The 57,671-nt window shown below is 62.5% G+C and carries 40 protein-coding genes (1 of these 40 running past the window's edge); 18 read left to right on the top strand and 22 right to left on the bottom strand.

The features are described from left to right. A protein-coding gene (gene fixA, locus B5F40_RS08025) for a putative electron transfer flavoprotein FixA (RefSeq protein ID WP_087193822.1) crosses the window boundary here: on the bottom strand, nt 1-96 show its beginning. 672 nt of this gene lie to the left of the window's left edge; 96 of the gene's 768 nt are visible here — the first part of the coding sequence; the start codon lies at nt 94-96; its stop codon lies beyond the left edge, outside the window. 386 nt (nt 97-482) lie between these two features. Here fixA and B5F40_RS08020 point away from each other — a divergent pair, with 386 nt between their 5' ends. After that, nucleotides 483-2,195 carry a lipopolysaccharide biosynthesis protein gene (locus tag B5F40_RS08020; RefSeq protein ID WP_239442956.1) on the top strand — a complete coding sequence of 571 codons (1,713 nt, stop codon included), beginning with the start codon at nt 483-485 and terminating at the stop codon, nt 2,193-2,195. A 371-nt stretch (nt 2,196-2,566) separates the two neighbouring features. Here B5F40_RS08020 and B5F40_RS08015 read toward each other — a convergent pair whose 3' ends face one another. The 5 genes from B5F40_RS08015 to B5F40_RS07995 form a co-directional block, all read right to left on the bottom strand. Then, nucleotides 2,567-3,841 carry an SLC13 family permease gene (locus tag B5F40_RS08015; protein WP_087193821.1) on the bottom strand — a complete coding sequence of 425 codons (1,275 nt, stop codon included), beginning with the start codon at nt 3,839-3,841 and terminating at the stop codon, nt 2,567-2,569. Between the two features lie 126 nt (nt 3,842-3,967). After that, nucleotides 3,968-4,813 carry an amidohydrolase family protein gene (locus tag B5F40_RS08010; protein WP_087193820.1) on the bottom strand — a complete coding sequence of 282 codons (846 nt, stop codon included), beginning with the start codon at nt 4,811-4,813 and terminating at the stop codon, nt 3,968-3,970. Between the two features lie 11 nt (nt 4,814-4,824). Beyond that, nucleotides 4,825-5,715, bottom strand: a complete 891-nt coding sequence (locus B5F40_RS08005; RefSeq protein WP_204217364.1) for a glycyl-radical enzyme activating protein — start codon at nt 5,713-5,715, stop codon at nt 4,825-4,827. Nucleotides 5,716-5,823: 108 nt separating this feature from the next. Beyond that, nucleotides 5,824-8,319, bottom strand: a complete 2,496-nt coding sequence (gene hpsG / locus B5F40_RS08000; protein WP_087193818.1) for a (2S)-3-sulfopropanediol dehydratase — start codon at nt 8,317-8,319, stop codon at nt 5,824-5,826. 123 nt (nt 8,320-8,442) lie between these two features. Continuing rightward, the gene (locus B5F40_RS07995; protein ID WP_087193817.1) at nt 8,443-9,846 is read right to left on the bottom strand and encodes an SLC13 family permease; all 1,404 of its coding nucleotides are present in this window, start codon (nt 9,844-9,846) and stop codon (nt 8,443-8,445) included. 411 nt (nt 9,847-10,257) lie between these two features. Between B5F40_RS07995 and B5F40_RS07990 the strand changes: the two genes are divergently transcribed. Together B5F40_RS07990 and B5F40_RS07985 are read left to right on the top strand one after the other, a co-directional pair. Beyond that, entirely contained in the window at nt 10,258-11,163 is a 906-nt protein-coding gene (locus B5F40_RS07990; protein ID WP_087193816.1) for a LysR family transcriptional regulator, read from the top strand. A gap of 255 nt (nt 11,164-11,418) precedes the next feature. Then, nucleotides 11,419-12,360, top strand: coding sequence for a LysR family transcriptional regulator (locus B5F40_RS07985; protein ID WP_087193815.1), 942 nt, complete (start codon nt 11,419-11,421; stop codon nt 12,358-12,360). Between the two features lie 528 nt (nt 12,361-12,888). Here the strand turns inward: B5F40_RS07985 and B5F40_RS07980 are convergent. Continuing rightward, complete coding sequence (locus B5F40_RS07980) at nt 12,889-14,412, bottom strand: IMP dehydrogenase (protein WP_087193814.1); 1,524 nt, start codon at nt 14,410-14,412, stop codon at nt 12,889-12,891. Between the two features lie 639 nt (nt 14,413-15,051). After that, nucleotides 15,052-16,749 (bottom strand): helix-turn-helix transcriptional regulator, encoded by a 1,698-nt coding sequence (locus tag B5F40_RS07975; RefSeq protein ID WP_239442954.1) that lies wholly within the window; start codon nt 16,747-16,749, stop codon nt 15,052-15,054. Nucleotides 16,750-17,137: 388 nt separating this feature from the next. On the opposite strand from B5F40_RS07975, the gene B5F40_RS07970 reads away from it, so the two are divergent. Continuing rightward, the gene (locus B5F40_RS07970; protein WP_087193813.1) at nt 17,138-19,015 is read left to right on the top strand and encodes an FAD-binding protein; all 1,878 of its coding nucleotides are present in this window, start codon (nt 17,138-17,140) and stop codon (nt 19,013-19,015) included. Between the two features lie 138 nt (nt 19,016-19,153). On the opposite strand, the gene B5F40_RS07965 is transcribed toward B5F40_RS07970, so the two are convergent. Continuing rightward, a complete protein-coding gene (locus B5F40_RS07965; protein ID WP_087193858.1) occupies nt 19,154-20,560 on the bottom strand; it encodes a sodium-dependent transporter in 1,407 nt (468 codons plus the stop codon). Between the two features lie 632 nt (nt 20,561-21,192). Beyond that, a complete protein-coding gene (locus tag B5F40_RS07960; RefSeq protein WP_087193812.1) occupies nt 21,193-22,599 on the bottom strand; it encodes an aminopeptidase in 1,407 nt (468 codons plus the stop codon). A gap of 488 nt (nt 22,600-23,087) precedes the next feature. On the opposite strand from B5F40_RS07960, the gene B5F40_RS07955 reads away from it, so the two are divergent. The 4 genes from B5F40_RS07955 (at nt 23,088) to ngr (ending at nt 31,011) form a co-directional block, all read left to right on the top strand. Further along, entirely contained in the window at nt 23,088-26,342 is a 3,255-nt protein-coding gene (locus B5F40_RS07955; protein ID WP_087193811.1) for an ABC transporter ATP-binding protein/permease, read from the top strand. 317 nt (nt 26,343-26,659) lie between these two features. After that, nucleotides 26,660-28,429, top strand: coding sequence for an FAD-dependent oxidoreductase (locus B5F40_RS07950; protein ID WP_087193810.1), 1,770 nt, complete (start codon nt 26,660-26,662; stop codon nt 28,427-28,429). Nucleotides 28,430-28,761: 332 nt separating this feature from the next. Then, nucleotides 28,762-30,120, top strand: a complete 1,359-nt coding sequence (locus tag B5F40_RS07945; RefSeq protein WP_162610927.1) for a helix-turn-helix transcriptional regulator — start codon at nt 28,762-28,764, stop codon at nt 30,118-30,120. A 288-nt stretch (nt 30,121-30,408) separates the two neighbouring features. Then, nucleotides 30,409-31,011, top strand: coding sequence for a nigerythrin (gene ngr / locus B5F40_RS07940; RefSeq protein WP_087193808.1), 603 nt, complete (start codon nt 30,409-30,411; stop codon nt 31,009-31,011). Between the two features lie 209 nt (nt 31,012-31,220). Here the strand turns inward: ngr and B5F40_RS07935 are convergent, their stop codons facing one another. Further along, nucleotides 31,221-33,035: an FAD-dependent oxidoreductase gene (locus B5F40_RS07935; protein ID WP_162610933.1), complete on the bottom strand. Its 1,815-nt coding sequence runs from the start codon at nt 33,033-33,035 to the stop codon at nt 31,221-31,223. 262 nt (nt 33,036-33,297) lie between these two features. Between B5F40_RS07935 and B5F40_RS07930 the strand changes: the two genes are divergently transcribed. Both B5F40_RS07930 and B5F40_RS07925 read left to right on the top strand, forming a co-directional pair. Beyond that, entirely contained in the window at nt 33,298-33,867 is a 570-nt protein-coding gene (locus tag B5F40_RS07930) for a TetR/AcrR family transcriptional regulator (protein WP_129589884.1), read from the top strand. A gap of 147 nt (nt 33,868-34,014) precedes the next feature. Beyond that, on the top strand, nt 34,015-34,608 hold the full coding sequence (locus B5F40_RS07925) for a beta-class carbonic anhydrase (protein WP_087193805.1): 594 nt from the start codon (nt 34,015-34,017) through the stop codon (nt 34,606-34,608). Here B5F40_RS07925 and B5F40_RS07920 read toward each other — a convergent pair. Together B5F40_RS07920 and B5F40_RS07915 are read right to left on the bottom strand one after the other, a co-directional pair. After that, nucleotides 34,563-36,044: a response regulator transcription factor gene (locus B5F40_RS07920; RefSeq protein WP_140396453.1), complete on the bottom strand. Its 1,482-nt coding sequence runs from the start codon at nt 36,042-36,044 to the stop codon at nt 34,563-34,565. The two genes, B5F40_RS07925 and B5F40_RS07920, sit on opposite strands and share 46 nt — an antisense overlap. 190 nt (nt 36,045-36,234) lie before the next feature. After that, a complete protein-coding gene (locus tag B5F40_RS07915; protein WP_087193803.1) occupies nt 36,235-38,163 on the bottom strand; it encodes an FAD-dependent oxidoreductase in 1,929 nt (642 codons plus the stop codon). A 745-nt stretch (nt 38,164-38,908) separates the two neighbouring features. On the opposite strand from B5F40_RS07915, the gene B5F40_RS07910 reads away from it, so the two are divergent. Then, nucleotides 38,909-40,360: an ATP-binding protein gene (locus B5F40_RS07910; protein ID WP_162610926.1), complete on the top strand. Its 1,452-nt coding sequence runs from the start codon at nt 38,909-38,911 to the stop codon at nt 40,358-40,360. 261 nt (nt 40,361-40,621) lie between these two features. Here the strand turns inward: B5F40_RS07910 and B5F40_RS07905 are convergent, their stop codons facing one another. Continuing rightward, a complete protein-coding gene (locus B5F40_RS07905) occupies nt 40,622-41,170 on the bottom strand; it encodes a metallophosphoesterase family protein (protein ID WP_087193857.1) in 549 nt (182 codons plus the stop codon). Between the two features lie 780 nt (nt 41,171-41,950). Here B5F40_RS07905 and B5F40_RS07895 point away from each other — a divergent pair. From B5F40_RS07895 to B5F40_RS07885, 3 genes are all read left to right on the top strand, one after another. Next, nucleotides 41,951-42,415, top strand: coding sequence for an Hsp20/alpha crystallin family protein (locus B5F40_RS07895; protein ID WP_087193800.1), 465 nt, complete (start codon nt 41,951-41,953; stop codon nt 42,413-42,415). A gap of 670 nt (nt 42,416-43,085) precedes the next feature. Then, the gene (locus B5F40_RS07890) at nt 43,086-43,838 is read left to right on the top strand and encodes an NAD-dependent protein deacylase (protein ID WP_087193799.1); all 753 of its coding nucleotides are present in this window, start codon (nt 43,086-43,088) and stop codon (nt 43,836-43,838) included. Nucleotides 43,839-43,902: 64 nt separating this feature from the next. Beyond that, nucleotides 43,903-44,547, top strand: a complete 645-nt coding sequence (locus B5F40_RS07885) for an NUDIX hydrolase (RefSeq protein ID WP_087193798.1) — start codon at nt 43,903-43,905, stop codon at nt 44,545-44,547. 60 nt (nt 44,548-44,607) lie between these two features. On the opposite strand, the gene B5F40_RS07880 is transcribed toward B5F40_RS07885, so the two are convergent. Next, complete coding sequence (locus B5F40_RS07880) at nt 44,608-46,071, bottom strand: LuxR C-terminal-related transcriptional regulator (protein WP_087193797.1); 1,464 nt, start codon at nt 46,069-46,071, stop codon at nt 44,608-44,610. 193 nt (nt 46,072-46,264) lie between these two features. Here B5F40_RS07880 and B5F40_RS07875 point away from each other — a divergent pair, with 193 nt between their 5' ends. Beyond that, a complete protein-coding gene (locus B5F40_RS07875) occupies nt 46,265-47,938 on the top strand; it encodes an FAD-dependent oxidoreductase (protein ID WP_087193796.1) in 1,674 nt (557 codons plus the stop codon). Between the two features lie 122 nt (nt 47,939-48,060). On the opposite strand, the gene B5F40_RS07870 is transcribed toward B5F40_RS07875, so the two are convergent. From B5F40_RS07870 to B5F40_RS07845, 6 genes are all read right to left on the bottom strand, one after another. Next, on the bottom strand, nt 48,061-48,621 hold the full coding sequence (locus tag B5F40_RS07870; RefSeq protein WP_087193795.1) for a cysteine hydrolase family protein: 561 nt from the start codon (nt 48,619-48,621) through the stop codon (nt 48,061-48,063). Nucleotides 48,622-48,637: 16 nt separating this feature from the next. Then, the gene (locus B5F40_RS07865; protein ID WP_087193794.1) at nt 48,638-49,201 is read right to left on the bottom strand and encodes an NAD(P)H-dependent oxidoreductase; all 564 of its coding nucleotides are present in this window, start codon (nt 49,199-49,201) and stop codon (nt 48,638-48,640) included. 100 nt (nt 49,202-49,301) lie between these two features. Continuing rightward, the gene (locus B5F40_RS07860) at nt 49,302-50,390 is read right to left on the bottom strand and encodes a C40 family peptidase (RefSeq protein ID WP_087193793.1); all 1,089 of its coding nucleotides are present in this window, start codon (nt 50,388-50,390) and stop codon (nt 49,302-49,304) included. A gap of 416 nt (nt 50,391-50,806) precedes the next feature. Next, nucleotides 50,807-51,109: a YerC/YecD family TrpR-related protein gene (locus B5F40_RS07855; RefSeq protein WP_087193792.1), complete on the bottom strand. Its 303-nt coding sequence runs from the start codon at nt 51,107-51,109 to the stop codon at nt 50,807-50,809. Next, on the bottom strand, nt 51,106-52,698 hold the full coding sequence (gene cimA / locus B5F40_RS07850) for a citramalate synthase (RefSeq protein WP_087193791.1): 1,593 nt from the start codon (nt 52,696-52,698) through the stop codon (nt 51,106-51,108). Before cimA ends, B5F40_RS07855 begins: the two co-directional genes overlap by 4 nt. A 278-nt stretch (nt 52,699-52,976) precedes the next feature. Continuing rightward, nucleotides 52,977-53,909 carry a branched-chain amino acid transaminase gene (locus B5F40_RS07845; protein ID WP_087193790.1) on the bottom strand — a complete coding sequence of 311 codons (933 nt, stop codon included), beginning with the start codon at nt 53,907-53,909 and terminating at the stop codon, nt 52,977-52,979. 709 nt (nt 53,910-54,618) lie between these two features. Between B5F40_RS07845 and B5F40_RS07840 the strand changes: the two genes are divergently transcribed. Continuing rightward, nucleotides 54,619-55,884 carry a Bcr/CflA family efflux MFS transporter gene (locus B5F40_RS07840; RefSeq protein WP_087193789.1) on the top strand — a complete coding sequence of 422 codons (1,266 nt, stop codon included), beginning with the start codon at nt 54,619-54,621 and terminating at the stop codon, nt 55,882-55,884. A gap of 11 nt (nt 55,885-55,895) precedes the next feature. Here the strand turns inward: B5F40_RS07840 and B5F40_RS07835 are convergent, their stop codons facing one another. Beyond that, entirely contained in the window at nt 55,896-56,696 is an 801-nt protein-coding gene (locus B5F40_RS07835; protein ID WP_162610925.1) for a MerR family transcriptional regulator, read from the bottom strand. Between the two features lie 130 nt (nt 56,697-56,826). On the opposite strand from B5F40_RS07835, the gene B5F40_RS07830 reads away from it, so the two are divergent. After that, the gene (locus B5F40_RS07830; protein WP_087193787.1) at nt 56,827-57,144 is read left to right on the top strand and encodes a DMT family transporter; all 318 of its coding nucleotides are present in this window, start codon (nt 56,827-56,829) and stop codon (nt 57,142-57,144) included. A 3-nt stretch (nt 57,145-57,147) separates the two neighbouring features. Continuing rightward, on the top strand, nt 57,148-57,525 hold the full coding sequence (locus B5F40_RS07825; protein WP_087193786.1) for a DMT family transporter: 378 nt from the start codon (nt 57,148-57,150) through the stop codon (nt 57,523-57,525). Nucleotides 57,526-57,671: the final 146 nt, after the last annotated feature.

Here is a 57,671-nt window from a genome sequence, read left to right as displayed (position 1 = left end):
CTTGAGCGAAGCGCGCTCGAACGACAACGTGCGGTCAGCCTGCACAACCGCGTCTTGCTCGTCGGGCACGATCTTGTAGCACACAACGATGTTCATGATCACTCCTTTTCGCGTATCGGGAATGCGGCCCTTCTTCCCCGAAAGCAAAAAGCGTGCCAGTCCGCAGGAGACCGCGTCGGGACGCACTTGCCGCCGCGGGAAAGCACCCCCCCCCCGCAAAGCGCGCAACCCGCATCCTTCGCCGAGATGGGAAAGCGGCCGGATGCGCAGGCGCGCCCGGCCGCGCGACGGGAACGGTCGCTCGGCGAGGCGGCGCTATCGGAGGTGCGGGCAACCAAAGCCGCACGCCGCGTCTGCATGCGCCGCGGAGCGATCCGCATCGTTTGCCTTCGCTATGAATCTTATAGAGCGCGCATGGCACGACCTCTATAATGGGGCAAGGCGCACCGGGCGAAGCACGAAGGAGGAGCGGGACGAGCATCATGAACCGCATGTCGAAAGAGCACGATTATCAGGGAGTGCATAAGCGCAATGCGCAGCGCACCCCTGCCCCCCTCGACACAGACGCCGTCGGTGCCCCCTCCTCCTCCGACTCCGCGCCCTTCCTCGGCGCGTCGTCCCGCGAACGCGAGCGCCATGCATCCGAAAAACCGCCGCGCAGGCCCAACTTCATCACCCGCAGCGTCAACCGCTGGTGCAACCGACTCCTCGGCGCGGTGTCAGAACGCTCGCTGACCAACCAGGAGGCCGAATACGCCGCGCATCGCACCACCCGCGATTACGTATGGAACACCGTGGGCGTGGGAACATGGGGCATGGTGTTCCCCGTCCTCACCATCGTGGTCACGCAGCTTGTGGGCGTGGAGCAGGCGGGCATGTTCTCGCTCGCGTTCATCACCGCCCTCATGCTCATGTTCGTGGGCAACTACGGCGTGCGCACCTACCAAGCCTCCGACATCGACGAAGAGCACTCGTTCGCCGACTATCAGGTGAATCGCTGGATCACCTGCGTGCTCATGCTTGCGGCGGGGGCGGCCTACTGCTCCGTTCGCGGCTATTCGGGCGACATGCTCGTCATCAGCGGGGGCGTGTACGTGTACAAAATGATCGACGCGCTCGCGGACGTGTACGAAGGGCGCTTGCAGCAGGCCGACAAACTGTATTTGGCGGGAGTATCGCAGGCATTTCGTTCGATAACCGTTCTCGTCGTGTTCAGTTTTGCGCTGCTCATCACACGCAATCTTCCCGTGGCATGCGTCGTCATGGCCATCGTCGCCGTGGCAACGTTTCTGTTCCTCACGCTGCCGCTCACGCTGTTCGAAACGCCGAAGTCTCGGCGAGCCAGCCTGTCGAGCGTCGCCACCCTTTTCAAGCAGTGTTTCCCGCTTTTTGTGGCCCTGTTCATGTACAACCTCATCGACAACATGCCGAAGTTCGTCATGGAGGGCGCGCTCTCCTATGATAACCAGCTGTACTTCAACGCTCTGTACTTCCCCGCGCACGCCATCCTGCTTACCGCCGGATTCGTGTACAAACCGCTGACCATGCGCATGGCCCAAGCATGGGCCGACCCTTCAAAACGCAAGAAGTTCAACATCATCATCGTCGCCATGCTCGCCATGATCATCGCCCTCACAGGTGCGGTGATGGTGCTGATGAGCTGGATCGGCATCCCCATCATGGGCTTTTTGTACGGACTCGACTTCGAACAGTTTAGGGAGTTGGCGCTCATCATGCTGGCCGCCGGAGGTGTCACGGCTGCCATCGAGTTCATCTACCAGGTGATCACCGTGCTCAGAAGGCAGCGGGCCGTGACGAAGCTGTACCTGATCACGTTCGGTTTCTCGCTGTTCGTGCCGGTGTTGCTCGTGAACTTCACCGGGCTGCCAGGTGCCGTTATCGGCTACCTCATCGTCATGTGCATCCTGCTCATGTTGCTGTTCTGGGAGTATCTGCGCATCCGCGCCTCGCTCGCTCGCGAGGATGCCGCTCGGGCGGAAGAAGCGCAGGAGGCGGACTTCCATCATCCGCGCCCAAGCGAAGCGCGCGCGCAGCGCGAACGCCGCGAGCGCGCGCATGCGAAGCGGGGGCCGCATCAGCGCGCTGGCGCGCCGAGCGACGAGGCCCTCGACCTGGCCGGAGGTCGCGCCCGCCACGGCCGCCGCTCCTGGGACGACGAGCTCGCCGAAGAGTGACGCCCCGCCCCTTCCCCCCGCGCGCGCCCGGCCCGGGGCCGGCGCCCCTCCGCGGCCCCGCGGGAGCGGAGGGGCGCCGGCACGCAGAGAGACCCGACTCCCAGGGCCGGCAAAACCATAGACCCCCCCCCAGCATGCGGAGGGGCCCCTCGGCGAGCCTCCCCCCTCCGCGGCCGGCGCCGGGAAGCGCGGGGACGAGCGCGGGCCGGGCGCGCAGCAGCAGGCGCCCCCCCTTATCGAATCGCCCCTCGCTACCTCAGCGAAACGGGCCTCTCGCCATCGCCTTCCACCTCAAACCGACATTGGCCGAAAACGGCACGACGGCAGAGTCGCGATACGCTCGCGAGCTACGGCGACGCATCCGTCATGCATCATGCCGGAGGAAAGCGGATTGCCAGATAGACGCCAGCTATCAAGACGGTGAGCAACATGATGGGAAAGCCCGTCTTCAGATACTTCGCAAACGTTATCTCGTAACCGTGCTTCTTGCTGATGTCGGACAGCACCACGTTGGCGCTGGCGCCGATGAGCGTGCCGTTGCCGCCCAAGCACGCCCCCAGCGAGACGGCCCACCACAAGGGCGTCGCGTCCATGCCGGTTGATTCCATGGCCAGCAGAATGGGGATCATCGTGGCCACGAACGGGATGTTGTCCAGAAAGCTCGATATCACGGCCGAGCCGACCAGTAGCACGAGCATGGTGACGAACACGTTGCCACCGGTTGCGTCGATCAGTCCGTTCGCCAACGCGCCGATGACACCGGTCTCCACCAACGCGCCCACAATAACGAACAAGCCGGCGAAAAACGACAGCGTGGTCCACTCCACGTTCGACAGGGCTTCCTCGATGCTCTCTCCCGAGATCAGTATGATGACGCCCGCCGCACCGAGCGCGATGATGCACGACTCCAGCCCGAGCGCACCGTGCGCCATGAAGCCGACCACCACGAGAGCGGTCATGATCACGCTCTGCTTGAGCAGGCGCGGGTTTTTGATCTGCTCGCGCTCGTCCAGCTCCATGACACGTCGGCGATGCTCCTCGCTTACATGCATCGTGCGACCGTACACAAGGTAGAACACGAAGAGCACGGCTATCAGGATAACAACCACGGCAGGAGCGTCGTACACGATGAAGTCGAAGAACGAGTAACCCGCAGCCGAGCCTATCATAATATTGGGAGGGTCTCCGATGAGCGTAGCAGTTCCGCCGATGTTCGACGCGAGGATCTCGGTCATGAAAAACGGGATGGGGTTGACATCGAGCAGCTTGCACACGGTCAGCGTCATTGGGCCGATGAGCAGCACGGTGGTCACGTTGTCGAGAAATGCCGACAGCACAGCTGTGAGCAGCACGAACAACAGCATGATCTTCCATGGGTCGCCTTTGGCGAGGCGGGCGCTCTTGATGGCCAAAAACTCGAATACTCCCGACAGCTTCACCACGGACACGAACAGCATCATACCCAACAGCACGCCTAACGTGTTGAAGTCGATGTGCCCCATCGCCGCATCGAACGGCATCACATGCAGCGCGAGCACGATCATAGCTCCCGTGATGGCAGCAAGCGAACGGTGCAGCTTCTCGGTCATGATCGCTACCATGACCACGACGAACACCGCGATGGCTACTATCTGGCTCACATCCACTGGCTGCTCCTTTTCCGAACGCTGACCGCGACCTGCCCCGCCATGACCAACGCCTTCGCAGGCCGCCACCGACAGCGAAACCCGCGCATTACAGCACGACCTGCGAAAGCATATCGTACGCCACGCTTACGCCGCACCAAGCACGGCGGCGGCATTCTTCCACATGATCTTCTCCCGAACCACGTCGTCGAACGGCAACGTACGGTAGAACTTTATCGCATCCCGGTAATCAACGAAAGGATGCGCGCTGGCGAACAGCATCTGATCAGAAATGACGGTTGACGCAGCTTTGATGAGATTATCGCTACCAGGGAACGATTCGTACTCCGATAGCTCGAAATAGACGTTCTTGTTGCGAAACGCCACGCCCATCATTTCCTCGATGTAGGGCCAGCCACCGTGGCTCACCACGATCTTAAGTTCGGGGAAATCGGCAGCCACCTGGTCGATGTAGCCGGGACGCGCGTAGTCCATCACCGTTTTGGGGGTGTAGCGCGCCGGACCCGACGTGATGACGAGGGGGATCCGCAGGCGCTCGCACGTCGCGTAAACGGGGTAGTAGCAACGTTCGTGAAGCGCCGCCTGCGCGTAGATGGGGTCGAGGGCCGCCCCGCCGAAGCCCCGGTTCTCTACGAGGTCGATGAGCGTTTCCACCGACTCCGAGCCCTTGTGCGGGTCCAAACCTGCGAAACCCACGTACACGTCCGGGTCGAACGCAACGAAGTCGGCAACCTCCTGGTTGTTCGGCGCGAAGCCGTACGTCGTTTCCGCATCGCGCCCCACGATGACCGCCTTGACCACGCCGTCACGTCGCAATTGCGACGTGATCTCGTCCATGCCCTGGGCTTTGGCAACGAAAGCGTCCAGATCAACCCCGTTGGCAAGCAGCCCTTCACGGAAAATAACGCTGTTGGCCAGGCCTTCCAAGGTGGCTTTGCTGTGCGGACGGAACCTGAAGTCGATGACTTTCATGCACTCACCTCTCACTCCTCGTTCGATATCTGCTTGAGCCTTTCGAAGAGCGCGTCGTCCAGCTCCTGATCGCCCAGCTCGTATTCCTTGCCGATGAACGTGTACTTCGTCGTGCCGTAGCGATGGTAACGCAACAGCTCGTAATCGGTGTTCGGATAGCTTCGGGCCAGGTCGCGTATGGCTCTGATGTCGTCTTCCGTATCGTTGAAACCGGGCACCACCGGAGTCCTGACCCGGGTCTTCAATTCCGGATAAGCTTCGCGCATGTTCCTAAACGTGTCGAGCACAACGGAATTGTCCCATCCGGTCCACTCCTTGTGCTTCTGCGCGTCCATGCTCTTGATGTCGAAAAAGGCGTAGTCGAGGTAGGAGAACACTTCCTCAGCCCTCTTCCATGGCACGCAGCCGCACGTTTCTATGGCCGTGTTGATGCCCCGTCTCTTCGCCTCTTTGAGCAGCGCCAAAGCATAGTCTGCCTGAAGAAGCGGCTCACCGCCGCTCAACGTCATGCCGCCGCCCGAGCGGCTATAGAACGTCAGATCGCGCTCCACCTCGTCGACGACATCGCTCGCTTCGCGGTATTCCCCATAGCTGATGATCGCACCCGCCGGACAAACCTTCGCACACTGCAGGCAGTTGATGCAGTTGCCATGATCGATCCAAACCTTGTTGGTGTCCATGAAGGCGATGTTGTGCCTCGGGCACACGCCCTCGCAGAGCAGGCATACGTCCCCTATGCACTTCTCGATGTTATAGGCGATCTGGGGTTTTTCCAACTGCGATTCGGGGTTGCAGCACCACTTGCAACGCAGCGGGCAACCCTTCAGGTAAACGATCGTCCTGATTCCGGGCCCATCGTGCACCGAGTACTTCTGAATATTGAACACGCATCCCTTTTCCACACGCACCTCCCTTCCGCAAGCAAAAGTCGTGCCCCTGCCCAGAGGGATCGGGGCACGATCAATTGCCATAGATACATTCACCGGTGCAGAGCGCCATGCACCCTGAAACTAGATCGTGGCTGTCTGCGTCCTAGCGATGAGATCGTCTTGCAACGACGGCGAGAGGTCGCAGAAGTAAGCGCTGTAGCCCGCGATGCGCACGATGAGCCCACGGTACTTGTCGGGATCCTTCTGAGCGGCAACCAGGGTTTCGCGGTTGACAACGTTGAACTGCACATGCCAGAGCTTCAAATCGCACCAAGTGCGGATAAAGGAGCAGAGCTTGTCCGTTCCCTCCTGCCCCGCTACCGCGCTGGGATCGAACTTGATGTTCAGCAGGCGAGCGGCGCGATCATGGAAGCTCGGGTTCTTCGTGTAGAAGTTGCTCAGAAGCACCGCCGTGGGACCGTTGGTATCATCGCCCTGCGATGCGGACGAGCCGTCGGAGAGGGGGAACCACGCCACGCGGCCGTTCGGAGTAGCGCCAACCACCTCGCCGAACGGAACATGAGAGGTGAACGGCACATAGCGCAGGCAGTAGTTGATCCCCAAAGAACGGGAGTACTTCTCCGTGAACTCAGAGCACACCAAGTCGCACGCCTTGCCTATCTCGTCGGCATACGGATCATCGTTGCCGTACTTCGGCGCCATGCGCAAACGCTGCTGCAGGATCTCGTAGCCCTTGAAGTTGGCCCTCATGGCATCGCGTATCTCGGCCAGGGTGGTGGATTTTTCGTCAAAGACGCACTTCTTGATGGCAGCCAGGGAGTCGACCACGGTTCCGAAGCCCATGGACTCGAAGTATCCGATATCAACGCCACCGGGGATGAACTCCGTGTGCAGGTCGAGGCCCTCCTTCATGCACAGATCGTGCAGAGACGAGCTCATGGGAACAGCGAAATGCTTCTCGCGCAGCCGATCGATGTACTTTTGCTGCACGAAGGCATGCTTCAGCAGGTTGGTGGCCTGCGCCACGTAGGCGTTCCACACATCGTCCCATGTCTTGAGGTCTTCGACCTCGCCCGTCTGAAGGCCCAGCACCTCGTCGCCGGTTTTCAGCGTGCGACCGTTGTACATCACCATCTCGATAGCGGAAGCGAAGTTGATGTACACGCCTGGCGAGGTGAAGGTGTCGCGGTTGGGCATGCGGGCCTCGGCGCAGCCGGAGACGGCATAGTCGTACGCCTCGCCGATCTTCGCGCCGTTGGACACCAGCTGCAGCACGATCTCCTCATCGTTCAGCAGCTTGGGGAACCCGCTTCCTTCTTTGATAGTTTCCGCCACTTCCTCGATGTAGCGCTGCGGCGACAAAGCGTGCACGCGCGCCGCCAGATCGGGATAGTGCATGGGGAATTCGCGCTTCGAGCGCAAGAACAGGTAGGTCAGCTCGTTGGTGGCATCCTTGCCTTCCGAGTTCTGTCCGCCGATGGTCACTGCCTCCCAGTGCGCATAGCCCTCGTTGAAAGCGCCTCCGGTGGTGCTCATGTACAAGTCTATGAACTGGGACATACCCACCCACATGCACTCCAGATACTCCATCGCCTGCTGGTCGGTCAGCTTACCGGCGTCTTTGTCGGCCTTGTAGTAGGGGTAGAGATACTGGTCCATGCGCCCGTTGGATATGATGGTGCCGGTTTTCTGCTCCAAGCGGGAGAACATCTGAACGAACCATTGCGATTGAATGGCTTCGGGGAAATCGCGCGCAGGGTACTCAGGCACGTGACGGCAACGCTCGGCGATCTTCTCCATCTCCTGCTTGCGCACAGGATCCGCGCACTTCTGCGCCTCGCGCTCGTACAGATCGGCGTAGCGGTTGGCCCACAGAACGATAGCGTCGCACACGATGACAATGGCCTCGTAGAAAGGCTTTTTGTTCACGTTGTCCAGAGGATCCATGGGATCGAGGGCGTCGAGCTTCGCCTGCGCTTCCTCCTTGATGCTCTTAAAGCCGCGCTTCAGCACCTTCTCGTAGTCGTGGACCCACTGGTTGGAAGAGCGGAACGAAGCCGTCTCGTTCACAATGAAACGGGAAGTGGCCTTCTCCTCGGGCTCGTAGGTGAGCTTCAAGGTGTCCTCGGGCAGGGCGTTGTACAGATCGTTGAAGAACGTCTTGCCGTCCCAGAAGGGCGCAATGTCGGTGAGGATGGTGTCGATCGTCTCCTCGCTCATGTCGAACGGCGAGGTCGTTCGGGTGGGAAGAAGGCGGATGGCCTCTTCGTAGATGTCGCCGTCAAGCTCGGGATACAGGATGCCGTAACGGCCCTGGCACCCAGCACGGCCGCAGATCAGGCTGTCCTCCTCAACGTACACGGTGATGTTCTTGGCGATGTTCATCATCGCCTTCGCCCAACGCAGGGTAAGGTGCTCGCCCTCGGTGGTGATCATGGACTGCGTGAAGTACTTCGCGCGCTCCGCATCGATGACGGGCTTCAGATTCTGCACGCGATCGAGAATCTTGAACACCCGCTCCCTTCCCTTCTTGTAGCTGGTGTCCCCCTTGGCGATGTCCGCAAGGTGTTGCTCTTGCGGTGACAGCGTCCTGCAGCACTCCGAAACGTTCGACATAGCAGAAATCCTTTCTCACGGCTTTTCAACTTACACAGGAAGACCCTTGAGGAGCCCATCCCGTAAGTCCAACCTTGCGCTTACCGCCACGCGCCCGTCGATCCGTCCTGCTTCGGCAATCAGTCAGGCCATCAAAAACCCGATCAGATTCCAGAACGGGATCAAAATCGCGAACACGAACACCGCGTTCAAAATCGTCTTGACACCCATGATCTTCACAAACTCTTTCAGCGGAATCAGGCCGAACGAGAAGAACAGCAGGTAGTACGCGTACTCGTAGGGCATGATCACTTGGTCTGTCGCGTGGTACATGAGGAAGAACAGCGCCTGCGGATCGATGCCTACGGCGTTGGTGATGCTCACGAACGGAACCGCGAACGCCGACCAGATGGCCAAAGGGGTCATGATGAAGTTCAACAGGAAGCACAGCACGTAGACCACGAACAGCACGAGCGTCGCCGAGCAGTCCTGCAAAGCAGGGATGGCGATATCCGCAATTATGTCGCCGATGCCCAGCGAGGACGTGCTGGATCCGATAGCCATGCAGGCGCCGATGAAGAAGATGAAGCCGTAGTCTATCTTCTTTAGGTCCTCGCTGTCCCCGACGGCAATGCCCGGCAAGAACAGCAGCATGGGCACCGCGGTGAAAATCCAGCCGGCGCTCACGCCGTGCAGCGGCTGAGTCACCAGAAGGGCGACCAAGAGCACGCTGACGGCAATGCACTTCTTCTCCTGCAGCTGCATCTTGCCCATGTCGGCAAGCGCGCCCACGAAGTACTCCTTGCCGGACAAGGGCTTCGACGGCTTGAACATCAGCAGGCACACGCCCATCAGAAGCAGGAAGAACACGATGCTGATGCAATTGTTCATAAAGTAGCTGCCCCATGTCACGTTCAAGGGGCCCGTCACCTGCTCGCCCACGCCAAACACGACGAGGGTATGCGGGTTGTACAGGAAGAAATGCGTCGACAGCGACAGCACCGCACCGCTCAGCATGATGCCAGCCGCGTCCTTTCCCTTGCCAAGATGCAGCGCCTTGCAGATGCCGTACGACAGCGGAGCGACCGCCATGAACCCTTGGCCGGGCATGATTATGGTGAGAACGATGCTCGCCAGGCCTAGACCGACGATGATGCCCCGGTAGCTCGCACCCGTGAGGATGATGCACTTGTACGCGATGCGCTTCAGCAGTCCCGACTTCTGCAGGATCGCCGCCAGGATGATGCCACCTAAAATCATCCAGATGGTGTCGCCCGCCCACACCGAGTAGATGTCTGAGGGCTGCGCGACTCCGAATATCACATAGCTTACCGGCAGAAGGATCGCCACCGCCGTCTGTGGAACATTGCCGAAGCAAAACGTCATGACGGCCATGGACGTGATGACAAAATAGCGCTGGATAACTGGGGTGAACGTTTCGTTCGTGGGAATCAAGAACAGCAGAAAAGGCACCCCGAACGTCATAATCCCCTGGATGGCGGCTTTCTTGGAAAAGCGCAGGCCCCCTATCCTTCCCTGAGCGTCCAAACGACCCCTCCTCTCATGTAAGGCAGATCATGCAGCTCGCGTCATCGCCCTTCGCCGCATCCCGGCTGCATCGCTCTCCGAAAAGCGGCCCGACGATATTCCCTCTCGGCGAGGACAGACCATGCAACCCGCATCGCTGCCGTCATGCGCAGCCGTCCCCATCCGTTTTCAAAACCCCTCATTCGAACCCTGCTCTTGCCCACAGTATAGGGACGGGAAAACCTGTGCGCAGGACGGAGCAGCCGATATCCTTTGCCCCGCATGGGCGTATGCAAGGCAAAGCTGCATATCTTGCCCACATACCGCGTCTCACCCCACCTCGCATCTATAAACTAAGGGCATCCCGCTTTCCTTATGCTCTATGCCAAGCGAATGCTTTTTCTCGGTCGTAATTCATGAGGGAGGAATGCCATGCGTTTAGAGCAATTGTCAGGATTAGCCGAAATAGCCAAATGTTGCTCGATAAGCATGGCCGCCAAGAACATTCACATATCCCGCCAAGCCTTGGACAACTCGATGCGCACCTTGGAGCGCGAGCTTGGCTGCCAGCTCCTGGAACGCAGCGAGCGGGGTGTCCGCCTCACCGAGAACGGCAAGAAGGCGGTCATAGCCGCTCGGGACATCTTAGCGAGGCTAGACGCCTTGTATGCGGACCTCGCCAACACCGCCAGCCCCCGGGAGCGCATCCGCGGCGAGCTGAGCATCAGCATATCCCCCATGCTCGGCGTATCAGTCCTGCCTTTCGCCTTTACGGAATTCCGCTCCCTCTATCCCAACGTTGCCGCCTTCACCTGCGAAAAGTATCGGCAGGACATCATCGGCCAGATCGCGGAGAACATCACGACATGCGGGATCCTGCTGGTGTCCAAACTTCTGGTCGAGTTTTTTGACGGCATTCCCGACGATATCGAGCTCTTCGAGCTGACGACCTTCCGCACCTACGCCGCCGTGTCGCCGCAGCATCCCTTGGCGAACCGAAAGACGCTCACGGTCGGAGCCTTGTCCCAATACCCGATCATCGTGTACGAAGTGGGCGGGGCTTCGGGCGTGCACTCCCTCTCCAAGTTAGCCGATTTCGACGTCAGCCTTTCCACCAACAACCCCGTCTTGTGCAAAGACGAGCTGAACAAAGGACGTGCCGTGATGTACAGCTTCCAACCCTACGTGCAGTACAACGTCTTCCCCGACTTCGTGCACATCCCCCTCAGCGACAAGCGCGCCACACTCACCGCCTTCGTCGCCATCAACAAAAACATGCCGCGTCAAACACGGGAGATCGTATCCGCATTCGTGAACGTGTTCACGCGATACCTGTAGCCCACACCGTTTCGCAACGGGGCGGGCGCTTAGGCTTTAGCCTCGATGCCCCGTTCGCGCAGAGCAGACCTGTCGGCTCGTCCGGCCAAAGCGCCCCGCTCGCCCGACCCCGAGCGCAAACGAACCGGGATCGAAGAGAGCGAACGCGCAGAACCAGCAGTGCACCCTTACCGTCCGCGATGACGGATCGGTGGAATATAATGAGATGGAACGCGCTCGGAGCGCTCCATCTGCCCTATCGGAAGGCGACCGCCCATGACTTTGCAGCAGCTGCGCTACCTTATCGCCATCGCGGAGCACGGTTCCATCAATGCCGCCGCGCAGAACCTGTACGCCTCGCAGTCGAACCTATCCACCGCCATGAAGGAGCTCGAGCGCGAATTGGGCATCACCGTGTTCACGCGCAGCAACCGTGGCGTGACGCTCACCAACGACGGCACCGAGCTTTTAGGCTACGCGCGCCAGGTTATCGAGCAAGCCGACATGCTAGAGGCGCGCTACGCCGACAAAGGAGCCGCCCACCTGCGCCTCGCCGTGTCCACCCAGCATTACGCGTTCAGCGTGCAAGCCTTCGTGAACGTGGTGGAGGCATGCGAAGGCGAGGAGTACGAATTCGTGCTGCGCGAAGCCACCACGGCCGAGATCATCGACGACGTGCGCGCATTCCGCAGCGAGGTGGGCATCCTCTACACCGACGATTTCAACCGCCGCGTGCTGCGCAAGGCCTTCGACGACGCTGACGTGACCTATTCCCCCTTGTTCGATGCGCGCGTGCACGTATTCGTAGGCGAACATCATCCGCTAGCCGACCGCACGCTGATCAAACCCGAGGATCTGGAACCATACCCGCGCTACTCTTTCGAGCAAGGCGCCACGAACTCGTTTTACTACTCCGAGGAACCGCTCGCCCACCTACCGCACAAGCGCAACATACGCATCTCGGATCGAGGTACGCTTACCAACCTGCTGACCAGCTACAACGGATTTACGTTGTCAACCGGGGTGCTGTCGGCCGAAATGCACTCGGGCATTGCGAGCATCCCGCTTGCCGTGGACGAGACGATGCAGGTGGGCTACCTCATGCACAACGAGCGCCGCCCGAGCCCCTTGCTGCTGCGCTACATCGACGAGCTGCACGCCGTCATCAAGGCGAACCCCACCGTCGTGGCGCACCGCCACTCGAGCCCCGCGCTGTAAGAAAGAGGCGCGAAACGGAAACGAGATGCGAAAAAGCGCGAGATGCAGAATGCGAACGTGAAGCACGATACTCCAACGCGAGAAGGCCGGACGAGAAAGGCGCGTCGCCCGACATCCAGTGCAAAGCGCACGACGTAGCGGCGCCCAACGACTCCAGCAACCAAACTAACGCCAGAACCGCAAGCAGAACATCGATGAGGCCAAACGCGCAACGAAGCCGCGCGAAACGCAAAAAATGCGGAAGCCGATGGGCGCGCAGCAAAAGCCTCCGACAACAGACGAGAGAACCTTCCCAATGTTTCACGTGAAACATTCGTTCGTATCAGATGCTCACTCCAGACATGCAATACGGGCATCAACGCGGACAGCGGTGTGCGTCGCCCCCTGAAAGCGCCCTCGCCCTCGTCCGTGCGAAAGGCCGGCGCCCCCCGATGAAGGGGGGACGTCGGCCTTTCCTGAAAGGTGGCCCCACAGGGAGGGAGGATGCGGGGCCGAATCGTCACACGAAGCGACAAGGCGCGGCGAGGATCAGCGCATAGTGTTGCTCACATAGGGGGTCTTGTCCTTCAGCAGCACGTCGTGCGCGCCGCCCTCCACGATGGACGTGGCAGACACCAACGTGAGCTTCGCCTTGTCCTGGAACTCGGGGATGGTGAGCGCGCCGCAGTTGCACATAGTGGACTTCAGCTTGAGCAGCGTCACGTCCACGTTGTCCTTCAAGCTGCCGGCGTAGGGCACGTAGCTGTCCACGCCTTCCTCGAACGTGAGGTTCTTCTTCTTGCCGCCCAAGTCGTAGCGCTGCCAGTTGCGCGCGCGAGCCGAACCCTCGCCCCAGTACTCCTTCATGTAGGTGCCGTTCACCATCACCTTGTTCGACGGGCTCTCGTCGAAGCGGGCGAAGTAGCGGCCCAGCATGACGAAGTCGGCGCCCATGGCCAGCGCGAGCGAGATGTGGTGATCGTAGACGATGCCGCCGTCGGAGCACAGCGGGATGTAGACGCCCGTCTCGCGGAAGTACTCGTCGCGCGCCTTCGCCACCTCGATGGTGGCCGTGGCCTGACCGCGGCCGATGCCCTTCGTCTCGCGCGTGATGCAGATGGAGCCGCCGCCGATGCCGATCTTCACGAAGTCGGCGCCCGCCTCGGCCAGGAACCGGAAGCCGTCGGCATCCACGACGTTACCCGCGCCGATCTTCACCGTGTCGCCGTAGTGCTCGCGCACCCATTCGATGGTCATCTTCTGCCAGTCGGAGAAGCCCTCGGAGCTGTCGATGCACAGCACGTCCGCGCCGGCCTCCACGAGCGCCGGCACGCGCTCGGCATAGTCACGGGAGTTGATGCCCGCACCCACCATGTAGCGCTTGTGCGCGTCCAGCATCTCGTTGGGGTTGGACTTGTGCGAATCGTAGTCCTTGCGGAACACGAGCGCCACCAAACGGTCGTCCGCATCCACGATGGGCAGGGAGTTCAGCTTGTTGTCCCAGATGATGTCGTTGGCAACCTTGAGCGTGGTGTCCGCAGGCGCCACGATGAGCTTCTCGCGCGGCGTCATGAAGTCAGCCACCTTCTCGTCCAATCCCATGCGCGACAGCCGGTAGTCGCGGCCGGTCACGATGCCCAACAGCTTGCCGTGCGCCGTGCCGTCATCGGTGACGGGCATGGTGGAGTGGCCATGCTCCTCTTTGAGGGCCACCACGTCGGCCAGCGTCATGTCGGGCGAGAGGTTGGCATCGGAGGTGACGAAGCCGGCCTTGTAGTCTTTGACGCGCGCGACCATGGCCGCTTCGTCTTCAATGGACTGGTTACCGTAGATGAACGACAGGCCGCCCTCAGTGGCCAGCGCCACCGCCATGCGGTCATCGGACACGGCGGTCATGATGGCCGACACCATGGGGATGTTAAGCGAAAGCGGGCACTCTTCCTCGCCTTTGCGGTACTTCACAAGCGGAGTCTTCAAGCTCACAGCCGTAGGCACGCACGATGCCGGGGTATGTCCCGGAACCAACAGGTACTCGTTGAAGGTACGGGACGGCTCGTCGAAGTAGTAGGCCATGGCTCCTCCATCTGCGGTCGGCGCGGTCTGCGCATGGATGCGGCGCGGGTGTCTCAACGCGGCGGGTGAAAGTATCCCGTCAAGCATCCGTTGCTCGGGTGTTGCTTGCTATTATAGCCACGCGATCGCCACCCGCGCGAGGCTTGTTGTGGGAAAACTCCGAATATGGAGAAATATTCGCGACCCGAACGGCGACGGCGACGCTCAGGGGCGCGCGGGGACGACGGTGCAGCAGCGCGCGACGGAGAGGGCGGCATGACGGGGCCGCACGAGAGGACGGCGCAAACGCAGCAAGAAGAGACCGTCCCAAACGCGCAACGAAGAAGGCCGTGCAGCAAGATGCTCGTTATGGTAATAGATTCAGAAATTTTCAGTGATATCTTACCGTAAGGAAGATGAAACAACCCTAGAAGGCCCATCCGGCACGCTTTTCAGCGTGCGAACAAGCGATTTCGGTACAATATCACGAAAAACTGCCAATAACTTTACCGTATGTGACCTCTTCCACGAACTTTCGGTAAACTATCAAGAAAAACTTTTCAATCCCTTACCGTATGCGCATCAAGGAGAAGAGCGGAAGGCAGAAAGGCAGAAGGAGCGCGGGAAGCGGAGGGAGGGAGGTGAGCGCATCCCGCGCAATCATCGCCCAGCGCCCTCGCCCGCGCGTCGCTCCACCATGCTCATGAGCTCTTGCTTGGAATGGACGCCCGTCTTCGCATAGATGCGCTTGATGTGCGCCCATGCGGTGTTCTCGGAGATGACCAACGTCTCGGCGATGAACCGAGCCGAACGGCCGCGCGCCAGATAGCCAAGGATCTCGCGCTCGCGACGCGTGAGATCGAAGCGAGCCGCCACTGCATCGGCCCCCGCGGCAAGCGCGTCCTCGACAACAGGAGCAACCCCGGGCTCGCGCTTCGCACGCAGCAAGTCGCTCGAAACCCCTCTCGCCGAAGCAGCCGCATCTACCGCCGCCTGGGCATCCGCGCCCGCGTCAGCGCTCCTCAAGCGGCCCTCCCCCGCGCAATCGCCCGTCGACGCCCACGCCGACGCACGCCTCTCCCCATCTGCGCCCGCAGCAGCACGCACTCTCCCCGCGCCAGCATCCCGAGCGACAGCGCTCGCCCTTCCCGCGCCCTCGACCTGCGCGGCGCTAACCGGCTCCCCTCCCTCCGCACGCGGGCCCGCTGCTCCTGCAGGATACACGCGCCGCAGCACCACCAGCAGCACGAGGGCCAGCGGATAGATGGCCGCGAACGCCAGCAGCGTCAAAAGCGACAGCCCGTAGTCGGCGCTCAGCGCACCGAGAGCGATGCCGATGCCCAGCCCGACGGCCAGAAACAGCCCCGACCCTCCCGAGTACGCGCTCGACAACGCGTAGACCGAGATGCCCAGCGCGCGTGCTCGATCAACGATGAACAGCAGAAACACCATGCCGCACACGTCGTAGCACGCGATCATCACCAATCCTGCCAGTCCGCCGAGCACCTCGCCGAAAAACGGCAGCAGCGACAAAAGCACCAGCATGACCGGCAGACAGCCCTTGTACACCGCCGTGGGATCGGGATGGCGCATGGTCAGACCCGCCACAACCGCCGTGAGCATCGTGGCCGCCACGAGAGGCATCCACATGTTCACATCGCCCACGATATGCTCCGACTGCGACCCGAGCACCGTGGTGTGCAGAATGCCCACCACGCCCACAAGGACGAACAGGCACAAGCACGCTTGCAGCAGCCGAAACCGCTCATCCGACCGCTCCGGCAGCAACGGAGCCCTCTCGGGAAACGCGACCTTGCGCTTGAGACGCGAAAGCAGCAGCGCCGACGTCGCAACCGCCGCGATGGAGAGCACGCTGGCCGCGAACGAAGCCAAAAGCGGCGCCACCGACACAAGCGCGCACTGCACGACCAGCCCGCCGAGAACCTGGCATACGCCGGTCGTCGCGTCGGATTCCGCAGCGAACACCTCAAGCCACGCGGCATTGAGCACCGTCAACGCGAAGCCGCACAGAAGGCCGTACAGCGCAGCGGTAGCGCCCACGGGCAACCCCGTCATCACGCCCGTCGCGCTCAGAAAGAACCCGATGAGCAGTGCGATGACGGCAGGCACCTGAGACAGCCTTCCCGGACGCAAACGCCCCGTTCCCACCAGCAGCAAAACAGCGAAAGCCGTGACGAACGACGCCGCGTTCATCGTGAACATGAAATCGAGTTCGGACACGAACCCAACGCTCGAGGACACCGACCCCATCGCCGTGATATAGGCAACCGAAATCGCGGCCTTGCACAAGCCGAACCCCGCCGCCCCCAGCACTCTGTCAGAAAACCCGTTTGCCACGCCACCTCCTCCCTTCGCTATTGTAGCCGCTCTTCCCGCCTGATGAGGCGTGATCGCGCGGAAAACGACGGCGCTGGTCGGCTGATGGACATCGCGTGAACAGGAGAAATGCAAAAAATAACCGAAAATCGGGGAGGGGTGCGCACCCCTTCGCGCCGAAAAGCACCCACGGTCGGTGTCGACCCTCCCCTTCACGCGCCTCATACTGGAACCCGTCCACCCCGCACGGCAACGACGGCACGAGAGTTCGGATGCGCCCCTCGGGCAGCACCAGGCCGCAACCCGGATGCGCTCGCCGGATGCGCCCGAGCGCCAGCGGGGCCGCCGCCAATGGCGCGCCCCCGGCAACGCCGAAGCCGTTCGGATCCAGAGCAAGGAGGGAACAACCATGGAACTTGACCGCAGGAACTTTCTCAAGGGGTCGCTCGCGCTCGGCAGCGTCGCCGCGCTCGGCGCCCTGGCCGGATGCGCCGCGCCGCAACAGGCAGCGGACGACCAAGAGGATGGAGCCAAGCCGCAAAAGAGCGTCCCCGAAAGCTTCACCGACGGCAAGTGGATCGGCACGGCCATGGGCCACGACGACACGCTGTACGTGCAGGTGACCGTGGCTGGCGGCGACATCGCCGGCGTGAGCGTGCTGCGCTGCGACGACACGATCGGCATCGGTTCGACCGCCGCGCCGATGATGGCCGCGCGCATCCTGGAATCCAAGAACCTCGATGTGGACACCGTCACCGGAGCCACCACCACTTCGATGGCCGTCCAAACCGCCGTGGCCGACGCCATCACGAACGCCGGCGGCGATCCGAAAGATTACCGCCTGGGCACCACCGCCCCCAGCGGCGGCACCGCGCAAACCGCCGAAGTGGACGTGGCGCTCATGGGTGCCGGGACCGCGGGCCTTGTCGCGGCGACGCGGCTGCTGGAAGCCGGGAAGTCCGTCATCCTGTTCGAAAAGCAGGACATCGCCGGCGGTTCCATGCCCATGACATACTCGGGCGTGGCCTCCGCGGAATCGCAGCTGCAGACGAACTACGCCCTCGGCCGCGCCGACGAGAACCCCATGTACAAAAAGGAGCTCATGCTGGGCGTCATGCAGAAGTACCTCGTCGCCGAGAACGACCGCTTCGACGGCGCGATGCCGTACCAGACGGCCATGTACTCGAACTCGGGCCAGCTCGTCGACTGGATGCATGACATGGGCATCGGCTTCTACAGCCTGGGCGTGAACAAAGCCTACGGCGTGACGCCCTACCTGGCTCCGGGCTGCTACATGGGCGGCTGCGGCTACGCGAAGGACTTCCTCGTGGACCGCGTGGGCGCGCTCGGCGGGCAGATCGTGTACGCCACGAAGGTGACCGAGCTTGTGCAGGACGCCGACGGACGCGTCACCGGACTTAAAGCAGAAGGGCGCGACGGCTCCACCTGGACCGTCACGGCGAAGGCAGTGTGCCTCACGTCGGGCGGCTTCGCAGCGAACGAGGAGATGCTCAAAGAGCACTATCCCGATTACGCCGAGTTCAAGTTCAACTGCGCCCCCGGCTCCACCGGCGACGGCATCGAGCTGGGCATGCAGGCGGGCGGCGCCATCGAGTGCATGGGACGCGAGCTGGGCGCGTTCTTGTCCACCACGAACCAGGCCGGCTCGAACTTCGAGATCGCCTTCCTGTACCAAACCACGCCGGGCATCCTCGTGAACGCCTCGGGCAAGCAGTTCGGCAACATCATGTCGGACAACCACGGCGTGCTCGGACGCGCGCTCCTCGACGAGGCCAACGGCGGCGCGTTCTACTACATCACCGACGAAGCGGGCCGCATCACCACGAACAAGAACGAGCTGTACGCCATGGACACCTACAAGTGCCTCGAACATCGCGGCGACATGGTGCACTACGATTCCGTGGAAGCCGCAGCCGAGGAATTGGGGCTTCCCGAGCTGGCAGCCACGCTCGAGACGCACAACGCCCACGCGCTCGCCGGCGAGGAAGACGAGTTCGGACGCTCGAAGCTGCCCTACCTCGACACGCACGACGGCATCTGGGTGATATCCTGCATTCCCACGTTCTACCTGACCACGGGCGGGCTTGTCATCGACACCGCCGGACGCGTGCAAAACGACGCCGGCGAGGCCATCCCCGGCCTGTACGCGGCAGGCGACGTGTGCGGCTCCATCGAAGAGAAGGACGGCCGCCCCTACGCCATGGGCTTCGACGCCGCCTTGAACTACGGCTACCTCATGGCCGAAACCGTGAAGGTCGAGATCTAGAAGGTGAAAGGCGGCTGCTTCCACCGGCGGCACCGACGGAAGCAGCCACGAAGAGAACCGCCGCCCAACGTCCGGTTTCCACGTCCGCCCTCCGCGCCGCGGAAACCGGACTCGCACGCTGCACCATGGCCAGGTGCGCTACGCCATCCCCAGCCATGTTCGCACGATGGGAAGGTAGCCAGCCGCAAGCACCGCCGCGATCAGCGCCGGCAGAACGAAGCGCACGTAGCCGCGCGCCCAACGAGGAAAGCGCAGCCCTTCGCCGGTGTCGGCCTCGCGCACGAACGCGTCCCAGCCCCACCCGCGCCTCATCGTACAGAACAGCAGCAAGACGAGGCTGCCGATGGGCAGGATCGTGTTCGAGATGAGAAAATCCTCCACGGCCTGGATGTTGCCGATGCCGGGCACCTCGAAACCCGCCCACACGTTGAAACCCAGCACGCATGGCAGCGACAGCACCGCGATCAGGACACCGCTCACAACGCACGCCCTCCCGCGCGGCACGCCCCATTCGTCCATGCTGAATCCGACGATGTTCTCGAACACCGCGATGACGGTGGAAAGCGCGGCGAAGCTCATGAACAGGAAGAACAGCGCGCCCCACAGCTGACCCAGCGGCATCTGCGAGAACACCGCGGGCAACGTGACGAACACAAGCCCCGGCCCTGCACCTGGCTCCACCCCGAAGGCGAAGCACGCCGGAAAGATGACGAGACCCGCCATCACGGCCACCAGCACGTCAAGCCCGGCTATGCCAAGAGCCTCGTCCGTCAGCCGACGCTCTTTCCCCAGATAGCTTCCGAAGATGGACATAGACCCCATGCCCACCGACACCATGAAGAACGCCTGCCCCATGGCCGCGAACACGGCCTCAAAAAACGTCGACCACTGCTCGGCAGGCGTCGCCCCTGCGAACAGCTTTCCGAAATCGGGCATGAGATAGAACGCAAGGCCCTCTCCCGCCCCCGGCAACGTGACCGCACGTACGCACAGCACCGCCAGCACCACGAACAGCGCCGCCATCATCACCTTCGTGACGCGTTCGATGCCCTTCTGCAGGCCCGCGCGCGTCACGAGCACGCCAACAGCAACGGTGACCAGCATGTACGCCGCCGATTCCACGGGATTCGCCAGCAATGCGTCGTAGATTTCCTGCGCGCCCGCCGCATCCAGACCCTCAAACGCGCCCGCCATGCTGCGCACCATAAACGCGAGCATCCAGCCCGTCACCACCGTGTAGAACATCATGAGCAGGTAGTTTCCGGCCAAAGCGACCCATTTGAACCGGTGCCACCGCGTACCGGGAGGCTCGAGCGCGTTGTAGCTGCGCGCAATGCCCTTGCGGCTGGCGCGCCCTGCGGAGAACTCCATCACGAGGATGGGAAGCGCGAACACCAGCAAAAAGAACACGATGAGCAGCACGAACGCCGCACCGCCGTACTGCCCCACAATGTAGGGGAACCTCCACACGTTGCCCAACCCGATAGCGCATCCGGCGCTGATCAGGATGAACCCCAGACGAGATCCGAATTTCTCCCGATCCAACGAAACCTCGCTCACAACCAAGGCGTCCAACCGACAAAACCAAGCATGCATGAACCGCGCAAGCAGTGTAGCGAAGGATTGCCCGCAGCGGATCGAAATCCTTCTCCATCCATGCGCTTTCTATCTCTGCAGCCATGCACGAGCGAGCGCTCGCAAGTCCGCGTGTCCGCGCGCCCACGCATGGCCGCGTGCCCATATGTCCGCGTGTCCGCATGTCCGCGCGCCCGATAAAACGCTCGTGCAGCGAAACGGCCCGGAAATGGCCACGAAACCGCGTTCTCGCACGGAATACGCGCCGTTGCGTGCCTTTTGCCCGCCCACCTCCGATATCTGCCAACATAATGCCTGGTCACGATAAACGGAGCCGCCCTTTTCGGAACGGCCCCGTGCCAGAACTCGGTTTCGTGGCCAAAATCGGCCGCCAAACGAACATGCGAGGCGATACGAAGAAAGCGTGAAGCCTTCTCCGGGACGTAAGAAGGGTTTGGGGGGCTCGGCGCGGACGCGAGCGCGGTTCAGGAGCAGGCTCGCACCCAGACGCAAGCGCAAGTCCAAGTGCGAACGCAAGCGCGTCCGGACGCACGCCCAACCGCGCACCCGGACGCAACAGGACGCAGCCCGGAAAAGCGCACCTACGCGTTCCTCAAAAACGCCTCGTAGCCCTTGCGCGCCTCGTAGATGTCGGCCTTGCTGGACACCTCCCACGGCGAGTGCATCGACAGCACGGCCACGCCGGAGTCGATGACGTCCATGCCGTACTTCGCGGGGATGTAGGCGATCGTCCCGCCACCGCCCGCATCGACCCGCCCCAGTTCGGCGGTCTGGAAGGCCACGCCCGCATCGTCCATGATGCGGCGTATGCGCGCCACGTACTCGGCGCTTGCGTCGTTGGAGCCGCTTTTGCCGCGCGAGCCCGTGTACTTGTTGAACACGAGGCCGCGACCCAGATACGCGCTGTTCTTCGCCTCGAACACGCTCGCGTAGGCGGGATCGAACCCTGCGGACACGTCGGAGGACAGCATGCTCGACGCCGCAAGCGCGCGACGCAGGGGCAACGGGCCGCCCTCGCCAGCCAGCTCCATGATCTCGGCAACGGCGTTCTCGAAGAACTGCGATGCCATGCCGGTGGCGCCCACGCTGCCGATCTCCTCCTTGTCAACGAGCACGCACACCGCCGTCTTGTCGGGCACCTCGTCGCCCAGCGCCAGCTGCGCTGCGAGCGACGTGTAGGCGCACACGCGGTCGTCCTGCCCGTAACCGATCACCATGCTGCGGTCGAAGCCCAACTCGCGCGCGCGGCCCGCTGGCACCACCTCGATCTCGGCCGACAGGAAGTCCTCCTCGTCGATGCCGTACTTCTCGGCCAGCAGCTTGAGGGCGAAGGCCTTCACCGGCTCCTTCTCGGCATCCTTCGCATCGTCGCCCTCGACGACGAGGGGACGGTTGCCCATGAGGATGTCCAGATCCTCGCCCTCCACCACCTCGTTGGCCTTCTTCGCCATCTGCTTTCCGGCCAGGTGGATGAGCAAGTCGGTAACGCAGAACACAGGGTCGCCCGCATCCTCGCCCACCTGCACGTCCACCACCGTGCCGTCCTTCTTCGCCACCACGCCGTGCAGCGCCAGCGGCAACGTCACCCACTGATACGCCTTGATGCCGCCGTAGTAGTGCGTATCGAGGTGCGCCAAGCCGTTTGCTTCGGAGAACGGGTTCTGCTTGAGGTCGAGGCGCGGCGAGTCGATGTGCGCACCGAGGACGTTCATGCCCTCGGCAAGCGGCCGCGCGCCGAGATGCGCCAAAACGAGCGCCTTGCCATGCGAGAGCGCCCACACCTTGTCGCCCGCTTTGAGCGCGCGCCCCTCGCGCACCGCCTCGGCGAGGCTGCGGTAGCCGCACGCTTCGGCCTGCGCGACCGCCGCGGCGGCGCACTCGCGCTCGGTTTTGTTCTCGCTGATGAAATCGATGTAGTCGGCGGCAAGCCGCTCAAGCGCCTCGAGGTCGGACGTATCGTAGCGCTTCCATGCCACTTCGTGTTCCATGCGCGGTCCTTTCGCTCGCAAACAGCGCCGCTTCGCGCATCGCATGTCCGCGCCGCGCGGCGCCCTTCGGTTCGTTCGCGCCTATTATGCCGCATTTTTCGCCCGACGGGGGCACCCGCCCGCCGAAAGGCAACGCACCGAAAACCCGCACCGAAAACCCGAGCGGCGCGCTTTGGCTTCGACGACAGCCCGACATTCCGACTCCCCACCGCGCGCGATGCAAGGCAGACGCCCCTTTCGCGACGCCCTATCGCAAGCGCCATCTTCAGCACCCCGCCCCTTCCCCGTCTTCGCAGCGCGCTCGAACCCGAAAGCGGAACTTCGCCCCCACCGCAGCGTGCGAAAGGTAACCGTTCGGTAAACTCGGTGGAGATTGAGCATTCCCACCGTTCGGAAGGCGGGAAAATCTACCATGTTCAACAAAACGGCAACCTTCGCATGACACGCGCGCGACGCCTGCCGGCAACGCGCGCCCTGAAAGGCGCACCATGCTCCAACTGCTCAACATCTGCAAGTCCTACACCACGGCCAGCTTCACGCAGACGGCCCTCGACAACGTGTCGGTGGCCTTCCGCGACAACGAGTTCGTGGCGGTGCTCGGCCCCTCGGGGTCGGGCAAGACCACCATGCTCAACATCATCGGCGGCCTCGACCATTACGACTCGGGCAACCTTGTCATTGACGGCATCTCCACCGAGCAGTACAAGGACAAGGATTGGGATGCCTACCGCAACAACCGCATCGGCTTCGTGTTCCAAAGCTACAACCTCATCCCCCACCAAACGGTGCTGGCCAACGTGGAGTTGGCGCTCACGCTGTCCGGCGTGTCGCGCACCGAGCGGCGCGAGCGCGCCGTGCGGGCGCTTGAGCGCGTGGGCCTCGGCGAGCACGTGAACAAAAAGCCCAGCCAGCTCTCCGGCGGTCAGATGCAGCGCGTGGCCATCGCCCGCGCCCTCATCAACGACCCGGAGATCCTTCTGGCCGACGAGCCCACCGGCGCCCTCGACTCAAAAACGAGCGTCCAGATCATGGACCTGCTCACCGAGATCGCCAACGACCGCCTCGTCATCATGGTCACGCACAACCCCGAGCTGGCCGAGCGGTACGCCACCCGCATCGTGAACCTGGCCGACGGCGTCATCAGAAGCGACACCGACCCCTTCCACCCCACCGCCGAGGACTTGCGCGAAAGCGACAAGCCCGTACGTCGCACGAAGATGTCGTTTCCCACGGCGCTTTCGCTGTCGTTCAAGAACCTCATGACGAAGAAGGGCCGCACGCTCATGACGGCGTTCGCGGGCTCCATCGGCATCATCGGCATCGCGTCCATCCTGGCGCTCGCGAACGGCGTGAACAACTACATCAAGTCGGTGGAGGAGGAGACGCTGTCCGAGTACCCGCTGCAGATCCAAAGCAGTGGCGTCGACCTCACCTCGGCGCTCGTGGGCACGAGCGCCGAAATGGGCGAGACGGCCGCGAGCGCCGAAGAGGGCGGCGATTCGGTGCACGTCATCGATATGGTCACCAACATGTTCGCGAGCATCGGCAGCAATGACCTGGCCTCGCTCAAGGAATACCTCGACAGCGGCGAGAGCGGCATCGAGGAGTACACGAGCGCCATCGAGTACTCCTACGACGTGACCCCGCAGATATTCAGCTCGGACGCGGAGGCGCTGCATCAGGTGAACCCGGACACGTCGTTCTCGATGCTGGGCCTTGGGTCCGCGACCAGCTCGAACAACATGATGTCCACCATGATGAGCACCGACATGTTCTTTGAGATGCCCAACGACCCCAACCTGTACGAGGGGCAGTACGACGTGAAGGCCGGACGCTGGCCCGAGCGCTACAACGAATGCGTGCTCGTGCTCACCGGCAGCGGCGGCATGAGCGACTTCATGCTGTACACGCTGGGGCTGCGCGATTCGACCGAGCTCGACGAGATGGTCAAGCAGTTCGCCGCCGAAGAGGACGTGGCCACCCCCGACGACATCGAGGATCCCTCCTACGACGAGATTTTGAACACCACGTTCAAGCTGGTGAACGCCGCCGACTACTACGTCTACGATGACGAGTACCACGTGTGGAAAGACAAGACCGACGACGACGCCTACATGCGCGATCTCGTGGAGAACGGCGAGGACATCAAGATCGTCGGCATCGTGCAGCCACGCGACGACGCGAGCGTCACCATGCTGACCCCCGGCCTCAACTACCCCGCCTCGCTTGCAAGCCATGTGATCGAGCAGGCCGAAAGCAGCGCGATCGTGCAGGATCAGCTGGCCGACCCCGCCGTGGACGTGTTCACCGGCAAGGAGTTCGGCGCCGAGGACGAAGAGGGCGAAGAAGGCAGCCTCGACATGGAGTCGATGTTCACCATCGACGGCAGCAAGCTGCAAGCGGCGTTCACCATCGACGAGAACGCGTTGACCGCGGGCATGTCCGGCCTGTCGCTCGATCTGTCGGGCCTGTCGCTCGACGCGAACGCGCTGCCGGCGTTCGACGCGTCGGGCATCGCCGTCGACCCCGGCAGCATCGACCTCGGCAGCATGATCGACTTCAGCGACATCACGCTGGACATGGAAGAGGTGCAGCCCGACCTGGATTCGGAGAAGATCCAAGCCGCGATGGCCGAGGTCATGGGCGGGTTCGACGCGTGGTACAAGGAGCATCCGGAGTACCCCGACATGGAAGCGGCCCTCGAAGCGTACCTGGCCACGGACGAGGTGCAGGAGAAGATGGTCGCCGCCATCGAGGAATCCATCGACATGGACCAAGCCACCGCCGCCCTGCAATCCCAGCTGCAGCAGCAGCTTTCCGAGAAGATGCAGCAGGCCGTGCCCGCCATGGCCCAAGCGCTGCAAGGCCAGCTGCAGTCGTCCATCCAGACGGCCATGAGCACCTACCTGCAAACCGTCATGACCGCGTACATGCAGCAGATGTCCGCGGCGCTCCAGACGCAGGTGTCGGCCGCCATGCAACAGTCTATGAGCCAGCTGTCCACCAACATGGCCAACGCCATGAGCATCGACGAGGCCGCGTTCGCGGACGCGTTCCAGATGAACATGACCGAAGAGGACCTCGGCGAGCTCATCATGTCGCTCATGAGCACCGAGGACGCCTCGTACGACGGCAACCTCAAGAAGCTCGGCTATGCCGACGTCGCCAAACCCTCCGGCATCGACATCTACCCCATCGACTTCGAGAGCAAAGAGCACGTCATCGACATCCTCGACGCGTACAACGACCGCATGGCCGACGAGGGCCAGGACGACAAGGTGATCACCTACACCGACTTCGTGGGCGCGCTCATGTCCTCGGTCACCGATATCGTGAACATGATCAGCTACGTGCTGGTGGCGTTCGTGGCCATCTCGCTTGTGGTGTCGTCTATCATGATCGGCGTCATCACCTACATCTCGGTGCTCGAGCGCAAGAAGGAGATCGGCATCCTGCGCTCCATCGGCGCCAGCAAAGGCGACATCAGCCGCGTGTTCAACGCCGAGACGATCATCGTGGGCTTCACCGCCGGCGTCATCGGCATCGGCCTGACCGCGCTCGCCTGCATCCCCGCCAACGCCATCGTCTACGCGCTGTTCAACGTGGCGAACGTGGCGTTGCTGCCGTGGCAGGCGGCCCTCGTGCTCGTGGGAATCAGCATGTTCCTCACGTTCTTGGCCGGCCTCATCCCCTCAAGCGCCGCCAGCAGGAAGGACCCCGTGGAGGCGCTGAGGAGCGAGTGACGCAGCGGGGCGGCGACGCGGCTTGGCGTGCGCCGGTCGCGTCGCGCCGCCTCGAAGAACCGAAAGGCCCGCACAAACTGCAAAAAGCGGCAGACTGCGGGCCTTTCTTGCAAAGAACGCCTTCGCCCTTCAAAAAGATTCGCTCGCTTGCATCGAAATCGCCGTCCCCCAAAGGAGCCATTTTCAACTTCACCCCTCTGGGTGATACCCCTTCACCGAGTTTGCGCGTATAGGGGAGCCATGTCGGGAAGCCTTCAGCATCGACAACGGAAGCGCATCCCGGCTTCAAGGCAGCGAAGAACAAGGAGGAGGATCGCATGCACGCAAACGCAACGCGGGGAAACGCCCATCGAAACGGCCTCACGCGCCGGAGTTTTCTCACAGGAGCAGCCCTTGCCGGAGCCGGAGTGGCTGCCGGAATGGCCGGCTGCTCGCCATCGAAGCCCCAGACAGACTCGGCCTCGAACGCAACCGCCCCGTCCTCGGCGCACGACGGCGCCATGACCGCCGACTCGTACTTTGGAACGTGGTCCTTTGAAACTCCTGACGAGCCCATCACCGATATCGCAGAAACCATCGAGGCGGAGGTCGTCGTGGTAGGAGCCGGCACGGGTGGCCTGACCGTGGCCAATTCGATCGCCGAAGAAGGAGCGAACGTGGTGCTCATCAGCGCCAGCAGCAAACCCATCAGCCGCGGCGGGTCGAATCACGCCACGTATAGCAAAACCATGGAGGCCCTTGGCATTCCGCGCAACAGCGCCGAATGGTATGAAAAGGAGCTGCAGGCAAACGGCGCCCGCGTGGACACCCGTAAATGGTACCAGTACTACAACCACTCCGAAGAGGTTATGAACTGGCTCATCGATATCATGGAGGAACGCGGCTACACAACCGGCATCGAGAACTTCGTTCCCACCATCAACAACGAGAGCGGCTCCATCTACTACGTCCCCGGCGCGCACGGTTGGTACAACGACGAAAACCCCGGCATGGGATTCAACCAACCTCTCGTCGTCAATGAGCTGGCGGCGCGTTTCGAAGAGTTGTCCGGCACCTCCATTCACTACCACACCAAAGCGTGCCAGCTCGTCCGCGGCGATACGCCGAACGGAACAAGCGGTCGTGTGAACGCCGTCATAGCCGAAAAGGAAGACGGCACCTATGTCCAGTATGTGGGAAGCAAGGCCGTGGTGCTGGCCACCGGCGATTTCTCCACGAATCGTGACATGATGGCAAAATACGCTCCTCAGGCAATGGAGTACATCACCGAAAGTTTCTTCGACGAGGAGCCCAATTACGACAAGGAACTCGTGTACGGAGGGTTGTTCCCCGGAGACGGACAAAAGATGGGGCTTTGGATCGGCGCGGCATGGCAGAAGGCATGGCCCGCTTGCCCGAACGGCGGCGGCGTGAAAGCCGGCCCTATGAACGGCGTCTTGCCCTTCACCGGGTTCACCGTCAACCGCGAAGGCAAACGCTTCTGTAATGAGTACGGGATGCTGGGCACGTTGCCCTTCACTATCCAAATGGGCTGCCCCGGTGGAGTGAGTTACGCCTTATGGGATGTCAACTACGCCGAACAGTACCCGCTCGAATGGATCGACGGCAGCAAACCCTACGGCATTGCCGAACCCTTGTCGGCAGACGACGTTATCGCATCGTGGGAGAAAAGCGTGGAGTCTGGCCTGTACTTCAAGGCCGACACGCTCGACGAGTTGGTAAGCCAAATGGGACTACCCGAAAGCACGCTCGACAACATCGAACGGTATAACGCCGACTGCGAATCAGGAGAAGACTCCCTGTTCCACAAGCATCCCGGCTTTATGATTCCGCTGTCCAAAGGACCTTTCTACGGAGAGGTGAGCGACACGAGCTTTTTCCTCACCATCCTTGGAGGCCTCCGCACCGATGAGAACATGCGGGTATGCGACAAAGACGATAATCCCATTGAAGGGTTGTATAACGTCGGGAGCATGATAGGCGATATGTTCTATGCGCAGTACACCTATATGGTGCCCGGATTCACCTACGGCAGCAACCTCACCCTCAGCTACCTAGCAGGCAAGTTCATCGTCGAGAACGAATAGGAGCGCAACAAGCGCGCCGCGCCGTCCTGACCGCCCAATGCCGAGAGCGTCACACCCCTCCAGATAATCGACGCTCTCGGCGCGCACGTGCGTCGAAAGAGCAAGCGGCGACAAGGGATCAACGGCTCGATGCCGCAACGACCAACCTCGCCGTCCAAGATGGAAAAAGCCCTCGACTTCACTATACTGGCTACAAACCAGGAGGGGATATGGGATATCAAAACACAAGCTCACCACCTGCAAAAACGGCTTTTACCCAATTCGTATCCATGCTGTCAAGCCATCGCTTCCTTGCAGCTTCGCTCTCCCTGTTCAACGGATGGGTATTCGCCATGAGCTGGAGCGGCGTGTTCAACGTTCCCTTCACGACGAGAAGCGCTGATTTCGCCGAGCACACGTTCTGGCTCGTCTCTCTTGCGGTATGCACGCTTGTGCTGAGCCTGTTTTTCCTGATCCCGGTCCTTCGTCGCAAGGCTTCCTTGGCAGGTTTGACGATAAGCGCGTGCTCGATGGCCGCAAGCGCAGCGTTTATTGGGCTCACCCATGCGCTGCCAACGTTCGAAGCGAGTTTCTTTTGGGCTGGAGGAGTCGCATCGGGCATTGGCAGCGGAATCATGACGGCATACTGGGGAACGCTCATTTCCCGCTACGACTCGGGCGTGGTTCTGCAATTCACCACGTTCTCCCTCGTCATGAGCGCCTTCATCACGCTCTTCATCTCCCTAGTCCCTCCGCAGATCGCGTTCGTCTGCATGATGGCCATCCCGTGCGCTGCGGCATATGCGTTTTGGCGAGCGATCGGACTCTCAAGCGGAGTTGACGAGAGAGGCGCACGCCCCTTTAATGCGGGAAAACCCTCCTCGAAATTCCGATCATCTCATTTGACGGTGTTCATGGGGTTGGTGGTCATCTTGGGTATGTCGGCCGGCCTTCTGCGCAATCTCACCGAAGTAGACGGCCAAGCAAGCCAGAGCGCTTGGGTGTTCGTAGCGGCCACGCTCTGCGCATCAGCCATGCTCGTCCTCTCGAAAATCCCCGATGACGGAGAGTCATTCGCTCTGTTCTATCGAGCTATCGCGTTCATCGCCGTGGCTTTCATCGTGCTGGCTCTCGCCGTTCCGCAAACGGGGGAGTTCGCCTCGCCGGCTCTTGCGCTTCATACTGTCGGGTTCATGTACTTCTATGGGCTGTTATGGGTGTTCTGCGTTGTCTACACCCACCACCATGCCGACTCCACACGCGTGTTCGTCGGCGGCTTTCTGGCGAACCAGATTGGACAAATCGTAGGAGTGCTTGCAGGGGGCTGGCTGCGTTTGACCCTCGGACAGGAATTCACCGTGTCGCCAGCGTCGAATGCGATGATCTACCTGCTTCTTTTTGCGACCATCGTCCTGCTAGCCCGCTTGAGCTCCATCCCCAAAGCGAGAGAGAGCATGGCGAACGAGGCCTCCATAACGCGAGCCTGCAAGCAAGCCGCTTCCCGTTTCGGCCTCACGCCCCGGGAATCGGAAATCTTGATCTACCTTGTGAAAGGATACAATCGCGCATTCATCGCGCACAGTCTATGCGTGTCAACCGAAACCGTGAAGACCCACACGCAGCATATCTACACGAAACTAGATGCCCACTCTCGCCTCGAGGTGTTCAACGCCGTCGCCCAATGTTTGGAAGACGATCGCAAAATGAACTGACGAACGTCTTTTCAAGATCATTTTGCCTCGTTCCGATGCGCATGCGCACACGCTATCGAGGAGAATGGACGAAAGGGACAGCTTTTATCCTCGCTCTTGCCCCCTTGCGCAATCTCGTGTAGGCACGCGATAGGCGAGCGGGGAGAAAGACGGAGTGTGGACATTGTGCGAATCGCGGGGAGGGGATCGGTTACCCCCTTGCATGGCGATGCGGAGACGCGTATCATACTTATTGAGATTCATTCTCAATAAGAGGAGATCGAATTCAGACGAGAAGGAGCAAGACCCATGAAGGTTCGCGACCAGATCCCCACCGCCGAGAACAGCACCAACATGAACGGCTTCGGCACCTGCGAAGTCGGCACGACGCTTGAGAACCTGAAGGCCGCCATCGCCGGCGAGACGGGCGCGTCCGCGAAGTACGCCGCGTTCGCCAAGGCCGCCAAGGAGCAGGGCTACGACCAGATCGCCCGCCTGTTCGAGGCCACCTCGGCCGCCGAGCAGATCCACATCGGCCTCGAGTACAAGCTCGTGTCCGAGATGGAGCCCGGTTACGAGAAGCCGGCCGCGCCGGAAGCCGAGGCCGTGCAGACCGACCTCAACCTCATCATGGGCGCCCAGGGCGAGATCTTCGAGACGTCCGACATGTACCCGGCGTTCATCAAGAAGGCTCAGGAGGAGGGCAACGTGAAGGCCGTGCAGGTGTTCACCCGCGCCAAGCTGGCCGAGTCCGTGCACGCCGAGCGCTACCTGGCCGCCTACAACGACATCGACGCCGCCGATGACGACGCGTTCTACCTGTGCCCCGTCTGCGGCTACATCCACAAGGGCGACGACTTCGAGAAGTGCCCCATCTGCTTCTGCCCGAAGGCTTCCTTCAAGCAGTTCTAAGCGTACACGTCGAAAAACGACCGACGAGGCCGCTCCCGCATGGGGGCGGCCTCGCTTTATTCGCGGACAATCAGGATGTGCGGAACGCAAGGCGTTAGGCGGCAACGCATCGCGCGATCGCGCCCGCGCCGACCGCACTGCCTGTCATGTCGGCGACCGCATCGGCCACGGCTTCGGCATTGCCCGAGGCCGGCGCCTTCTGCCAGTCGCTACGCTTTGTACGCGTTGGCGGCGCTCGTCACGGGCACCGGATATTCCTGCCCCATGATATCCATTGCCGCCAGCCACGACGACACCACGTTGTGGCTCATGTTCAAACCGCCATAGTACTGCGCATACATGCCATTGAAGAAACCGCCGTGGTCCAGCCCCACGCATTTCAAGCCCTCGATGCGATCGCCCTCGGAAGTCAACGGCGTGTAAGTGTAGTCGACGCGCACGCCGCTCATGGTGGACAGCAGCCAACCGGCCAGCTTGCAAGCGTAGAACGGTCCTTCGTCGATGGCGGTCAAACGGAATGACGCCTTGTGGAAGTCCTCGTCGACCCCTTTCGCCGCAAGCTCGTTGTAACGTTCGATGGTCGCCAGCGTCTGCTCTTTCGGAAGGCCCATCATATCCACAAGCTCCTCAATCGTGTCGGCTTTGAGCAGAATGCCGCTTTCGACGTTCGGATCGATGAACACGCTCTGCCACTCCTCGGCACTCGTGCACGGGTAGTACTGGCCGAGCAGAAGGCAGTTCTTCGCGCCCTCCTCCGCCACCACGCGAGAGCAGATGGTGGTGCCGAACGCCACGACGTCTTCCCAGCTGCTTGCGTCGAACACCTGCCACCAGTAGTGACCCGGCTGCATGCACGCCTGGTTGAACACGATATCGTAAGGCCCATCCTCGTTGCAGAAGCGCTTGCCGAACGCGTTCACACGCAAAAACGGCTGAGATCCCGGCCACCAAAGCCGAGCGTCAGCCCCGCCCTGCCCTTGGAGGCCGATGTCCCCGTTCTCGTCGTTTCCCGTGATGCACCCTCTGTCGAAGATGTTGCACGTTCCCTCACATGCATAATCGAGGTCGGCGCCCGCCCATACCGCCATGCGGATCCCATCACCGTGGGCGTTCTCTGTGCCGATGTGGCACGAGCAGAATTTATGGGACATGACTCCCAGTTCGTCCATCATATCCTTGTTCCCGCCGAAACCTCCTGTTGCCAGCATGACAGCTTTCGCGGTGTTGAATTGCACGTATTCGCCATCGCGCTCCGCAATCACGCCCGTCACCTTGCCCGAATCATCCTGAACGAGCTCGACCGCGGTCGTCTCGTACATCACTTCGCCGCCCGCCTCCTCGAACAGTTCGAGCATGGCGGGAATCGCGATCTCCGACCCCATGGAGTTCGCCGTCTCCTTGAGCGGAGGTTGGTAGGCCGTGTGAACCGACGCGGGCGAATACCAGATGCCTTCGGGCTCGAACTTCTTGCACACGGTGTCCACCATGACGTCGAGGCCCTTCTTCTGCATGTTCGCCTGATACCAATCGATGAAGGCACCGGCGTTGTACGCCCACTGGCGAATGAGGTTCTCGTCAACTTTGCCCTGGCCGTACCGCACGAGATCCTTGATGACCCACTCTTTGTCGATCTCGATACCCAAATCTTTCTGGATCTGGCTGTCGAGCGCGTCAATGTCGCCCGCGTATTTCGTACATGCCGTGGACTGCTCGATCAGCAGAACCTTGGCACCAAGCTGCGCCAACTCCAACGCGCCTACCACGCCTGAGTTGCCGCCGCCCACCACCACGACATCGTAGTCCTTCGTCTCCTTCACCTGATCCGCTACCGACTCTGGCTTATCGAATACCGACGGGGTTTTCGTCCCCTCGCTTGACGATGTCGATTCCGCACCGCCCTCTTGCGCCATCTCGTCTGCCGCTTTCGGGCTGCATCCTGCAAGCGCACCCATAGCCGCAAGCGCGCCAGTGGCCGCCGCACCCGTTAAAAAGCCGCGCCTCGAAATCCGATCCGTTCCCTTCATCTCAAACCTCCTCGATCGAAACTGCGGGACCGATGTTGCCCCATCCGCGAGTCTACGATCGGCGCACATCGCTGCGCAATCGACACTCGATCCGCTCTGTCGAGAAAGCAAGGATGTCAATTGACACTCTCCGCATTTTGTCAAACCTGCTCGTCCGAGTTCGACCAGGCTCGACACGATCGACACGGATGAGAGCCGAGCGCATCCCCCTCCCCACGATGCGCTCAATGCCCTACAATGTGGCCAGAGGGAAGGGGCTCTCATGCACAAGCAGATCGAAACGCGCTTGCGGTTTGTCGGCGCACTATCCGAAGTCATGCACGAATGCCCGCTCGAGAAGGTGAAGGTGTCGCATCTTTGCGAGCGGTTGGGTGTTTCACGTGCTACGTTCTACCTGTATTTCCAAGACATCTTCGACGTTCCCACCTGGTATTGGGATCACCTCATGAACAAGTCGCTCTACCGGATGGGCATCGATCAGGGGCTGTTCGAAGCGCACCTCAAAAAGTTCAATCTGCTGGTGGAGAACAAGGATTTCTTCGTGCACGCTTTCAGGTGCGTCGGATACAACTCCGTATGCGAGCATGGCGGCCGCGCAGTGAAGGAGCACATTCTTGAGAACGCAACAGCGAATGCCGGTCGATCTTTCACCGAGCAAGAGCTTTTGGAAATCGACTTCTTCGTAGCCGGCGCGCAGTACATGACGCGCACATGGGTGCAAGGAGGCATGGTGGAGCCTCCGCAGCAAATGGCGAGCCTGTTCCGATCATTCGCCCCGGAATTCCTCGTCTCTCTCTTGGAGCCCCCGACCTCTCATGCATCCCAACCTTGATCAACTGCGCGCAAAGCATACTCCCGCCTCGCAGAAGAGCTCTCGCCCCTCTCCGATCATCGCGCAAACGCAAGTACCCCGCGCACCATATGAACGGGCGCGAACAAAGTGCGCTATCATGATGCCTCACGCGAAAGAAGGTACCCCATGGATCAGAATCCGAACAGCGGCGCCATCGACGAAGCAAGCGCCTCGCCCACCATCGACGGCATCCTCGCGCACAACCGCGCGTTCGTGGAGCGCCGTGCCTACGAGCGCTATGCAACCGACAAGTATCCCGACAAGAAACTGGCCATCGTGTCGTGCATGGACACCCGGCTCACCGAACTCCTCTCCGCGGCGCTCGGGCTGAAGAACGGCGATGCGAAGATCATCAAAGTGGCCGGTGCCGAAGTGGCACACCCGTTCGGCAGCGTGATGCGCTCGCTTTTGATCGCCATATGCGAGCTGGGCGTGGAGGACATCATGATCGTTGCCCACACGAACTGCGGCGCACAGCACATGAGCGGAGCGGCGATGGTGACCGACATGGAGCGTCTTGGCGTGTCGCAGGAGCGCATCGAGTTCGCGCGCCACTGCGGCATCGACTTCGACCGCTGGCTCGCCGGGTTCGGCGACACCGAAGAGGCCGTGCGCAGAAGCGTCGACATGGTGCGCAACCATCCCGTCATGCCCCCGCACGTGCGCGTCGGCGGCTACGTGATGGATTCCGACACCGGAGAGTTGACCGCCGTGCGCTGATCGGGGCGCGGCATCCCCTCTTCGACCAAATCCATGAGCTCCTCACGGGAATGGACGGCGAGCTTTTGATAAATATGACGGATATGGGTGCGCGCCGTCTCTTTGCTCACCACGAACGTGTCGGCTATGTACTGGGCTGATCGACCGCGCGCCAAAGCCACAAGAACATCCTGCTCGCGCGGCGTAAGCCTTCCATGATCGACGAGCGCCGCAATACGCGCAGCGAACGCGTCTTTCGGCTCGGCGGCCGCACCCGGACTCTCCGCGCCATCCTCATTGGCGTAACGGCTAGTGAGCAACGGCGTGAACTCAAACACGAACAACAGCAGCAACGCCACCGCAAGCGCCAGCTCGAAAGCCGCCGAAGAGCCTTGTCCACCGGATACGACAAGCCCCAAGCGCGTGATGAGCATATTAGGCACCAAAAACAGCAGCCAGCCGACCGAGAACAGCCGCATCGGCGACATCGTTCGCGCCGGCGTCGAGAACAAAGCCCAGACGTAAGCGAAAATAAGCATGCGGGCAACGGTCATGATGACAAGGTTGACCACACCCCAATTCGCCGCAAGCGCCGCCGACAGATACAGCGCGACGGAGAGCAAGGCAAGGATGGTCAAGCGAAAGAAACTCATATTATTCCCGTGCAAGAACCGCGCGCCAAGCAGGATAGCGACCGCCGCTATCACGATACCCGCATCGATGGCGATGCCCGCAGACGCCAACAGCTCGGCGATGCCCTCGAACAGCGTGTTCTGCCCCGCGCCGCCCACTTGAACGCCGCCCATAGCCACGGCGTACAGCGCCACCGTCGCGAACGACAACCACACGGGCACGACGCCGCGATACTCCGCGATCGCGCGCGCCTCCTCCTCGCCGCGCCCCTCGCTCGCCGCCAGTGCCAGCAGCCAGGGAGAAAACGCGCACAGCACCACCACCGACACCGCGAACGCGATGTCAACAAGCGCCTTTGCCAGCACGTCGTACGCCACCACCATGAGCATGGCGCATGCCAAGCACAAAGAGGACTCCCGTGCGCCTCGCGGCACGAGCACATCGGCCCAACGCACGAGCAAAAGCGTCGAGCTGAACCCGATTGCCAGACCGCCCGCAGGAGCAAGCACCTCCGAACCGGGAATCCCGATCGCCCCCGAAAGCACCAGAACCGCCCCCGCTGCATTCGCAACACCGTCCCCTACGAGGAACGACTTCGTGGCCAGCAGCCTCCCCGCCGCTTGGGAGAACACAGCCACCGCAAAGAAAGCCGCCATGATGGTGATGCCGCCGGAAAGCGGATTCGTTCCGGTCATCACTGCGAATGTCTCAATGCCCGCCCGACTGCTGATGCTTGACCCCTCGCCGAACAACACAAGGCACGCAGCCAACCCCGCCGCCGCACGCAGAAACCGCTGATCCCCTATCATCTTCACCGCGTCCATCAAGCCCCTCCGCATAAAGCCCGATCGGGCGTAAACCCGCCCGAACCTCTTTCGGCCTTCTTGGCCGAGAGTATAGCAGAAGAGCATCATGCGCGTGACAACCCACATGCCCATCCCTCCCCCATCGCAGCGCAGGGCCCAGCCATGCGGCCAGGCCCTGCGTCCCATCAGGCAAATAACGCCGAAGTTTCTATTCCGTCGAGCCGCCCGCAACGGGAGCCTCACCATCTGCCGGGGTGCCACCTGCAGCTTCCCCTCCTGCAGGAGCGCCGCCACCCGCCGGCGCTCCACCTGCACCCGCCGCACCACCAGCGGCGTCGGCATCCGGGTTCGCTTCCTTCCACTCCCGGTACACCGATTCGTGCTCCGTAACGTCCGGATCGGCCGCAACCGCTTGCTCGGCCGCCACGCGTCCAAACGTCAGGCACAGCGAATGCGAAAGGCCGCACACGATGGTGGGGTAGTCGATGGCGAAACGCATGCCCTGCACGTTGCCCGCCATCCACAAACCGGGAATGGGGTTTCCCCATTGGTCGATGGCCTCGGCCTTCTCGGTGCCCTTGAGGCCGCCCATCGTGAGCATGAACGCCCATTGACCGCTCGTGCTGTAGAAGTACGGCGGGTTCTCCACCGGCCACAGACGTTTGGCCTGCTTGCCGAAATCGGCATCGTAGCCGTCGTGGCAGAATCCGTTGTAGCGGTCAAGCGTCTCCTGCAGCGTGGCCGCGTCCACGTGGATGCCCTCGGCCAACTCCTCGACCGTCCAAGCGTGCTGGAGGTTCACCCCTTGCTCGGTCAGCATGGATTCGATAGCGTCCTTATCGCCCGTCTCCATAGCGGCATTCCAAGCATCGATGTCGCCGGTGAAGCTCATTTGCGCGCCATGCGTCGGCGAGGACCATTTCATCTGCTCAGGGTACTTCGCATCGGCTATCTGCCAAAACACAACGCCAGGCTGCTCCTCGGCCAAATCGGAAAACGACTGGCCGGGAATGTCCTCGTTCGTGAAGCGCCGACCGTTCATGTCGACGATGAGGAACGGATCGGAGCCAAGCATGCCAGGAGTGCCGTGCGCCATGTAGGCGTGCGGAATGGCCTGCATCATACCGCCCACCCACAAGCCCATGAGATGGCCATCGCCCACGTTGCCCGTGCTCGGATAGACGTTGTTCTCTTGCGACAGCTCCAACTGCGACGGGCACCATGCCTGCATCATATCAACGTTGTGGCCGTAATCGCCCGTGGCCAAAATCACGCCCTTCGTCGCGTTGAATTGGATATGCGACCCATCCGACGTCTCTGCGATCACGCCCGTCACGCGCCCTTCGGTTCCGTTCGGTTGCCCACCGCGCACAAGCTGCCGACCGCGATGCTCGTAGAAGAACTCCGCTCCATGATCTTTCGCATACGCTTCAAGCTCGCCGATAGCGCCGGGGAAGCCGCCGTTCATCCCCGCCTCTTCGCCTTCGGGCGCGGTGAACTCCTGTTGGTTGCAGAACTGCGGGAACCACTCGCCGTCCACCGGATCGTACTCCACTTCCATCGGCCAGCGCGGGATTTCGATGCCGTAGCCCTTCGGCTCGAGCATGGTGTTGTACCACCAGTCGAAATCGGCACCGGAGCGCTGACCCCACACGCGGTAGATTCGCTGATCGGTGCGGTTGCCTGCGTAGCGCTGCAATGCAAGGCACATCTGGTTGATATCCTCTTCGCTGGCCTCCAAGCCGTTCGCTTTCTGGAACGACGAGTTGACCGTGCCGATATCCTGGCCGCGCGTCTGGTACGTGCTGAGCGTTTCGATCACGGCCACCGATGCGCCCAGCTCAGCAGCCGTCGCCGCAGCGGACAAACCCGCGATGCCGGCACCGACCACCACCACATCGAACGACTTCTCCTCGGAGATATCGGCTATGGCTTCAGGCACAGCGCACCAGGCGGCTGTTGTAGGCGTCCCCTTCGGCGCGCCCACGGGAAGCTCGACCGCTTCGACCGCAGCGCCCGACGCCGCCTCTTCGCTCGCGGCTCTGGGCGAGCAGCCTGCCAGCCCCATGCCCGCGGCCACCGCCGCCGTGGCCCCAAGCCCAAGAAACGCGCGTCGATTCATCTCAAAGGATCCCATATTCGTCCCCTTCCTTTCGAGGCCTCACGGCCAGCCGTCTTCCCATTGCCGCCCCTGCCGAAGCGAACTCCTGGAGAGGAAAAGCCTTCAAGGAGGGAGGGAGCAGAAGACGACGCTCGCTCCGGCAAGGGCGGCAACGCCCCCGATGCTAAGCCCCGCAGGCTTTTCATCCATCCCCCAATAGTGCGGAAACCCCCGTTTTCGGCAGGAAAACCGTCACCCATCTTGGAGTATGTTGCGCATCACCCCAGATAAAACCCTCCTGGACCCCCCTTTGGCGACAAGAATGGAAATGCGGCAGGAACCACGGCGAGCGCCTCAACAAGCACGGTGTTCGCCCTGGCAAAAACAAGGCGCGCCGCGATATCGACGCTATGCCCGCAGCACAACCGACGATTCGAACGGCGCGAATGCAGTAGCGACCGCAGCCCACATTGAGCGCTCCGATCACGTCGCCGATGCGCCATCCGCCAATCAAGCCCTCGCCGCCATCCCATTGTCAACGCAGCGGGATGGTGGAAGGCTCGCGCGTTTCATTTGACTGCTATTTGCTTTTCGGGGCCTCTGCGGGCGCCTTTTCGGGGGCTCCTTGGGAAGGCTGCGCATCCGACACCCAGATGAACTGGGAAAACAACGGCAACCGCCCACGCCCTTTCACTTGATTTTCATTTGACTGTTATTTGCTTTTCACTTGCTTTTTCGCTACAATGCCGCTCTGATGCAGGACAAAGCGAAGGAGAAGGTCGTGCAAAACCTCGATCTGCTGATAGACAACCTTGTTTCCCTTCCCGCCGAAACCGAATACGTCGAATTCAAGCACAACTTCTCCCAAGCAGAAGAAGAGGCGAAGGACATCTGCGCACTCGCCAACTCCGCAGCGTTTCACGATGCGCCTGCCGCTTACAAGATATGGGGAATCGAAGACTCCTCTCACAAGATAGTCGGCACGAACTTCAATCCCAAAACGAAAAAGAAAGGCAATCAAGAACTCGAATTGTGGCTTCGACAGCATGTAAGCAGCAACTGCTATTTCGAATTTCACGAAATCGTTCGCAACGGCTTACCTCTTGTCGTCCTCAAGATATGGCCAGCTTTCAACCAGCCCGTCAAGTACGACAATATCGTTTACATCCGCACAGGAAGCAGCACCCAAAAACTCGAGACTGGCTCAAGCCGGGAAACGGAGCTCTGGAAGAAAATCCAAAAGGAAGTTTTCGAAGACCAAGTGGCCCTTGAAGATGTGGCGCCCACCGAGCTTGCAGACATCCTCGACTGCAATGCCTACTTCGACCTGCTCGACGCGCCCCGGCCCCAATCGCCTGAGACCGTAGCCCATTTCTTCCTTGAAGAGGGCATGGCCGCAGCCCAAGACAACGGGCTGATCTCCATCACGAACCTTGGAGCCCTCCTGTTCGCCCGCGACCTCTCGAAGATTCCCACCGTCCGTCGCAAGAAACTGCGCGTGCTCCAATACGATGGAAACGGACGCATCGGAGCCCTGCGCGAGCGAGAGTTCTCGCAAGGATACGCCCTCACCCTGGACTCGGCAATCGATTACATCGACGCGATCATCCCGTCGCGCGATGTGATCCAAGGCGCAACGAGGGTGACCAGAGGGGCGTATCCAAGCATCGCCATCCGCGAGCTCGTGGCAAACGCGCTCACGCACCAGGACTTCAACATGACCGGAACCGGGCCGATCGTCGAGCTGTTCGACAACCGCATCGAGATCACCAACCCCGGCAGCCCGCTTGTCGACGTGGACCGCATCGTCAACGATCCACCGCGCTCGCGAAACGAAAGGACGGCCTCCCTCCTTCGACGCCTTGGTTTTTGCGAAGAGGCCGGCAGCGGCTGGGACAAGATCATAGCCGCATGCGAGCATTTTCACATGCCCGCGCCCGCCATAGAGATCCAGCAGGAGCGAAGCATGCGGGTGACACTGCGCCAGACCACGCCGTTCAAGCACCTCACCCCCCAAGAACGACTCGACGCATGCTATTGGCACGCTTGCATCTGCTATGCGCAAGGGTCGCACGTCACGAACCAAAGCCTTCGCGAGCGCTTCGATGTGAAAAGCTCCAACGCAGCCCAGATATCCCGCCTCATCAAAGAAGCAATCGAAGCGCACCTCATCAAACCGGTCAATCCCGACACCTCCCCCCGATACAGGGAGTACTTGCCCGATTGGGCTTAGCCGAAGGGAAAGCGAGCGCCCTCGTCGCCACCCCGTTGTCGACGCAGCGGGATGGCAGAGGGCTCGCGTGTTTCATTTGACCGCTATTTGCTTTTCGGGGCCTTTGCGGGCGCCTTTTCGGGGGCTCCTTGGGAAGGCTGCGCATCCGACACCCAGATGAACTGGGAAAACAATGGCAGTCGCCCACGCCGTCTCACTTGATTTTCATTTGACTGCTATTTGCTTTTGCGGCCTTCGCGAGCGCCCTCCCTCTCTCTGTGCCTAGCGTGCGGGCGCAGATTCGTCGAAGCAGCCCACCGCGAACACCGTTTGGCCGTCGAACGACGCGATGCGCACGCCCAGCACGCGCCCGCCCTCCACCTCCATGCGGCCCGTGCACTTCGGAAACCCACCGCGCGGGCGAAATGGCGCGCCGGGGCAGAGGAAGAACGATGCCGGACGCGCCTCCGCGCCGGTCAGCAACTCGGGAACGTGCGTGTGCCCGTGGACGCACACCTGCGGAATGGGATCGCCCGCCGCAAGCCCCGCGCAACCGTTGAAACCGATCCGCACGTCGCGCGGATAGTGCGCCACGAGGAAGCGCACGCCGTCGATGACGGGATGCGCGAACCGCCCCACCCGCGCGCCGTACTCGTCGAAGTCGTTGTTGCCCAGCACCGCCGTCGTCGGTGCCAACGCCTCAAGCTCGTGAAGGATCTCGGGGCCACCGATGTCGCCCGCGTGAATAATGTGATCGACGTCGGCCATAGCCGCAAGCGCCTCGTCCGGCAGCCGTCCATGCGTGTCCGAGATAAGGCCGATGGTGGTCATGGTGCGCCCTTTCGCCCGCGTTCGCTTTTCCTCGCGTTCAGTATAGGGCATCACGCAAGGAAAGAGGCCGCAGTTGAGACGCCCCACGATGCGAAGGGGCCGCGCAGAGCGCATGACGCGCCTGTCGCATCCTACCTGCCACGCCGTCGCAAGACGCAAAGCCGCGACCACCTTGCCGAATGCCGACTTCCGCAAGCCGCGCCACCATCCAGGCGCCCATCGCAAGCCGTCCCGCACCCTGAAAGCCCGTAGTTCGCCACCCGCTTCCGTGCCGCCTTGCCGTTCGCCGCGCTGCCGTCCTGCCTCTGGCGTCGGCACCGCCAAGCGTCGCTTGCCGCCCCCGTCTCTCCCGTGTTCCACCTGCGCAAAAGCCAGCCTTGCATCGAATACCCACGCCACGCACTGTGACACGCCTTGGGCAAAGACCGTCTTCGCAACATCGACGCTCGCGCGAAAACGAATGCGCGGCCCGTCGTGGAAATCGATTCCGAAACGCAACCCGACCCCTCCGAGCCCTCCTCGACGCGCGCAGCCCGCATGACGCGCGCGTGCCGGGAATGTTTCGCTTTCGCAGCCGACGACGAGCTGGAGGCGGATCGCCGCGTCGCCAGCGTATCATCGGCCGCACGCAAAACGTACGCCGAAGTTGACGAAACCGTAACGTTGGCACTCTCAGCTTGACAGTGCTAATCAAACGATTTATAACGAAAGCGTACAGAAAACCGCACAGATTGGGACTTAGATTTTATATGTCCCGCACACGTTGAGGAGATGATTGGTATGGCCATGTTGATGCCCATGCGGAGGAACCGCAACCTGCTGAGCGAGCTTATGTCCGACCCGTTCGACGCGTTCTTCGATGCCGCCACCGCGCCCGTGCAGGCGATGCAGAAGATGTCGCCCTCGCTCATGCGCACCGACATCAAGGAAACCGATGCCGGATTCGAGCTGACTATCGACCTGCCGGGCTTCAAGAAAGACGACGTCCAAGCCGAACTCAAGGACGGCTACCTCACCATCGCCGCGCAGACGCAAAGCGAAAGCGAGGACAAGGACGAGAAGGGCACGTACGTCCGCAAGGAGCGTTTCAGCGGCAAGTGCAGCCGCACGTTCTACGTGGGCGACGACATCGAAGAGGACGACATCCGCGCGAAGTTCGAGGACGGCGTGCTGAAGATCGCCGTTCCGAAGAAGCAGGAGCAGCCCAAGCTCGAAGAGAAGAAGACCATCGCCATCGAGGGCTAGCCCTCAGAGGCGCGATGCGCCTTCCCTGTTAACCACCCCTCCTCTGCACGCCGCAGCGCATCCCCTCCCCCGCGCTGCGGCGTGGCCTTTCGGGTCCTCCTCGCACCCGTGTCCATCCGCACGCCGCCGTCGCGCTGGCAACACGTCGTCGCACGCTGGTCGCACGTCGATCGCACGCCTATCGCGCACCGGCCGCGCTTCCGAAATGCGGCTGCCAAGCGCCGCGCAAGACGAACCGCGTGGCCGCCTGCCATCGCACACCTGCAAGGCTGCGCGCCGCATTCCTTTCCTCTTCGTCCGGTGCAAACATCCCGGTGCGCCATGGGGCCCCTTCCACTCTGCCGTCCAAGCACGTCACACCTCAAGCAGCCCACTCAAGAGGGTTCGCACGCCCGTCGCCCGTGCGGGCACGTCGCACCCGCGCCTTTCGTCACCCGCCCGCGCGCGGCGCGCCCAGCGTGCCGCTTGCCATCCCCGCCTGAGCGTGCCGCACTCACCGTCGTTGCCACGCCCACCGCCATCGCGCGCCTTCGCGCATGCGCCCTGCGGCGCGAATGCCCGTCCCACCAATCGCTCGCATGTGCGCGCACGCCCCTCGTCGGATGTTTCACGTGAAACATCTGTTCCTGCTGTATGATGGCGCAGACGAGCCGAACGCGAAAGGAGGAGCATGGACGATGCGACGAGACGCGCAGCGGAAACGCTTCGCGCATGGATAGCCGACACCCCTCCCGGCGGCATGGTGTTCTTCGGCGGCGCGGGCGTGTCCACCGAAAGCGGCATCCCCGACTTCCGCAGCCCGGACGGCCTCTACGCGCAAAAGCATCGGTACCCGCCCGAACAGATGGTCAGCCGCAGCTTCTTCGACGCGCACCCTAGCGAGTTCTTCGACTTCTACTGCGAACGCATGCTCGCGCTCGATGCCGAGCCGAACCGCGCGCACCGCGCACTCGCCGAACTCGAACACGACGGCACGCTGCGCGCCGTGATCACCCAGAACATCGACGGGCTCCACCAAAAAGCCGGCAGTCGAAACGTGCTTGAACTGCACGGCAGCGTGCTGCGCAACGCCTGCATGGGCTGCGGCGCTCCCTACTCGGTCGAACGGCTGCTCGACCTGCGCGCCGCGAACCCCGACGGCGTGCCGCGTTGCCCCGCATGCGGGCGCATCGTGAAGCCCGCAGTCGTGCTGTACGAAGAACCCCTCGACGAGCGCACGCTTCACGAGGCGATAACCGCAATCGCGCAGGCCGATCTGCTCGTGATCGCGGGGACGTCGCTTTCGGTCTACCCGGCCGCCGGGCTCATCGATGTCTTCCAAGGAAGCCGCCTCGTCATCGTCAACCGCACGCCCACGCCGCGCGACCGCCACGCCGATCTCTGCATCGCCGCGAACGTCGGCGACGTGCTCGATTTCCGATAGGACGGCATCCGTCCCCGCCCGCCCTCAACGCCGCACCGCCCCCCGCTTGAGAACAGGAGCCAACATGCCTCGCACATCCAACACGTCAGAAACCGCCATTCCCCGGCTCGTCGGCATTCGCCAGGTGTCCGACGGATGGATCAAGAAGTACGTCCTCGCCTACGCCATGCCCGACGGTTCGACATACGAGTACGAAAGCGCCTCGCGCAAGAGCATCGACGCCTACCGTGCCGAACTCGAAGGAAACGCGCGCGGAGAGCGGCCCATCGCGGACGCCGTCTGCATCGTGCCGCAGACGCCTGACGGAAACCTGCTGCTCATTCGCGAGTTTCGGTACCCTCTCAACAGCTGGTGCATCGCGTTTCCCGCCGGGCTCAAAGAACCGGGCGAAAGCTTGGCCGCTTGCGTCGATCGCGAGCTGCGCGAGGAGACGGGCTACGCCCTGCGCGCGGAAGCCGACTGCGCGAACGCACCAGCGCTTGAACCGCTGCCGCAGGCGGGCTACTCGTCCACCGGCCTCACCGACGAAACGGTGCATGTCGTATTCGCCCAGGTGGAACGGGTGTCCACCGCGCAGCCCGAACCCAACGAGTTCATCGAGCCGTTCCTTCTGGCCATCGAGGACGTCCCCCGCTTCCTCGCCGAGAACCGAACCCCCATCGGCACCCGCGCCCAGCTCGTGCTCGAAACCTTCGCCCGCCGCCGCTAGCCGCTCCGACGCACGACGCTCGCGCAGCGCAAGGAGGAGCCGTCAAGCGCATGTGAATCCTTAATCTGCCGTGATGTTCTCGGCCTCTTCTTCCAACCGCAAAAGCAGCTCGGCTTGCGAGTGCACGCCGAGCTTGCCGTAGAGGTTGCGCATGTGCGTCTTCACCGTCGATTGGCTCACGACCAGCTTTTCGGCTATGTAGGGCGCACGATAGTTTTGCGCGAGCAGAACGAGAATCTCCCGCTCGCGAGGCGTGCAGTCGAATCGGTCGGCCACTGTTTTGCAGCGCTTTTCGAGGCTGGCCCGCATCGCCTCGGCCGCCGCAGCGCGCACGGCCTCGCGTCGTCCCGACTGCCGCTGCAGAATCATGAAGGACAAAAGACCCCCGCCAACAAACGACGCAAGTACCACAACAGCAGTCAGGGCCGCATACGCAGATTTCTGAAGAGCCCCCTCAAGGCCAACGAACAAAGCCCGCATCGCAATCATGAACGCAAAGGAGGCGAGGAGATACACCGAGGCGCTGCTCCCGCGAGGCCTTTCGGGAAACAGAAACGGAGTCATCATGATGTAGAACAGGGTGACCTTGTACGTGGAATCCACGATGAGCATGTGCAGAAACCACAGGTCGTCCGAAGTTTGCGCTGTGTAGAACGACACGAACGTCACCGGAAGCACGAACAGCTCGTACACCAAAACAAAGCTCTGGCTCCACACGTGTCTGACCACCAACAACGCGATCAACCCCGCCAAAACGATCCCGCACCCTATGGAAGCCTGGATGAGAGAGGACATGGCGGCATCCCCTTGCAACCCCATCCACGACGACTGGGACATCACCATGGGCCCGCGGCACACCAAAGGCAGAGTCACCAGGCCGACAGCGACTGCGCGGTCTTTCGTTGACGAACATGCAAACCGCGGAAGCGATCGCCGCAACCCATCCGCGTCCGCACCGCTTTTCGCCCCCTCTTCGACAACCCGAGGCCGATACGCAACAAAAAGCCCTCCGGCAAGCAAGGGCAACATGCCCAGCAACGCACGAGCCACCCCACTTGAGAAAAACGCCAAACCCGAAGTCGCTGCGCCCGACAGCATGCAGGAAAGCGCGACCGCAAACCCAGCGCGACGGGCGCCCAGCGAAACGAGCCGTTCGCCCCAGAGCACCACGAGCATGCCGGTGCTCGCTCGATACGTCATGAGCACGCCGAGCGTCACGCCATCGTCCTCCAGCGGCGCATAAAGAAGCAATCCCGTGGAAGCCAGCACCAAAAGCGCCACGATCGTCCGCACCGCACGGCTGTCCCCCAGGCGCAACGCGGGCCGCGCCCATTGCCAAGCGACAATCGCCAGCATCACCGTCGCTTCCACGATGTACGGCAGCGGGGCGAACATGGAGAAGCTCACGAAACGCGCCACCGGCATGCGCTGGATCTCCAGCACCATGAACGCGCACGCAAGCCCCACGATGGCGAGAACGACACCGGGAGTTTCCCGAAAAAACCGATGAACAGAACGCAGCATCTCCGCTCCTTCCCCAAGACACGTTTATATCAGAAAACCGGGATGAATCGCACGTCCATCAGCAAGTTCATACCGTTTGTAGGAAGAGCGGACGAGCCGATCCTGATAGGTTTTCGAAGGGCGGGCAGGGCAGAACCGCGCAAAACGGATGCCCTTTGCTCAAGACGGCACACCGACAGAAAAGGAGAGGGATATGGAACTGAACCGCCGAGACTTCCTCAAGGGAGCGTTTGCCACCGGCATCGTGGCCACAGGAGCGGGATTGGCCGGGTGCGCGCCATCTGCGCCCGACAGCCCCGCGCAAACCGACGAAGCCGCCTACCCCGCAGGACTTCAGGCCAGCGATTTCGAAGAATCGCCTGTCGAACTGGCTCCCATCACCGAGTTCGCCGAAGAAAAGACTTACGACGTGGTGGTGGTCGGCGCAGGCACAGGCGGCGTGCCGGCCGCACTGTCAGCGCTCGAGGAGGGAGCGAGCGTCGCCGTACTCCAAAAGGAATCGAAGCCCATCGCGCAAGGAGGCACGTGCACAGGCGTGCTGCTCGACCAAAGCGACGAGCAAGGCGTGATGAACTATCTGCAAGGCTATCTGGAAGATTGCCGCTGGCGCGCCGACCGCAAACTCGCCGAAACGTACTGCAAGTACTCAGGCGAGGCCATCCGCTGGACGCAGGTGCGCACCGCCGAAGCGGGCTTCCCTCCCTACACGGTGCGCCCCACGGCCGTGACCGAATACGACGACGGCTCGAAGTGCGCCCGCCGCAGCATCATGTTCGGGCCGAAGCCGTACAACAACGGCACGATGGTGGAGCATTTGGCCGAGTTGGCCGCAAGCAAGGGCGTCGAATTCTTTTACTCCACCCCGGGCGTACAGCTAATCACCGACGAAAACGGAGCGGCGACGGGGGTCGTCGGCAAGAACGGCTCCTCGTACATCAAGTTCAACGCCACGAAGGGCGTCGTCCTCTCCACCGGCGACTACCAGAACAACCAAAGCCTCGTGGAGCGCTACTGCCCCGACGTGAAGGAGTTCGACCGCAAGCAGAGCAACAAGACCGGAGACGGCATCCTCATGTCCATGGCCATTGGCGCAGGCCTCGTTCCCGTCGGACACGCCCACATGATGCACGACTTTGACTCCGGCCCCATGTACAACGAGCCGTTTTTGGCAGTCAACGAGAACGGCGAGCGCTTCATGAACGAGGACTGCGTATTCGAAGAGGTGAACTGCGTGCTGCGCAACCAGCCAAAACCCGGTTGGTACTCGCAGATCTTCGACGACGACTACGTCGCCCAGGTCACCGAGTGGGGCGGCAAGCCCACCGACCAGGAGGCCATCCGCGTGTACATGCCCGATGTGGAAATGGACCGCTCGGCTGAAAGCGGCGCGAACGTCCTCGAAGGCTTCATCGACACGCACTGCTGCGACACTTTGGACGAGCTGGCAGACAAGTTGGGCATCCCCGCCGACGCACTCAAAAAATCGGTCGAACGATACAACGAGTTGTGTGAAGCCGGGTTCGATGCGGACTTCGGCAAGCAGGCCAAGTACCTGAAAAAGATCGAAAAGGCGCCGTTTTGGGGCATCCACAAGCATGTGCGCGTGTCGGCTCTGTGCGCCGGCGTCACCGTCAACGAGAATTATCAGGCGCTGCGCACCGACGGCACGGTCATCCCCAACCTCTGGGTGACGGGGTTCAGCGCCGGACAGTTGTGCGGCAGCCCCGACTGGTCCATGTATCAAGGAGGCATGTCAGCCGGTCATTGCATCATGACGGGCCGTATCTGCGGAATCCAAGCCGCAACAGGCGGCAACCTCGAGTCTGCCCACCCCGTCACTGAAGCCGACGTGGAAGCGATTTCCTAAACGCACCTCTCTGCGTTGGTCCTTTTCGGGCGCATGCGGCCTGCATCGTTTCGTCCGGATCGCATGCGCCCGACGACGGTCCTGTCGCATCTCGCGACGCAACAGGACCGTCGAGCATGCGCCTAACGTCGATTGATCACCTGGATCTGCAGGCCCTCCATCACATCGAGGGCCTTCTCGTTGAGGGAGGGGTCGAACGAAGCCGTGCACGCGGCGTCCACGATGACGGGCACCTCGGGACACGCCGTCTTCGCCAGGACGGCGTTCGCGATCACGCAGATGTTCGACACGAGCCCCACGAGCTCGATGCTCTCAAACGGCGCGCGGCCCAGCTCTTCGGCGGCCTTCTGGGCCGTACGCAGCCAGTCGAACAGCCCTTCCGAACCGAACGTGGGCTTGTCGAACACCGCCGTCGCGCGGTCGAGCAACCCCGCAACCGATCCGTGCAGGTCATGACCGGGCGTGCCGTCGATGCAATGCTCAACGGGCAGGTTGCGCCCCTCCTGCGTATTCAGGTAATCGCGCCTGTGAGTGTCGAAGGTGAACACCACCTCGTCGTACGCATCGTAATATGCGCGGATCTTCTCCGCGATGGGCCCTTCGAGGCGCTCCGCTCCCGAGAAGCCCAGCGCCCCGTCCACGAAATCGTTCTGGAAGTCCACCACCACGAGCAGCCGTTTCATGCCATCCCCTGTCGTCTTAGTCGAGCCGCGCCAACTGAGCGCGCGCCTTGTCCAGCTGTGCTTCGACGTCGACCCCCACGATGTCGAGGCCCTCGGCCGCCACGAACCTCGTCTCGGGGATACCGAACATCTTCGCGATGCCGCACACGTACTCGTAGCCGAAGTTCGCCCCTTCCACGAAGCCGCCGCACGTCGTGATGTACGTGATGCGGCGCGCGCGGCAGATGCCCTCGCACCGAGCGTCCTCGGTGTAGTGGAACGTGAGGTCGCACACGCTCACATGCTCGAAGTACACCTTGAGCGCCGCCGGAAACGACAGATCCCAGTACGGCGCGCCGATGACGATGTCCTCGGCCTCCGCGAATTGGCGCGACAACGCGAACAAGGGGTCGTCCCATGCGCCAGCGGTCTGCTGAGCCGTGCGGCGCGCCACCATCTCGGCATCGAAGGGACGCAGATCGAGGCTCGCCAGGTTCACCTCCGCAACGTCGTCGCCGCGCGAGGCCAGGTATTCCCGACACAGGACGAGCGTGCGCGAGTCCTCGCCACGCAGACAGGCGTTCACGAACAAGATGGTCATAGCGTCTCCTTCGCCCGAGACTCGATTCAAACATGCACGCAGCATGATACCGCGTCGGACGATCGTCCGACGCGGCGAATACGGCGAACGCGGCGCACGGCTAGGCGAAGCGAAGCGCGTGGGTGAAGCCGGCCCAGCTGAGGGGGTCGGTGTCGCGCACGAAGGCGCCGAACGTCGGCGCGTGGACGTAATGCGTGCCGCCCTCGTTGCAAGCGATGCCCACGTGCCCGTTGTAGCCGTCGCCGTAGCTGATCCACAGCACGTCGCCCGGGCGCGCCTCCGAGACGGGCACCCGTGCGGCGGCGGCATAGTACTGCGCCTCGGTCTGGTGCGGCACCGAGATTCCCACCTGCCGATACGCCCACGTCACCAAACCCGAGCAGTCGAAGGCGTCGGGGCCCTCCGCACCCCACACGTACGGGCAGCCAATGCGCGAGAGCGCGTAATCCACCACGGAGCCTTGCGACGGAATGCTCGACACCGCCGATCCCGAACTGTACGCGTACGTGCGGCGGGCCTCGGCTTCGGCTGCAGCCGCCGCGGCTGCGCGCTCAGCCTCCTGCTCCTGCTCGAGCAGTTGCTGCGCCTCGGCGTCAAGCTGCGCCACCAGCTCTTCGAGCGACGCAATGGTGGCTTCGGCCTCCTGCTTGACGCGCGCCGCCTCGTCAGCCTTCTCGGCGGCGATGCGCTCCTGCTCCTCAAGCTCGACTTTCGCAGCCTCCACTTCGGCGCGCAGGTCCTTGGTTTCCTGCACCATGGCGGCATCGTTGTCGTTGATGTTCTTGAGCAGGTCCCAGTTCGTGACGAACTCCTCGAACGACGTGGCGCCCAGCACGAAATCGAGCAGCGTGGACTGGCCCGTGCGGTACATGCCGCGCGCCCGCTCGCCCAACCGCTCCTGCAGATCGGCGATCTTCGCATTGGCCTCGTCGATGCGAAGCTGCGCGTCGGCGACCGCCTGGACGGCGGCCTCGTGCTCGTCGAGCGCCTTGTAATAGGAGTCCGACACCACTTCCAACTCGTCCTGCATCGCCAAGATGCGTGCGCGAACGGCCTCGGCCTCGGCCATCTTGTCGGCAGACGTGGGATCGGCGAAGGCAAGCCCTGGCCGCAGCACCGCTGCTGCGCCAAGTGCGGCTGCCCCCAGAAGAAACGTGCGGCGATCCACGCCGCGCGCAGATTGTGTCATGTGCGATACCTCCTTGCGTTCTTGCGACCGTTCGGTTGCAATCGCACCACGACTATATCACGAACACGCAACAGCCCGCCAAAACCCTGGCACATCTTCATGCTTCGTTCGTATTACCAGGTGAATAGCTTGTTTCTGGATCAAGTTCGCCCGATCGCGCCGTGTTTTGCAGGATCAGTACGAATGAAAACGGCCCTGCAAAACACGCCCCTTCCCTTTGCGTCGTCGGGGCGAAGCGACGGAGGGCGTTGTCGCTCGGAGCGAGCGGTTTAGCCGTGAAAATCGACCGATCCGAGCGACAACGAGGAGGGAGCAAGAAGCGGAATCGCAGCAGTTGGCTCGGTAGAGGGGCCGGGGCGAATGGCCGGCCCGGCAGGGACGGCCAACTCGGCGACCTTTCTGGAGGAACAACCAGTTCAGCAGCGCGGCGCGCCCGCATCGTCGAGCACGTTGAGGGCGGCGTTGTAGCCGCCGGCGCCATAGGAGAGGCACTTCGACACGCGGGCGATGGTGGTGGCCGACGCGCCCGTGGCCTCCTCGATGGCCGCGTAGGACTTGCCGGCATCCAGCTGGCGCGCCACGGCCAACCGCTGCGACGTCTCTTTGATCTCGCGGATGGTGAACAAGTCCTCCAGCAGCGAGAAGATCACATCCTCGTCGTCGAGCGCGGCCAGCACCCGCAGAAGGTCCTCCACTTCGGACGTGCGCAACTCGCTCATCGGCACCCCTCCTCGATCCTCATAAGCCCGTACTCGATGGAATCCACCAGCGCGTTCCACGACGCCTCGATGATGTTCTCGGACACGCCCACGGTGCCCCAGCTGTCGCGGCCGTCGCGCGTGGTGATGACGACGCGCGTGATGGCGTCGGTGCCCACGTTCTCGTCGAGGATGCGCACCTTGTAGTCCACCAACTCCATGTCGGCCACCTGGGGATAGAACGCGCCGATGGCCATGCGCAGCGCGGTGTCGAGCGCGCCGACGGGGCCCGCGCCCTCCCCTGTCGCCACGAAGCGCTCGCCGCCCACGTGGATCTTGATGGTGGCCTCGCTCATGGCGTCCTTCGCAAGCGCGCCGGTGTCCTCGCGGTCGTCCACGATGACGCGGAAGCTCTCCAGCGTGAAGTGCGGCCGATACGCGCCCAGGTGGCGCTTGAGCAGCAGCGCGAGCGAGCCGTCTGCCGTCTCGTAGGAGTATCCGGCCGCTTCGCGCTCCTTGATGTTATCGAGGATGGCCTGAACCTTCTCGGCGTGCGCGCTCAAATCGACGCCGAGGCCGCGCGCCTTCGCCACAAGCGACGCCTTGCCGGCCAGTTCGCTCACCAGCATGCGCTGCGTGTTGCCCACGCTTTCCGGGGGCGTGTGCTCGTACGCCTCGGGGAAGCGCGCGATGGCGCTAGCGTGCAAGCCGCCCTTGTGGGCGAACGCCGACGCGCCCGTGTACGGATGGTGCGCCGGCACCGACACGTTGCACGCCTCTGCTACGAACTGGGACACGCTCGTCAGCTCGCGCAGGTTCTCAGGCCCGACGGTGACGCGCCCCATCTTCAATTCGAGGTCGGCGATGACGGTGAGCAGGTCGGTGTTGCCCACGCGCTCGCCGAAACCGTTCACCGTGCCCTGCACCTGGGTCACCCCGGCGCGCACGGCCGCCAGCGTGTTCGCCACGGCGCACCCCGAATCGTTGTGGCAGTGGATGCCCAGCTGCTGACCCGGCAGCGCGGCGGCCACGGCGGCTGCGATCTCGCCCACCTCGAACGGCAGCGCGCCGCCGTTCGTCTCGCACAAGTCGATGGAGTCGGCACCGGCTTCGCTGGCCGCGCGCACGCAGGAAAGCGCGTAGTCGGGGTTGGCCTTGTAGCCGTCGAAGAAGTGCTCGGCGTCGAACACCACCGTCAGCCCTTGGCGTTTGAGAAAGGACACCGAGTCGCGGATCATGCGCAGGTTCTCGTCGAGCGTGGTGAGAAGCGCGCGCGTGACCTGCGCGTCCCACGTCTTTCCCACGATGGTGGCCACCGGCGCCCCGCTGGCGACGAGATCCGCAAGGCCCTGGTCCTCCTCGGCCGCCACGCCCTTCTTGCACGTGGAGCCGAACGCCGCGATGCGCGCATGCCGAAGCGGCATGGCCTGCACGCGCTGGAAAAACGCGATGTCCTTCGGGTTCGACGCGGGAAAGCCGCCCTCGATGAAGTCGATGCCGAACGCATCGAGTCGCTCGACGATGCGCAGCTTGTCCTCAAGCGACAGCGTGATGCCCTCGCACTGCTCTCCGTCGCGCAACGTGCTGTCGTAGGTGAGGATGCGATCCACGAATGCTCCTTTGCTTCGGTGAGAGGGCGGCAGCGAAAAGCGCGCCAGTTGGACGATTCGCGCGGAGCGCGAAAACAACCGCGCAGGTTGGCGCAGTGTGTCAGCGAGGGGCGCCGAGGTGCGTCGAATTCGTGGGATCGCGCAGGCGACGCGTACTTCGGTACGCGAGCCTGCGGGATCGCGCGAAGGCGGCGTGCCTCGGCGCCCCGCAGCGTCGGCGGGCTCCGTCGTTCGACAGAACGGTGGAATCTCCAAGCGTCAGCGGGTCCCGACGGCTGTTACGCCGTCGGAACTTCAGTCAGCCATTCCAGGTACTCGTCGATGTTGCCGTACGCCACGTCGAAGAAGCGCTCTTGCAGCGCGCGGGTGACCTCGCCGGGTTTGCCGATCTCGCGGCCGTCCACACTGCCGATGGGCGTGAGCTCGGCAGCCGAGCCGGTCATGAACACCTCGTCGGCGATGTAGAGGTCGGCGCGCGTCAAGCTCTCCTCGATCGCGGGAATCTCCAGATCGTCGGCCAGGCACAGCACCGTGTCGCGCGTGATGCCCTCCAAAAGGCCGTCGGACAAAGGCGGCGTGGACAGCACGCCGTCGCGCACGACGAACAGGTTCTCCCCGGTGCCCTCGCACACAAGGCCCTGCTCGTTGAGCATGATGGCCTCGGCATAGCCGTGCTCCTTGGCCTCGAGCTTCGCCAAGATGGAGTTCATATACGACGCCGTGGCCTTCACCGCGGGAGGAATGGAGTTGTTCGTGCGCTGGCGCCACGATGACACGCCCACGGACACGCCCCTCTCAAGCGCATCGGCCCCCAGATACGAGTCCCACGGCCACACGGCGATGGCCACGTCCGTCGGCGCGCCCGTGGGGTCGACGCCCATCACGCCGTAACCGCGGTACACGATGGGACGAATGTAGCACGACGGCAGCTTGTTCGCACGGATGACCTCCACCGTGGCTTCGCACAACTCGTCCACCGTGTAAGGCAGATCGATGCAGGCGATCTTGCAGCTGCGATGAAGGCGCTCCATGTGATCGCGCAAGCGGAAGACGTAGCTTTTCTTCGTCGTTGGGTTCTGATAGCAGCGAATGCCCTCGAAGACGCCGGAACCGTAATGCAGCGAGTGGGACAACACATGCGTGGTGGCCTCTGCCCACGGGATGAGTTCGCCGTTTTTCCAGATGTAGTCGACTTCCGTGATGTCTGCCATTGATCCGTCCCTTCTCGCTGGCCCCTGACGTGCGGTTTCCTATGTGACGCGTTCGCTCATTGTACTCCAATAGGCTAAAGCGCACGAGCGTTTCCGGCGAAGTGTCGCTTTTTCGACGAAAGCGACAGAAGGGAGGGGCCGAAACGCCTCTCGCATCCGCGAAACGACGGGGCGCGAGCACGGAAAGGGAGTCGCGACGCACAACCCAGCCGCTCGACGTTCTCTTTGCGTCGCGTCTCGGCTGAACGAAAAATGCGGAGGGGCACGCCATCGCAGTTGCATCGCAAGCGAGGTTCTTCGGCCTCCGGAGCGTACCGGCCCCCTTGCGCTCATCTCGCCCCCCCCCCCGCTGTGATCATCACCGCCGAGCCAAGGCCCCAAGCCTTGCGACGGCGAGGCGAAAGGCCCTTTCCGCACTCGAAAACCGAGGGCGTACGCCCGCTCCGTCTCGGCCTCGTGCGGAAAACGTCTCGCCAAGAGAGCGCTTCCCCAAGAAGCGTCCCTTCGCAACGCGACCTGGCGAAAAGCGCCGAGAACGAGGCTGCGATCAGCCCTTCGCAAGCGAGCGCAAAGAGGCGAAAGGCTTCCGACACCGCATCGCCCGCTCGGCGATAAACCACAGCATCTTCACCACTTTGAGAATGGCTCCACTACACTATGCAGCCATCCGCGCATGACGCGGCATCTTGGTTCCCAAGGAGATTGGAATATGGCTCTGCATTCTTGGCTTGCGCGCCCGCAACGACGCCTGGGGCCGTTCGGGCTTGTCGTGCTGCTCGTCGTAGGAGCGCTTGTCACGCCCCTCTCGCTCGACATGTACACGCCGGCCGTGCCCCACATGACCGAGTTCTTCGGCACGTCCGAGGCCATGGTGAACCTCACGCTCGTGGGATACTTCCTGTTCTTCGCCGTGGGGCTGCTGATTTTCGGTCCTGTGAGCGACCGCTACGGGCGCAAACCGGTGCTCGTGGCGGGCATCCTCGCCTACGCGCTGGCCAGCGCCGCATGCGCACTCTCGACCTCCATCGGCATGCTCATCGCGATGCGCGTGCTTCAAGCGCTGGGCGCGGGCGCGGTGAGCGCGGTGTCCACCGCGGTGGTGAAGGACGCCGTCGTGCCCGAGCGGCGCGAGGCGCTGCTGTCGCTCGTGCAGGTGATGTTCGTGGTGGGACCGGTGCTAGCACCGGTGGTGGGCGCGCTCGTTTTGCAGGTGGCCGACTGGCGCATGACGTTTTGGGTGCTCGCCGGCATCGGCGCAGTCTGCAGCGCGCTGGCCCTGTTATTCGACGAAACGCTGCCCGCCGACGAGCGCTACGATGGCTCGGTGACGGGCAGCCTGAAGCAGCTCGGCGTGGTCGCGCGCAACAAGGGGTTCTCGGCGTTCCTCGGCATCGTGGGGTTGTACAACCTGCCGTTCATGGCCTACATCGCCGTGGGATCGTATGTCTACATCACGTTTTTCGGGCTTTCCGAGCTGGAGTACAGCCTGTACTTCGCCGTCGCGGCGCTGCTGACGGTGTTCGGGCCGTTCGCGTGGCTTGCGGCCTCGCGATTCGTGTCGGCGCGGCGCTTCACGGGCATCCTTCTCGGCGTCGGGCTTGCGTCCGGCCTGGTCATGCTGGCCGTAGGCGAGCTGTCGCCGACGCTCTTCTGCCTGACGTTTCTCGCGTTCGCCCTCGCCGAGGCGGCCGTGCGCCCCTACAGCACGAACATCTTGCTGTCCCAGCAAGAGGGCGACACGGGAGCGGCCTCGTCGCTCATCAACTTCGCCCACACGGCCATCGGCTGCGTGGGCATGCTCGTCGCGGTGCTGCCGTGGCCGAACTTCGTGACGGGCATCGGCATCATCATCGTGGCGTCGATGGGCGTCGGCATCCTCGGCTGGATCGCGCTTCTGCGCTCGCGCGTGCCGCTTGCGGGCATCAAGGACGACGAGGCCGGAAGCGTCGGCGCGACGGTCCTCGACCTGCGCTGACGTCCGCGAGGCTATCCGCGCAGCACTTCGAGGGTCGTGCGCCCGAAGCGCAGTTCCGCATCCCACACCTCGAACGCCAGCAGCACTTCGTCCCCAACAGGCTTCCGCGCCTCGTCGAACGCGGCGCGGAAGCATTGCTCAAGCGTCTCCCCTTCGATGCGATGCCCCGCATACACGCGGCCATCGGGCAGTTCGACAAGCGGAACGCGGCTCGCCTCGCCGGGAAGCGGGCGCGCCTCGAGCACCACCTGCCACGAGCGCTCCCCCGTCTGGCCGTCCGCGCGCCACATCATCCCTTGCAGGAACAACGGCACGAGCCCGACTTCCCTCGCCCGAACGTACAGCCCAGTCGCAGCTTTCGCATAGCGTCTCGCGTCGAAGCCGTCCTCCGACCACGGGGACGAAAGGAACGTCCGCGCGTCAAGGATCCTCTCATACGGCGCAGGGAGCAACCTGCATGCGTTTTGGGCTGCGGATCCTTCTCGGTACTCGTCCAACGTCATGAGGATGACCTGGGTTTCGCGCAGCTTCTTCGCCGCCAAGTCGCGCGCCCGATCGAGCAGCGCCGACACGTCCATGACGCCTTGATCCGACACGTAGCCGGACAGTTCGCGCAAGGGAACGCCCAGCTGCACGCACGATACGATAACGTCCAGCTCGCCCATCTGGCGCATCGTGTAATAGCGGTACCCCGTCTCGGGGTTCACGTAGGCGGGGCGCAGCACGCCCACGCGCTCGTAATAGCGCAGCGCCTTCACGCTCACGCCTTTGAGATTCGCCACTTCGCCGATGGACAGCAGGTCGTTTCGCATGGCCTTCCCTCGATCCGCCGTTGACTCTACCCTTGGGGCATAGTTTAGGATACCTGCTCGCGACATTCCAGGGACGCCTCCGGGCCGGACGGCGCAGAGGCGTCCTGTATCGTTTGCTGGAAGGAGGCCCATGACGCCGTACGTGCTGCTCGGCATCGCCATCGTGTCGGAGGTGTTCGCCGAGGCCATGATGAAGCTGTCGAACGGCTTCGAGAACAAAAAGCCCATCATCGGCATCATCACCGGGTACCTGGTGGCGTTCTACCTGATGGCGCAGACCTTGAACGACCTGCCGCTCGGATTCGTGTACGCCGTGTGGACAGGCGCGGGCGTGGCGCTCACCGCCCTCATCGGCGCGGCGTTTTGGCATGAAGGGTTCAACGCGAAGAAAGCGCTCGGCATCGTCGCCATCATCGCGGGCGTCGTGCTTCTGAAACTGGGGGTGTGAGGCATGGGAAACCTGAAAGACTTGCTGGAACGCGCGAACCCATTCTTGCTGCTGAGCATCTCAATCGCCGCCGAGCTGTGCGGCACCACGTCGATGAAAGTGTCGCACGGGTTTTCCGACCCCCTGTTCACCGCGCTCACCATCTGCGCGTACGCGCTGGCGTTCAGCCTGTTCACCATCGTGCTGAAAAAGGTCCCGCTGGGGCTGGCCTACGGCATCTGGGGCGGCGTGGGCACGGTGGGCACGGCGGCCATCGGCATCGTGGCCTGGGGCGACCCCTTCGGCTGGGCCACCGCCGCCGGCATCGCACTCGTGGTGGGCGGCATTGCGCTGCTGAACAAGGGCACGCAGGAGATCGAAGAGGCGCGCGCGGAGAATTAGAGCACCCCGTAAGTCGTACATCGGCCGCGATGCCGAGCATGGCAATTTTTTTCGCATATTTTTGCCATCGGGGGTGCGGACAAAAAGTTGGACACTCCGGTGTCCGGATTGGAGTCCGCATGTACCCGTTGGAGACCAGGGAGCTC

Source organism: Gordonibacter sp. An230 (genome assembly GCF_002159915.1).
GTDB lineage: Bacteria > Actinomycetota > Coriobacteriia > Coriobacteriales > Eggerthellaceae > Rubneribacter.
This window is presented reverse-complemented; position numbering and strand designations above follow the sequence as displayed.

Excerpts from the sequence above, each read along its gene's own strand:
- ngr (WP_087193808.1), top strand. The coding sequence starts at position 30,409 with ATGAAGGTTCGCGACCAGATCCCCACCGCCGAGAACAGCACCAACATG.
- B5F40_RS07855 (WP_087193792.1), bottom strand. The coding sequence starts at position 51,109 with ATGAGCGAGTTGCGCACGTCCGAAGTGGAGGACCTTCTGCGGGTGCTG.
- B5F40_RS07895 (WP_087193800.1), top strand. The coding sequence starts at position 41,951 with ATGGCCATGTTGATGCCCATGCGGAGGAACCGCAACCTGCTGAGCGAG.
- B5F40_RS07950 (WP_087193810.1), top strand. The coding sequence starts at position 26,660 with ATGCACGCAAACGCAACGCGGGGAAACGCCCATCGAAACGGCCTCACG.
- B5F40_RS07870 (WP_087193795.1), bottom strand. The coding sequence starts at position 48,621 with ATGAAACGGCTGCTCGTGGTGGTGGACTTCCAGAACGATTTCGTGGAC.
- B5F40_RS07920 (WP_140396453.1), bottom strand. The coding sequence starts at position 36,044 with ATGGACGCGGTGAAGATGATAGGGGATCAGCGGTTTCTGCGTGCGGCG.
- B5F40_RS07865 (WP_087193794.1), bottom strand. The coding sequence starts at position 49,201 with ATGACCATCTTGTTCGTGAACGCCTGTCTGCGTGGCGAGGACTCGCGC.
- B5F40_RS07875 (WP_087193796.1), top strand. The coding sequence starts at position 46,265 with ATGGAACTGAACCGCCGAGACTTCCTCAAGGGAGCGTTTGCCACCGGC.
- B5F40_RS08020 (WP_239442956.1), top strand. The coding sequence starts at position 483 with ATGAACCGCATGTCGAAAGAGCACGATTATCAGGGAGTGCATAAGCGC.
- B5F40_RS07830 (WP_087193787.1), top strand. The coding sequence starts at position 56,827 with ATGACGCCGTACGTGCTGCTCGGCATCGCCATCGTGTCGGAGGTGTTC.
- B5F40_RS07970 (WP_087193813.1), top strand. The coding sequence starts at position 17,138 with ATGGAACTTGACCGCAGGAACTTTCTCAAGGGGTCGCTCGCGCTCGGC.
- B5F40_RS07825 (WP_087193786.1), top strand. The coding sequence starts at position 57,148 with ATGGGAAACCTGAAAGACTTGCTGGAACGCGCGAACCCATTCTTGCTG.
- B5F40_RS07880 (WP_087193797.1), bottom strand. The coding sequence starts at position 46,071 with ATGCTGCGTTCTGTTCATCGGTTTTTTCGGGAAACTCCCGGTGTCGTT.
- B5F40_RS07935 (WP_162610933.1), bottom strand. The coding sequence starts at position 33,035 with ATGAAGGGAACGGATCGGATTTCGAGGCGCGGCTTTTTAACGGGTGCG.
- B5F40_RS07860 (WP_087193793.1), bottom strand. The coding sequence starts at position 50,390 with ATGACACAATCTGCGCGCGGCGTGGATCGCCGCACGTTTCTTCTGGGG.
- B5F40_RS07960 (WP_087193812.1), bottom strand. The coding sequence starts at position 22,599 with ATGGAACACGAAGTGGCATGGAAGCGCTACGATACGTCCGACCTCGAG.
- B5F40_RS07915 (WP_087193803.1), bottom strand. The coding sequence starts at position 38,163 with ATGGGATCCTTTGAGATGAATCGACGCGCGTTTCTTGGGCTTGGGGCC.
- B5F40_RS07890 (WP_087193799.1), top strand. The coding sequence starts at position 43,086 with ATGGACGATGCGACGAGACGCGCAGCGGAAACGCTTCGCGCATGGATA.
- hpsG (WP_087193818.1), bottom strand. The coding sequence starts at position 8,319 with ATGTCGAACGTTTCGGAGTGCTGCAGGACGCTGTCACCGCAAGAGCAA.
- B5F40_RS07885 (WP_087193798.1), top strand. The coding sequence starts at position 43,903 with ATGCCTCGCACATCCAACACGTCAGAAACCGCCATTCCCCGGCTCGTC.
- B5F40_RS07955 (WP_087193811.1), top strand. The coding sequence starts at position 23,088 with ATGCTCCAACTGCTCAACATCTGCAAGTCCTACACCACGGCCAGCTTC.
- B5F40_RS07840 (WP_087193789.1), top strand. The coding sequence starts at position 54,619 with ATGGCTCTGCATTCTTGGCTTGCGCGCCCGCAACGACGCCTGGGGCCG.
- B5F40_RS07945 (WP_162610927.1), top strand. The coding sequence starts at position 28,762 with ATGAGCTGGAGCGGCGTGTTCAACGTTCCCTTCACGACGAGAAGCGCT.
- B5F40_RS07990 (WP_087193816.1), top strand. The coding sequence starts at position 10,258 with ATGCGTTTAGAGCAATTGTCAGGATTAGCCGAAATAGCCAAATGTTGC.
- B5F40_RS07845 (WP_087193790.1), bottom strand. The coding sequence starts at position 53,909 with ATGGCAGACATCACGGAAGTCGACTACATCTGGAAAAACGGCGAACTC.
- B5F40_RS07905 (WP_087193857.1), bottom strand. The coding sequence starts at position 41,170 with ATGACCACCATCGGCCTTATCTCGGACACGCATGGACGGCTGCCGGAC.
- B5F40_RS07925 (WP_087193805.1), top strand. The coding sequence starts at position 34,015 with ATGGATCAGAATCCGAACAGCGGCGCCATCGACGAAGCAAGCGCCTCG.
- B5F40_RS07980 (WP_087193814.1), bottom strand. The coding sequence starts at position 14,412 with ATGGCCTACTACTTCGACGAGCCGTCCCGTACCTTCAACGAGTACCTG.
- B5F40_RS08010 (WP_087193820.1), bottom strand. The coding sequence starts at position 4,813 with ATGAAAGTCATCGACTTCAGGTTCCGTCCGCACAGCAAAGCCACCTTG.
- B5F40_RS07985 (WP_087193815.1), top strand. The coding sequence starts at position 11,419 with ATGACTTTGCAGCAGCTGCGCTACCTTATCGCCATCGCGGAGCACGGT.
- B5F40_RS07930 (WP_129589884.1), top strand. The coding sequence starts at position 33,298 with ATGCACAAGCAGATCGAAACGCGCTTGCGGTTTGTCGGCGCACTATCC.
- B5F40_RS07835 (WP_162610925.1), bottom strand. The coding sequence starts at position 56,696 with ATGCGAAACGACCTGCTGTCCATCGGCGAAGTGGCGAATCTCAAAGGC.